Genomic DNA, 55382 nt, shown 5'->3' with positions numbered 1-55382 from the left:
ACGCTGGTGCGGGGAACTCGTGGAGCGTGGCCGGGCGTTGGGTGGCGCCGGGCGCCGGAGCCCTGGCCAGGTCACTAACCTTGCGCCATGACAACGGCTCTGATTACGGGATCGACCGCGGGCATCGGCGCCGCCTTCGCGCGGCGTCTGGCGGCTGACGGGCACAACCTCGTGCTGGTGGCACGCGATACGAAGCGGCTGCGCGAGCAGGCCACCGAACTGCACGACCGGCACGGCATCGAGGCGGAGGTGCTGACGGCGGACCTGGCGACCGACGAGGGCATCGAGACGGTGGCCGCCCGTCTGAGCGACCGCAAGAACCCCGTCGACCTGCTGGTCAACAACGCGGGCTTCGGCAACAAGGGCCGCTACCTCGACGTGCCGATGGCCGACGAGCTGAAGATGCTCAAGGTGCACTGCGAGGCGGTGCTCCGGCTGACGTCTGCGGCGACCGAGGCCATGCGGGAGCGCGGCCGGGGCGGGGTCGTCAACGTCGCGTCGGTGGCCGCGTTCGTGCCGCGGGGTACGTACGGGGCGTCCAAGGCGTGGGTGGTGCAGTTCACGCAGGGCGCGGCGAAGGATCTGGCGGGCAGCGGCGTACGGCTGATGGCGCTGGCCCCCGGCTTCGTGCGCACCGAGTTCCACCAGCGGGCCGGGATGGGCACGGACAACATCCCGAACTGGATGTGGCTCGACGCGGACAAGCTGGTCGCGGCGGCGCTCGCGGACCTGGCCCGCGGCAAGTCCCTGTCCGTCCCCGATCCGCGCTACAAGGCGCTGATGGGCCTGGTGAAGGTGACACCGCGCGCGCTGCTGGGCGGGATCACGTCGAAGACGGGACGGAAGTACGGGCCGCAGTAAGTCCCAGTTGGCACAGTTGGCCCAGTAAGAACCGGTAGTTCCCGGTAAGCCCCGGTAAAGGGGAGCTGCGCGGTAGGTGGTGTCGTCCCTCCGGTGGGAAAATGAGGCTGTTCAACCGGACCCAGGGGGCCGGAGGCGGCGCCATGACATTCGTACAGCTCATCGACTGCAGGACCAGCCGGTTCGACGACATGAACCGGCTGATGGACACATGGGTCGAGAAGACCAAGGGGAAGCGGACCGCTACGCACAGCGTGATCGGCAAGGACCGGTCCGACGCGACCCACTTCATAGAGATCGTGGAGTTCCCCTCGTTCGAAGAGGCGATGCGGAACTCGAAGCTTCCCGAGACGGACACGATCTTCCGGGAGATGGTGGCGCTCTGCGACGAGATGCCGACGTTCACGGACCTGGACGTGGTCCGCGACGAGCAGTTGTACGCGGCCACCATCCGCAGGTTCTTCGAGACGGTGGCCGTCACGGGTGAACTGCCGCCGCTCAACGATCTGATGGCGGAGAACTACCACGACCACGATCCGTCCAACGAACAGGACACCATCGGTCTCGACGCGATGCGGCGCGAGATCGGGATGTGGCGCGGCGGGTTCGATTTCGTCTTCACCGTCGACGACCAGATCACCGAGGGCGAGCGCGTCTGCACCCGGTGGACCTGGAGCGGCACCCACACGGGCGACTTCATGGGCATTCCGGCGACCGGGCAGCAGGTCGGCATGACCGGGACGACCATCTTCCGCTGCCAGGACGACGGAAAGATCGCCGAGGGCTGGTGGCAGTACGACCGGCTGGGGCTGATGTCGCAGCTCGGGGCGCTCGACGCGCTGGAGATGTAGCACTCCCGACGGAAGAGGCCCCCTTCCCAGCTGGGAAGGGGGCCTCTTCAAGGCGTCGTACCTCAGGCGTCGTACCTCAGGCGTCACGCCTCGGACGTCAGACGTCAGACGTCAGACGTCAGACGTCAGTGCGAGTGCCCGTGGCCGTGGCCGTGACCGCCGTCGGACTCCTCCTCGGCCGGCTTCTCGACGACCAGGGTCTCGGTCGTGAGGAGCAGGGAGGCGATGGAGGCGGCGTTCTCCAGGGCGGAGCGGGTGACCTTGACCGGGTCGATGACGCCGGCCTTGACCAGGTCGCCGTACTCGCCGGTGGCGGCGTTGAAGCCCTGGCCCTTGTCGAGGTCGGCGACCTTGGAGGTGATGACGTAACCCTCCAGGCCGGCGTTCTCGGCGATCCAGCGCAGCGGCTCGACGGCGGCCTTGCGGACGACCGCGACACCCGTGGCCTCGTCGCCGGTCTTGCCGAGGTTGCCCTCGAGGACCTTCACGGCGTGGACGAGCGCGGAGCCACCACCGGAGACGATGCCCTCCTCGACCGCGGCGCGGGTCGCGGAGATGGCGTCCTCCAGACGGTGCTTCTTCTCCTTGAGCTCGACCTCGGTGGCGGCGCCGACCTTGATCACGCACACGCCGCCGGCCAGCTTCGCGAGGCGCTCCTGGAGCTTCTCGCGGTCCCAGTCGGAGTCGGTGTTCTCGATCTCGGCCTTGATCTGGTTGATCCGGCCGGCGACCTCGTCGGAGCTGCCGCCACCGTCGACGACGGTGGTGTCGTCCTTGGTGACGGTCACGCGGCGGGCGGTGCCCAGCACGTCCAGGCCGACCTGGTCGAGCTTGAGGCCGACCTCCTCGGCGATGACCTGACCACCGGTGAGGGTGGCGATGTCGCCGAGCATGGCCTTGCGGCGGTCACCGAAGCCGGGGGCCTTCACGGCGACGGCGTTGAACGTGCCGCGGATCTTGTTCACGACCAGGGTCGACAGGGCCTCGCCCTCGACGTCCTCGGCGATGATCAGCAGCGGCTTGGAGGCGTTGGCCTGGATGACCTTCTCCAGCAGCGGCAGCAGGTCCTGGATGGAGCTGATCTTGCCCTGGTGGATGAGGATGTACGGGTCCTCGAGGACGGCCTCCATGCGCTCCTGGTCCGTCACGAAGTACGGCGACAGGTAGCCCTTGTCGAAGGCCATGCCCTCGGTGAAGTCCAGCTCGAGACCGAAGGTGTTGGACTCCTCGACGGTGATGACACCGTCCTTGCCGACCTTGTCCATCGCCTCGGCGATGAGCTCGCCGACCTGCGGGTCCTGGGCGGACAGACCGGCGACGGCGGCGATGTCGGACTTCTCGTCGATCGGGCGCGCGGTGGCGAGGAGTTCGTCCGAGACCGCCTTGACGGCCGCGTCGATGCCCTTCTTCAGCAGCGCCGGGGAGGCACCCGCGGCGACGTTCTTCAGGCCCTCGCGGACGAGCGCCTGGGCCAGCACGGTGGCGGTGGTCGTACCGTCACCCGCGATGTCGTTGGTCTTGGTCGCCACCTCCTTCACCAGCTGGGCGCCGAGGTTCTCGTACGGGTCCTCGACCTCGACCTCGCGGGCGATGGTCACACCGTCGTTGGTGATGGTGGGAGCGCCGAACTTCTTGTCGATGACGACGTTGCGGCCCTTGGGACCGATCGTCACCTTCACCGTGTCGGCAAGCTTGTTGACGCCGCGCTCAAGGGCGCGACGGGCGTCCTCGTCGAACTTCAGGATCTTCGCCATGGGAGCGATTCAGCCCTCTCGGAAAACTTGGGAGAAACGAACTGCGCCCCCAGCGCCCGGCTTCATGGAGGTCGCGGGGGCCAGGGGCGCAGTTCACTGCAAATCTGGGTGAATTACTTCTCGATGATCGCGAGCACGTCGCGAGCCGAGAGGACGAGGTACTCCTCGCCGTTGTACTTCACCTCGGTGCCGCCGTACTTGCTGTACAGCACGACGTCGCCGACAGTGACGTCGAGCGGAAGACGGTTGCCGTCCTCGAACCGGCCCGGGCCCACGGCCAGGACGACGCCCTCCTGGGGCTTCTCCTTGGCGGTGTCCGGAATAACCAGGCCAGAAGCCGTGGTCTGCTCGGCGTCGAGCGGCTGGACCACAATGCGGTCCTCGAGCGGCTTGATGGCAACCTTGGAGCTGGTGGTCGTCACGATCCGACCTCCCCCTTCGGAGATCTCACGGGGTTAACTGTCTGAGGTGGCGACCAGGTCGATCCGTCGTCGCGGGTGCCGGACCTGCCCGTCGCTATTGGCACTCTCCAGGGGGGAGTGCCAGACCCGAGACTATGACTGCGATTAGCACTCGGTCAAGCGGAGTGCCAACGCGGCGCCTACATGAACGTAAAACCTCGGTACGGTCCCCGGCGCGAGAGCGGTCGGTCGTGGCCCTCCGAGCACCCGGAGTACCCCGAGCACCTCGAGCGCCTCGAGCGCCTTGAGCGCCCCGATCAGAGGTAGTCCTCCAGGCGCCCCAGCCCGTACCCCTGTGCCTGTACCCGTCGGAGCAGCCGGGTCGTCGCCCCCGTCAGGCCCGGCTCGTCGGGGATGACCAGGATCTCGCCGGCCCGCAGCGGGCCCACGCCGGTCTCCCGTCCCAGCACGAGCGCCGCGACCCCGCAGTCGGCGGCGGCGCGCAGCGTGGTGGCGTCGTACCTGCCGTACGGGGGACGCAGCAGCCTGGGCCGGATGCCGAAGCGCCGTTTCAGCTTCTCCTGCTGGCCGCAGATCTCGGCGCGCTGGCCGACGTACGGAAGGCCGCGCAGGGAGGCGTGGTCGAGGGTGTGGTTCTGCACGCTCGCACCGACCGCCCGCAGCTGCGCGAAGTGCCCGTACCCCGGCCCGACGACACTGTCCGTGAGAAACATGCTGACCGGCAGCCGCAGTTCACGGACCATGTCGACGAACCGCGGATCCCGCTCGGCACCGTCGTCGTACGTCAGGAAGACCACCCGGTCGCGGGTGGCCACGTGGTCCACGACCGGGAGCAGCCCCGGCCCCGCGGTGCGCGCGGCGGTCCGGGCGGGCGGCCGCGGCGGCCGGGCGAGCGGGGCGGCGAGCCCCCAGCGGCGGTACGCCGCCTCGCGCGGACGTACCTTCTGCGCCGCCTTCTTGCCCAGCCGCTCGATCGGGTCGACGGACTGCGCGCAGCCGCTGAGCAGCGCGGCGGCGAGCAGTCCGGCGACCAGCGCGCGCACCCGGTACCTCACAGGTAGTCCTCCAGGCGGGCCACGGCGTATCCCTTGTCCGTCACCATCTTCAGGAAGCGGCGGACCATGTCGGTCATGGTGCCGTTCCAGTCGTTGCGGCCGCGGAAGTGGGTGAGGACGATGTCGCCGGGGTGCAGGTCACGGTCCCACTCGCGGTAGTCCCAGTGGTCGACGAAGACTTCCTCGTCCCAGATGGGCGCGTACTTGATGCCGCAGGACTTGGCGGCGCGCAGGGTGTCCTGGTTGTAGTTGCCGTACGGGGGCCGGAAGAGCGTCGGGCGCTTGCCGAACTGCTTGCTCATCACGGACTGCATGCCGCAGATCTCGTACCGCTGCTCGTCGTAGGAGAGCCCGGGCAGGTAGGGGTGGTGCAGCGTGTGGTTGTTGAGGGTGACGCCGCTGTCGCGCATCTTGCGGAAGTAGGCGTAGTTGTCCTTGATCAGGTAGTTGCTGAGGAAGGCGGTGTACGGGATCTTCAGGTCGTTCATCATCCGCAGGAACTTCGGGTCCTTCTCGTCACCGTCGTCGATGGTGAGGAAGACGATCTTTTCCTTGGTCGGGACGGTCGTGAAGACCGGCGGCAGCCCCAGCTCCTCCTGGTCGTCGACCTCGAACCCGTCGCGGGGCTTGATCACCGGCTTCTTGGCGGGCGGGGGCGGGGGGTCCAGGGGCGTCCTGTCCAGCCCCCAGTGCTTGGCCGCGGCGACACGCTGGGCGTGTCCGAGGCGGAGCCTGGAGGCGTACGAGTCGAGGGCGCGGGCCGGGGGCGCCTTCAGCGCCTGCTGCCCGTGGGCCGGCCGCGCACCCTCGCCACCACCGTCCCCACAGCCGGACACCAGCGCGGCAAGGGCGAGCACGGCAACTCCGCCACGGAGGCCGACACCCCGGCCGACACTCCAGCCAGCACCCTTTGACCCGGTTTTTTCATTTTGTCGTACTAGTCGCATGGTGCCGGATCCTCCCAGGACGGGCCCCGCGCGCGACCCCGACACCGCCGTGGGACGCGCACCATCCACCGACTGGCCCACAATGGGCCGGTGAACGACGTCTCCTTCGCCTCCCTGCTCACCCCCGAGGGCCGTGCCCTGCTCGACGAGGTGCGCGGCACCGAACCGGCGCGGGAGCTGGCCGTCGCCACCCGGCTGCGCCGTGAGCACCCGGCCGAGCTGGTCTCGGCGGCGCTCGGACAGGCGCGGCTGCGGCAGCGGGCGGCCGCGAAGTTCGGGGCCGAGGACGCGGAGCGGATGTTCTTCACCCCGAACGGGGTCGAGCAGTCGACGCGGACGAGCGTGGCCACCTACCGCGCGGAGCGGTTCCGCGCGCTGGGCGTCCGCGCCGTCGCCGACCTCTGCTGCGGCATCGGCGGCGACGCGATCGCGCTGGCCCGCGCCGGGATCCGGGTCCTCGCCGTCGACCGCGACCCGCTGACGGCGGCGGTCGCCCGCGCCAACGCCGACGCGCTCGGCCTCACCGGCCTCATCGAGGTGCGCGAGGCGGATGTCACCGAGGTGGACACGACGGCGTACGACGCGGTCTTCGTGGACCCCGCGCGGCGGGGCGGCCGTGGCCGGATCTTCGACCCCGAGGCGTACTCACCGCCGCTGTCGTGGGCGGTCGACACGGCGCTCAAGGCCCCGCTCGCCGCCCTGAAGATCGCCCCCGGCATCCCGCACGAGGCGATCCCGGCCGAGGCGGAGGCCGAGTGGATCTCGGACGGCGGGGACGTGAAGGAGGCGGTGCTGTGGTTCGGCACGGAGCCGGGCCTGGTGCGGGCCACACTGCTGCCCGGTCCGCGCGAGCTGCGCGGGCGAGGCCTGCCGGACCCTGAGGTCCGGACCGTCGGGCGCTATCTGTACGAGCCCGACGGCGCCGTCATCCGCGCGCATCTGGTCGCGGAGGTGGCCGAGGACCTCGACGGCGGGCTCCTCGACGAGACGATCGCGTACGTCACGGCGGACGCGCTGCGCCCGACGCCGTACGCCTCCGCGTACGAGATCACCGACCGACTGCCCTTCAACGTCAAGAAGTTGAAGGCGCTGCTGCGGGAGCGGGAGGTCGGCGTCCTGACGGTGAAGAAGCGGGGGTCGGCCGTCGAGCCGGAGGAACTGCGCCGCAAGGCGCTGCCCAAGCCGCAGGGGACGAACGCGGTGACGGTGTTCCTGACCCGGGTCGCGGGGGGGGCGCCCCCGGGGGCGGGGGGGGGCCGCGCCCCCCCCCCCCCCCGGGGTGGGGGGGGGTGGGGGGGGGCGGGGGGGGCGGCGCGGGGGCCCCCCCCATCGGCGGGGGGCCCCCCCCCGACGCCGCCTACTGCCGGTGGACCGTCTTGAGGGGTGCCAGGTTCGGCTCGGCGCCGACCGGCCCCGACCTCGCCACCGTCGCGGCCTGACCGCCGTTCGTGCGGAGCTCGAAGGTGCTCTGCCCCGAACTCGCCGGCTCCAGGCCGTTGTAGTACGGGTGGTACACGAACTGGCCGCTGCCGGCGCTGATCGAGGCGCCCGCGGTGTCCAGCGTGCCCGCCGCGATCGACCCGGTGCCGCCGAAGCCGACCACGAACTGCGTGCTCGCGGACTCGCGGAGCAGATAGCTCTTGGCCTCGCTCGACAGGGTGTCGCGCGAGGTCCACAGGACGGGTCCGAAGACGTTCGTCGCCGCACCCGCCGACACGCCGCCGCGCCAGTTGTTCGTGTAGGCGAGGGCGGCCTGGCTCGGGGCGCTCCACCAGAACTTGGCGATGGCCGCGGAGGTGCCCTCGTTGGTGCTCGCCGTGATCGGGTAGTAGGAGTATGTCGACGGCCACTTGGAGAGGTACGTGTGCGTCAGCGCGTACTTCGCCGACGCACCCACCGTGATGACCATGGTGTTCTTCGGGTTCAGGCCGTTGAGGTACGCCTTCACCGAATCGGTCAGCTTGTTGCCGTCGTTGAGGACGACACTGCCCGCGCTGCTCGTACCGTCCGCCCCGGCCGCGGCGGCCGCCGCGAGCGCCGAGTGGTAGTCGGTGCCGGTGGCCAGGAACACGTACTTCGGCGCGCTGGTCACGGACTTCGCCACCGCGACCGAGGTCGAGTAGCGGGACGTCCCCGCCAGCCGCTTCGGGGTGAAACCGAGTGCGGACACCTGCGAGGACACCGCGCTGCCGAGGATGGACGTGCCGCCGATGAGGTAGACGTTCGCGCCCGGCTTCAGCACCCGCTTGAGCTCGGCCTTCGTCGCGGAGGACAGGCCGCTCTTCGGGGTCATCAGCACCGGCCCCTGCTTCTTGCCGGCCAGCGCGGGCGCGGTGAGCGAGTACGCCGCGTCGTCCTGGTTGATCAGCACAGCGGCCTTGGCGTCCAGCAGGCCCGGCGCGCTCTGCCCGACCGTGTTCCAGGTCCAGCGCGAGGCGGCGTTGTTGGAGGCGTAGGTGTCGGCGCCCCAGACCCTGCCGGTGCCGTTCTTGCGCAGCGGCTGCCAGCTGGGGTTGCTGCCGGAGTTGCCGGCCGGGTCGGCCGGCACCTTGGTGAGCGTGCCGGTGGCCAGGTCCACGTACTCGGTGGTGTGCACGTCGGAGCTGTCGCCCGTGGTGTGGGCGTCGAAGATGATCCGCTTGCCGGTGGGCGACCAGGACGGGTTCTCGTAACCCCGGGAGTCGGTGGTGATCTGCTGGACGCCCGTGCCGTCGGCGTTGGCGGTGAAGATCTGCGACATCCCGCCGCCGACGTGCCGCACGAACGCCAGCTTGCTGCCGTCCGGCGAGTAGGCGGGCTGCTCGGCGTCGGCCAGGACCCGCTTGACCGTCTTCGCCGTCGAGTCGTAGACCCAGACGCCGTCGTTGTCGTAGCAGCCGTAGTTGATGCGCCGCTCGAACGCCACCAGACCGTACGGGCTCACGGTCGGGTCCTTGTCGCAGACGGTGGAGGGCTCCTGGGTGGCCGTCAGCAGCGGGCGGGGCGCCCACGAGCCGTCGGAGGGACCGTAGGCGAGCTGGCCGCCGGTGGAGAAGACGACGTAGCGCCCGCCCCACCAGAAGGCCAGGTCCTCGTACGAGGCGCTGGAGCGGACCCCTTCCGCCCAGGGCAGGGTGATCTTCGAGGCACCGCTCGGCCGGATGCTCGAGATCTGGCTCCAGGTGGTGATGAGCCGGCTGCCGTCCGGCGCCCAGGCGGCGTACCAGCCGGCCTGGCTCGGAACCTCGGTGGCCTTGCCGGTGGTCGGATCGACCAGGAGCGGGCCGTCCACCAGGATCTTGCCCTCGGTGCCCGGCCAGGGACCGGCGTCGTCGGCGACAGCGCCGGGCGCCGTCGCCAGGGTGGCCGCGGCGAAGGTCGCCGCGGTCGCGAGCGCCGCCGCACGGCGGCGCGTGAACATGCTCAAGTTGTTGACCCCCCATGGATCAGAAACGTCGGAGCTGCGCTCGCTCGCAGGGCCGGTGCCTCTCCCCTCGAAGGCTCACAGCCGCGTCATGGCAGCCGGGTCACTGTAATTCGTGAAGTTCCGTGGGGGAACAGAGTTACGGAAGGTGTCCAGGAGAAGGCCGGTACGCCAACCGGGCTCAGCCGCTCGACCTGGCCCGGTCCAGCAGCAGCGCGCGTTCCCGCTCGTTGCGGGCCAGGGCCGCCGCACGCTCGAACTCCGCCCGCGCCTGAGCCGTACGTCCGAGCCGGGCGAGCAGGTCGCCCCGGACGCTGGGCAGCAGGTGGTAGTCGCGGAGCGCGGGCTCTTCGGCGAGGGCGTCGACGAGGGCGAGCCCGGCCTCCGGCCCCTCCGCCATCGAGACGGCGACGGCGCGGTTCAGCTCGACCACGGGGGAAGGAGAGCGGACCGCCAGCAGCCCGTACAGGGTGGCGATCCGGCTCCAGTCCGTGTCCTCGTACGTGTAAGCCTGCGCGTGGCACGCGGCGATGGCCGCCTGGAGGGCGTACGGGCCGGGGCCGCCCGTGGCGACGGCGTTGGCGCGGCCCAGCGCGGCGAAGCCCCGGCGGATGAGCATGCGGTTCCAGCGGCGGCGGTTCTGGTCCTTGAGGAGGACCGGTTCGCCGGACGGTCCGGTCCGGGCGGCGGCGCGGGACTCCTGGATCTCCAACAGGGCGACCAACCCGTGCACTTCGGGCTCCTTGGGCATCAACTCGGCCAGTACCCGGGCCAGTCGGAGCGCGTCCTCGCACAGGGCGGGACGCAGCAGGTCGTCGCCCTCGGTGGCCGCGTACCCCTCGTTGAAGATCAGGTAGATGACCTCGAGGACGGACCCGAGACGGGCTTCGCGCTCGGGGCCGTACGGGACCTCGAAGGCGACCCCCTTCGTCGCGAGCGTCCGCTTGGCGCGCACGATGCGCTGAGCGACGGTCGCTTCCGGGGCGAGGAAGGCGCGCGCGATCTCGGGAGTCGTCAGGCCGCCCAGCAGCCGCAGTGTGAGGGCGATACGGGCCTCGGCGGACAGGACGGGGTGGCAGGCGGTGAAGACGAGGCGGAGCAGGTCGTCGTCGATGTCGTCCGGGTCGGCGGGCTCGTCGAGGTGGTGCGGGGCGGTGACCGACAGGTCCCGCCCCACCTCCTCCAGCTTGCGCGCGTACCGCTCCCGGCGGCGTACGAGGTCGATCGCCCGGTGCTTGGCCGCCGCCGTCAGCCAGGCACCCGGATTGTCCGGCACGCCGTCCCTGGGCCACTGTTCGAGGGCCGCGACCAGGGCGTCCTGCGCGAGTTCCTCGGCGATGCCGACGTCACGGACGATCCGGGCGACGCCGGCGATGATGCGGGGCGACTCGATACGGAAGACGGTCTCGACGGTCTCGACGGCACCGGGGACGGTGGGCTGCTGTTCCACAGCCCACCATCAGACACCCGCGAGGCCGCGCGGCCAAGCCGTGGCTCAGCCCTCCGCGATCTCCCGCACCTCGCAGGTCACCGTCCAGTGCTCCTCGTGCACCTTCAGGAAGCGGTTGGTCCACTCCAGCGCCTCGGCCATGTCCTTGCACTGCATGATCGCGTAGCCGCCGACGACCTCCTTGGACTCGGTGAAGGGCCCGTCGGTGACGGACAGCTGCCCGCCCGCCCAGTGCACCCGCTTCCCCTGGGCGGACGGCGTCAGCCCGGCGGTGTCGAGCATGACGCCCGCCTTGGTGATCTCCTCGATCAGCTCCCCCATCCGCTGCATCAGCTCGGGGCTGGGGCCCTCGGCGGGCGCGGTGCTCTCGTCGATCCGGACGAGCGACAGGTAGCGCGGCATGGTGACTCCTCGTGTGTCTCGCGTATGGCTCTCACGCCTCGGAGGCGGGCTCTCCCGGCCTCTCACCCCTGCGTCGAACGGGAGACGCCGGTTTCGACACCGTCCCCGGAATTTCTCGAATTTTCTCCCGCCGGACGCGTTTCCGCAGGTCGTGGGGTTACGACCGAGGTGGAGGCCGGCTCTGGGCGGCTACTCGACCGTGAAGCCGAACTGCGCCTTCGTGTACGGGGTCCCGAGGGTCCGGCCGCCGAAGGAGAGCGCCGCGTCCGGGACGATCCCGCCGGGTCGGCCGCGGAGTTCCCAGACGGCGCCGTTGCCGGTGTTCTCGTGCGGGGCGGCGGCGGTCAGGTCGGCGTAGCCGTTGCCGTTGATGTCGAGGAGCTGGACGGCGTAGCCGAAGATGTCGTCGGTCTCGGAGGTGCCGGGGATGCCGGAGGTGTTCTGGCTGATGAACTGGGCGCCGGTGCCGGTGAGCCCGGAGCGGCTGCCGTGCAGCAGGGTGACGTCGCCGGTGCACTTGGCGTCCCCCAGGTCTTCGCAGGCGGCGCCGACCGCGACGTCGTCGTATCCGTCGCCGGTGACGTCCCCGACGGCCACCGCGGCGCCGAACATGTCGTTGCTCTCGTCGGCTCCCGGCACACCGGGGCTGTCCTGCGTGAACGTCTTCCAGGTGGCGCTCTGCGGGATGCCGGACGCCGAGCCGTAGGCGACGTCGATCCGGTTGTCGGAGCCGATTCCGGCGACCACGTCGTCATACCCGTCGCCGTTGATGTCGCCGAGCGCGACGGAGTGGTCGCCGCCGTGCGCACCGGTGCGCACCAGGCCGGAGGCCGAGGCCCGGTAGAGGTCCGTGCAGTAGTTGCCGTCGCCGCAGTACACCGACAGCGCGAGGTCCTCGCGGCCGTCGCCGTCGACGTCCCCGGTGGCGCCGCCCGTGACATCGACGTACTGGAGGTGCTCGGGGTCGAGGGCCGACGAGCGGGCCGGGGCGCCGGTGCGGCTCACCGGGCCCGTCCAGACGACGGCCTCGGTGCCTCCGGGGTCGTCCCCGCCGCCGTGCCCGGGACGGAACAGCGCCAGGTCGAGCCTGCCGTCGCCGTCGAAGTCACCGGTCTGGCTGTTCTCGCCGGGGACGGATGTGCCCCCGGCCAGTCCGCGCGCCCCGCCCCAGACGACGACGGCGTCACCGGCCCCGCCGGTACCGATGACCAGGTCCGCGTAACCGTCGCCGTCGAGATCGCCCTTGGACAGCTGCGTCCCGAAGGCCTGCCCCTTGACCGGACTGCCCGGAATCCCGCTCGTGGCCCGGCTGATGACGGTCCGCCTGCTCCCGTCGGTCGCCGACAGCCCGTGCGGGCCCCCGTACATCACCACAACATAGCCCGCCTTGCTCTGCCCCCCGACGGTCGCGTGGTCGGCGGCGATGGCGAGGTCCGCGTATCCGTCGCCGTTGAAGTCGTCGCGTACGGGGGCGGCGGGGCGAGCCGCGGCCCCCTCGGCCGTGCCCAACTGGCCTACTCCCAGGGCGACAAGGCCCACCGCCAGCGGTACCGCCCAACGAGCACGCGAACGCAGGGAAAACATCGGGACACCCTCCCGTTACGGCGACACGGTCACCGCACGAGACTCACCATCTCGGAGATTGGTTGTACGCCCGCTCACTTCAGCGAGGCCCACAGGTCGCTCGCCTCCGGCTCGTCGGCCACCACCCGGTTGCGGTCCGAGGGAGCCGTCACCACCGGCATCATCACCGTCTTGACCTCGTCGGACGACAGGGACTTCAGGCTCTGGCCGAGTTTCGTCAGTTCGCCCAGGGAGTCGAGCCCCGTGTCGGTGGTGAGGCTGCCGGTGACCGCGTCGGCGACCTTGTAGAGCTTGGTGGGATCGGTGAGCAGGGCGGTCGACGACATCTGCTTCAACAGGGCTTTGACCAGCTTCTGCTGGAGGCCTATGCGGCCCAGGTCGCTGCCGTCGCCTATGCCGTGTCGGGTACGGGCCAGCGCGAGTGCCTGCGTGCCGTCGAGGTGGTGTTCGCCGGCCTTGAGGTGCAGATGGCTCTTGTCGTCGTCGATGTTCTCGTCCGTCGTGACGGTGACGCCGCCCAGCGCGTCCACCAGGCTCGCGAAGCCGGAGAAGTCGATCTCGATGTAGTGGTCCATGCGGACGTCGGTCATGGCCTCGACCGTCTTCACCGCGCAGACCGGACCGCCGACGGAGTACGCGCTGTTGAACATCGCGTGATACGCCACCGAGGTCGTCCCGCCCGACGCCGTGGGGCAGGAGGGGCGGGTGACCAGGGTGTCCCGGGGGATGCTCACCACGGTCGCCTTGGTGCGGCCCTCGTCGATGTGGACGACCATCGCGGTGTCCGAGCGGGCGCCGGAGCTGCTGCCGCCGCCGAGCTCGGCGTTCGCCTTGCCGCTGCGGGAGTCGGAGCCGAGGACCAGGATGTTCAGCGCGCCGCTCGGCAGCGGGGACGCGGAGGCCGACGCGGACGCCGAGGGGGTCGACACGGCCTTCGGCGGGCGGTCGTCGCCCAGCGCGCTGTTGATGTCCACGCTCTTGATGTTGTGGTTCAGGTGCCAGTAGGCCCAGCCCACCCCCGCGGCGGAGAGGACGAGGGCGCCGGCGAGTACGACTCCGGCGGCCTTCAGCAGCCCGCGCCGCCGGCCGCCGCGTCTCGCGACGCCCTCGTGGCCGTCCCCGTGCTCGTCTTCAGCTTTCACGCGGAGGAACGTAAGTCCGATTTATTACGCGCAGGAACCTCTTCTGGGCTTTCCTTCGGAAAATCTCAGACTTCTCAGGCGGACCTCAGCGTTCCGGCCTGGGAACTCATCCCGACGTCACCATCGGTACGTGTTCCGGCGGTTGCCCCGGGCCACCCGCTCCGACGACCGCCAGGAGCCGGCTCCGACGACCGCCAGGACCCGGCTCCGGCAGCCGTCAGGACACCGACTCGAAGCGCCACCGGTGCACCGCCCGGGTCACCAACTCCCCGTCCGGCTCGGGGAGTTCGGGCAGTTCGGCGTCGTACGCCGCGTCCCACCACGTGATGACGAGCACGCGGTCCTGGGGCGCCCGGAAGATCTCCCGGCGCAGCGGCGAGGCCGCGAGCTCCTGCCCCCGCACCCAGTCGAGCAGCTCATCCCCCCGCCCGGAGACCGCCCGCGCCTCCCACATCAGCGCGACGCTCACGAGTACAGGTTCTCCTTGCTGACCTCGTGCACATGATCATGCGAGTGCGCGGGGGAGTGCGTATGCGCGTGCCCTGGCACATGCGGGTCGGTCACCGGCAGCGAGGAGTCCGCCGACAGGTCCCAGTCGGAGGCGGCCCGGTTCCGCGCCACCATCTCCGCGCCCAGCGCGGCCACCATCGCCCCGTTGTCCGTGCACAGCTTGGGCCGCGGCACCCGCAGCCGGATCCCGGCGGCCTCGCAGCGCTCCTGGGCCAGTACCCGCAGCCGCGAGTTGGCGGCCACACCGCCGCCGATCATGAGGTGGTCGACACCCTGGTCCTTGCAGGCCCGTACGGCCTTCCTGGTCAGCACGTCCACCACCGCCTCCTGGAAGGAGGCGGCCACATCGCGCACCGGCACCTCCTCCCCGGCCGCCCGCTTGGCCTCGATCCAACGGGCCACGGCGGTCTTCAGACCGGAGAAGGAGAAGTCGTACGCCGGGTCACGCGGCCCGGTGAGCCCGCGCGGGAACGCGATCGCACGGGGGTCGCCCTCCTTCGCGTACCGGTCGATGACGGGACCGCCGGGGAAGCCGAGGTTCAGCACGCGAGCGATCTTGTCGAAGGCCTCGCCCGCCGCGTCGTCGATGGTCGCGCCCATCGGCCGTACGTCGGAGGTGATGTCCGTGGAGAGGAGCAGCGAGGAGTGTCCGCCCGAGACGAGGAGGGCCATCGTCGGCTCCGGCAGCGCGCCGTGCTCCAGCTGGTCCACGCAGATGTGGGAGGCGAGGTGGTTGACGCCGTACAGCGGCTTGCCCAGCGCGTACGCGTACGCCTTCGCGGCGGAGACCCCGACGAGCAGCGCCCCGGCGAGCCCGGGCCCGGCGGTCACCGCGATGCCGTCCAGATCCTTCGCGCTCACCCCCGCTTCCTTCAGCGCCCGGTCGATGGTGGGCACCATCGCCTCCAGGTGGGCGCGGGAGGCGACCTCCGGTACGACCCCGCCGAAACGCGCGTGCTCGTCGACGCTGGAGGCGATCGCGTCCGCGAGGAGTGTGGTGCCGCGGACGATGCCGACGCCGGTCTCGTCACAGGAGGTCTCGATGCCGAGTACCAGAGGCTCGTCGCGTGAGTCAGCCATTGATCTCTGTTCCTTGCGTTCCGTGTACGGAGGTCGAGGGGTCGGTCAGGCGCATGACCAGGGCGTCGATGTTCCCCGGCTGGTAGTAGCCGCGTCTGAAACCGATGGGCTCGAAGCCGAAGCGCTCGTACAGCTTCTGCGCGCGCACGTTGTCCACGCGGCATTCGAGCAGCACCTCGGCGCACTCGAAGGCGGTCGCGGCCCGCAGCAGCTCGGCGAGCAGGCGCGCGCCGAGGCCGGTGCCCCACTGGTCGCGGGCGACGGCGATGGTCTGTACGTCGCCCACGTCACCGGAGGCGGCGAGCCCCGCGTACCCGACGAGCCGGCCGTCGTCGACGGCGACGACATACCGTCGCGTCGCCTCCGACCCGCGGGCATGGGCCAGCTCGGACCAGAACATCCCCCGCGACCAGGCGTCCTCGGGGAAGAGCGCCTTCTCCAGCTCCACCACGGGATCGATGTCCCACCAGCGCATCTCGCGCAGCTCGGTCGTCACTTGGGGGTGACCACCTTGTAGTTCTTGGGCACCTGGGCGTCCGGGCGGCGCAGGTAGAGCGGCCGGGGGGCGTCCAGTTCCTCGCCCGCGGTGAGCTTCTCCGCGGCGAGGGAGGCGAGCGCGGCCGCCGACACGTTCTCGGGCGCGCGGACGTCCGGGAACGTGTCGGGGTAGAGCAGCGCGCCCGCGCCGACGGCGGGCAGCCCGGCCACCGCCTCGGTGATCTCGGCGGGGCGGTCCACGGCGGGCTCCGACACCCGCGTACGGGGGTCGGCGTAGCGCGCCCAGTAGACCTCCTTGCGCCGGGCGTCGGTGGCCACGACGAAGGGGCCCTCGACGTCGGCCGCGTACGCGAGGCCGTCGAGGGTGCACAGGCCGTGCACGGGCACGCCGAGGGCGAGCCCGAAGGTGTCGGCGGTCATGAGGCCGACGCGCAGCCCCGTGTACGGGCCGGGGCCGACGCCCACGACGATGCCGGTGACGGCGTCCAGCTTGAGGCCTGCCTCGGTGAGCACCCGGTCGACGGCCGGCAGCAGCAGCTCCCCGTGGCGGCGCGCGTCCACCTGGCTCGACGAGGTGATGACGGACGTGCCGTCGTGCAGGGCGACGGTCACGGCGGGGGTGGCGGTATCCAGAGCGAGCAAGAGCACGCAAACAGCGTACGGCGCCCCGGGGGGTGTCTTGTGTGCCGGAACCCCGCGAGCCAGGCCCGGCACACAAGACACCCCCTGGGCCGGACGTACGGCCGCCCCGGAGTGGCGCTCCCCGGCTGCTACCGTCACAGCAACGACGTATGCCGTACGAGAGGTGGGCACACAAGGTGGCTAGGAGCAGCTCGGGTTTCGTTGCCGCGCTCACCGTGGCGGCGGTCGCCGCAGTCAGCTTCCTCGCCTACCAGGCGTCCGCGAACGTGCCGGACACCCTGGGCGATCCGCACGCCGGGCCGTCGCCCAAGGCGTCCGCCTCGAAGGCTCCCCGGGACAAGAAGAACCCGGCGGCGCTGCCCGCCCAGTCCGGCACCGGTGAGCGGGTCGTCTACTCGACCGACGACGACCGCGTGTGGCTGGTCAGCCCGAGCAACAAGGTGCAGCGCACCTTCAAGGTCACCCCGGGCACCATCGACCCGGCCGTCGGCTCCTACGCGGTCACGTCACGCAACCGCGCGGTCACCGGATCGGACGGCGTGGGCGTCGAGCACGTCGTACGGTTCACGCTGGTCGACGGCGTCGCGATCGGCTTCAGCGCGGCCGTGAACGGCTCGACGGCCTCGCCGGACTCCTCCAAGAAGCTCGGCGGCATCCGCGAGTCCCGCGCGGACGGCAACGCGATGTGGGACTTCGCGACGATCGGCGTGAAGGTCGTCGTCATCCAGTAGGCGCCCTTCCGCCCTTCAGGGGCGCGGGAAGCCACGCCGCACCGGCTCGCGGAGCGAACCGGTGCGCGGCGGAGCGCCTACGCGGCCTTGCGGGGCTCTACGCGGCCTTGGCTCTACGCGGCCTTGCGGGGCTGCTCCACCACAGGGGCCTCCGGGGCCTGCGGCACCGGCATCGGGTCGCGCGGCGGCCTCGACACCGCCTCGGCCGCGGCGCAGGACGCCAGCAGATCCCGCATCGAGACTCCGGCCACCCCGGCCGCCCCGCGCGGCTGCGCCGGCGGCACCTCACGTTCTGAAGCCGACATGAACGCCTCCTGGGGCTCCGGGGGCAAGCGTGGTTAGGTAGACCTAACCACGCACTGACGTCCATGTGACCACGTCCGTGACGCCGAACGCAATATCTTGCCGACGGATTGTCGGAACGTTAGCCAAAGGCACGAACCACAGCCGCGCCGACGCTGTGAACAGGGTGCCTGCGCTGTAGCCGGCGGGCACCCAGGCCCGCTCGGCAGCGTCCCGGCACGCCCCGGCCGGGAGCGGTCCGGAGACGGGAGGGAGGGAGGGAGGGAGGGAGCGTCCAGGCCGTGGTCAGGCGGCGAGCACGTCCAGATCCACCGGCGCCCAGCGCCGTCCCAGCCCCGTGACCGTCACGTGCCGTACCTCGTCGGTCGTGTCCCCGACCGCCCGGTGGATGACGACGTGCAGCCGGTCGTCGGTCAGCTCCTCGACCTTGCCCTCGCCCCACTCCACGACGATCACCGAGTCGGAGAGCGAGACGTCGAGGTCGAGGTCCTCCATCTCGTCCAGCCCGCCGCCCAGCCGGTACGCGTCCACGTGGACGAGCGGCGGACCGTCCCCGAGGCAGGGGTGCACTCGGGCGATGACGAAGGTCGGGGAGGTGACCGCGCCGCGGACGCCGAGCCCCTCGCCGAGCCCGCGGGTCAGCGTGGTCTTGCCCGCGCCGAGCTCCCCGTTCAGCATCACGAGGTCGCCCGCGCGCAGCAGTTTGGCGAGCCGGCGGCCCAACTCCTGCATCTGTTCGGGGGAGTTTACGGTGATCTGCACGCTGACGCCGTCCTGCGCGGACTCAGCCGGGTTGTGCGGTGCTGCTGGTGCTTCCATAGCCACCCACGGTAGCCCCTGCGGGGACTGCACCCGCGCGCATGAGGAGGTCGGCGAGACGGTCTATGACGACCTCGGGGTGCTCCAGCATGACCAGGTGTCCGGCGTCGGGCACGAGCACCAGTTCGGCGTCCGGCAGCAGGTCGGCGATCGCCTCGCTGTGCTCGCTCGGGGTCACCAGGTCCTTGACCCCGGCGAGGACGAGCACGGGCATGTCGGTGAAGTGCGCGAGCGCGGCGATCTTGTCGTGCTCGGTGAACGCCGGGTAGAACTCGGCGACCACGTCGATCGGGGTGCCCTCGATCATCCGCTCGGCGAACCGCTCGACCGCGGGATCGACGTCCCGGGTGGCGAACGAGTACCGCTTGATGACCCCGGCGAACAGGTCGGCGGTGGCCCGCCGCCCCCGCTCCACCAGGGCGGCCTGCTGTCCGAGCGCCTTCAGTACGCCGGGGAGCACGCGCCGCACGGCGTTGACGCCCGCGACGGGAAGCCCGAAGTTGACCTCGCCGAGCCGCCCCGACGACGTACCGACGAGGGCGACGGCGACGACCCGGTCGCGGAACAGCTCGGGGTAATGGTCGGCGAACGCCATGACGGTCATGCCGCCCATGGAGTGCCCGACCAGCACGATCGGGCCCTCGGGCACGGCCGCGTCGATGACCGCCTTCAGATCGCGCCCGAGCTGGTCGATGGTGACCGGCGCCCCGTCCTCGGTCTGGGCGACGCCCCGCCCGGAGCGGCCGTGGCTGCGCTGGTCCCAGTGCACGGTGCGCACCACACCGCGCAGGGCCGCGCGCTGGAAGTGCCAGGAGTCCTGGTTGAGGCAGTAGCCGTGGCTGAAGACGACGGTGACGGGGGCCGGGGCCTTGCGGCCGAAGAGCCGGCGGCGGCGCGGGGCGAGCGGGGCCTCCGGCTCGGCGTCGTCGACCTCGTAGTACAGCTCGGTGCCGTCGTCGGCGTACGCCTTGCCGGGGGTGCCGCGCAGCGAGCCGTACGGGCCCGCGGAGTCGAGGGCGAGGCGGGCCTTCTGCCGCATGCCGCGGCCGACGGTGAGCCGCTCTATGGCGACTCCGGCGGCGGCGCCCGCGGCGACGACGCCTATCGCGGTCCCCACGACACCTGCCTTGCGCCAGTTCCCGGCGGAGGCGACGGCGGCCGAGGCCGCACTCGCGACGGCCTCCGCGCTGCTCTCGCTCACGTCCCGCTCCTCTTCCCTCTGCGCTCGCTTCGCCGGGCTTCGCTCTGCTCTTCGGTGTCACCCGTCTTGGTCACCCGTCCGGGTTACCTGTCTTGTTCCTCATTCACCTTCACGTAGACACGGGGGACGCGGGTTCCGATCCGGGTCACGATTTCGTACGCGATCGTGCCCGCCGCCCGGGCCCAGTCCTCGGCGGTCGGCTCGCCGCGGTCGCCCGGGCCGAACAGAATCGCCTCCGCGCCGGGCTCCGGCTCGTCCCCGCCGAGGTCGACGACGAACTGGTCCATCGCGACCCGCCCCGCGATCGTGCGCCACTTGCCGCCGACCAGGACGGGCCCGGTGCCGGAGGCGTGCCGCGGGATGCCGTCTGCGTACCCGACGGGCACGAGTCCGAGGGTGGTGTCGCCGGGCGTGATGTAGTGATGCCCGTAACTCACGCCGTGGCCGGCCGGGACGTGCTTCACCAGCGCGAGGGACGCGCTCAGCGTCATCACCGGGCGCAGTCCGAAGTCGGCCGGGGTGCCGAGCTCGGGGCTGGGCGAGATGCCGTAGACCGCGATGCCGGTGCGGACGAGGTCGAAGTGGGTCTCGGGAAGGGTCAGCGTGGCGGGCGAGTTGGCGATGTGCCGCACTTCGGGGCGGACGCCCTGCTCCTCGGCGTACGCCACCATCTCGCGGAAAAGGGTGAGTTGGGCCTGGATGGAGGGATGACCTGGCTCGTCGGCGCAGGCGAAGTGCGACCAGAGACCGGTGACGTCCAGGAGTCCCTCGGCCTCGGCGCTCAGCGCCGCCGCGACGAGCTCGGGCCAGTCGGCGGGCTGACAGCCGCCGCGCCCCAGCCCTGTGTCGGCCTTGAGCTGCACCCGCGCGCGCCTGCCGGCGTCCCGGGCGGCCCGCGCCACCTCCCGCAGCGCCCACATCCCGCTCACCGACACATCGAGGTCGGCCTCGATGGCCTGCTTCCAGGGGCCGCCGGGCGTCCACAGCCAGCACATGATCCGCCCGTCGAGGCCGGCCGCGCGCAGGGCGAGGGCCTCCTCGGGGGTGGCGGTGCCGAGCCAGGTGGCGCCCGCCTGGCGCGCGGCGCGGGCACACGGCACCGCCCCGTGGCCGTACGCGTCGGACTTGACCACGGCCATCACGGCCGCGGACGGCGCGTGGGCGCGCAGGGTCCGCACGTTGGCCCGCAGGGCTGCCAGGTCGATCTCGGCGCGGGCGCGCAGGGGTGCTGTCTCGTTCATCGCGCCCCCAGTGTCTCAGAGGGGGCTGACAGCACCCCGGCGCCGGTCCCGGTAGGCGGCCGCGCGGCCGTCCCGCATCAGGTGCCGGCCCTGCGGCCCCACACGTACACCCGGTCCCCGGTCTTCGTGACGCTCCACAGCTTGCGGGCGTCGGCGAGCCGCAGATTCACGCAGCCCCACGAGCCGTTGGGGTTGTAGATGCTGCCGTAGACGGCGTGGAAGGCCTGTCCGCCGCTGAAGAACTGGCTGTACGGCATGGAGCTGTTGTAGAGCGTGGACCAGTGGTTCTTGTGCTTCCAGTAGATCTTGAACCATCCGGTACGGGTCCGGTACCCGGCCCGCCCGCTGCGCATCGGCACCGGCCCCCACACCACCTTCTTGCCCTTCTGTACCCAGGTGAGCTGGCGGGTCAGATCGACACAGGCGACGCGATACTTCCTGACGGGGCACTTTCTGGCGGCGTTCGGGTTCTTCATCGCCGAGAGCAGCTGCATACGGGCCCAGGTGACGGGGCCGGCGAAGCCGGTGTTCGGCTTGATGCCGTGCCGTGTCTGGAACGCGCGGATGGCACGACAGTCGGCGGCGGACTGCTTGCCGTCCACCTTCCGCTTCAGCCACCGCTCGACCTGCCGCTGATACGGGCCCGACCGTTTGCTGCACGCGGTTTTCTCGGCGGCGTCGCTGAGCGGTACGTACTCGATGAGCGCGTCCGTGCCGACGGGGGCGTCGCGCGGCTCGACGGCGTTCTCCGCGGCGCTCGGTTTGTACACCTTCGGCGGGAGCATCTGGTCCGGTGTGTCGATCTGCCAGGGCTGATGCGGGCCCGGCGGCACGCCGGGCACCAACTCGCTCGCCGGGCCGGGGGCGGGCGGCCCGCTCTCCGCCACGGCACTCTCGACCGGCAGCAGGGCCACCAGCGCGAGCACCACCGCCGCACTCCGGCACCCCGTTCGCATTCGTCTGATCATCATGCGATCAGCCATACGCAACGGCACCCCTGCCCCGGGTGAGCCGCGCGGAGGGGGTCGCCCGTTCTGGCCAAGGGTTGTCAGGGGCGGCGGGGAATCGCGCTGGCGGGGCCCCAGGGACGATGGGATTCCCCGGTCCCCCTGCTCGAGCGAAGCCGAGAGCTCGTGGGGGGGCAGGGGCGACGGGGGCGACGGGGGCGGCGGGGGTGAAGAACCCTCCCCTCCCCCTCCCCGGCGGTCAGTCGCGTACGTCCCGCCATGCCTCCGGGATCGCGGCAGCGACATCGTGGGCTCCGGCAGGCGCCCCGTCCGCGGCAAAGCGCCCCGCGAGCCCGTGGAGGTACGCCCCGACGCTCCCCGCGTCCAGCGCGGACAACCCGGCCGCCAGCAGCGAACCGGCGAGCCCGGACAGCACGTCACCGCTGCCCGCGGTGGCCAGCCAGGCCGTCCCCGTGGCATTCACCCGCACAGCCCCACCCCCCGCGTCGGCCACCAGAGTTGTCGCCCCCTTGAGCAACACCGTCGCCCCGTACAACCCCGCCAACTCCCGCACGGAAGCCAGCCGAGCCCCCTCGACGGACTCTCGGGAAACCCCGAGCAGCGCGGCGGCCTCCCCGGCGTGCGGGGTCATCAGCGTGGGCGCGCCGCGGCCCCGTACGGCGTCCCGGCCCGCGAGCCGCAACCCGTCCGCGTCCACCAGCACGGGTACGTCCGACGCGAGGACCTCCGCGACCGCCGACGCGTCGTCCCCGGCCCCGGGCCCCACGACCCACGCCTGAACCCGCCCCGCGTGCTTGGGCCCCTTGTCGGAGACCAGCGTCTCGGGGAAGCGGGCGATCACCGCGTCCGCGGCGGGTCCGACGTACCGCACGGCCCCCGCCCCGCCGCGCAGCGCCCCGGACACGGCGAGCACGGCCGCCCCGGGGTAGCGCGCGGACCCGGCGGCGATCCCGACGACACCGCGCCGGTACTTGTCGCTCTCCGCCCCGGGCCGGGGCAGCCGCGCCGCGACATCGACGTGCTGCAACGCCTCCAGCTCGGCCTCGTCCGGCAGGTCGAGCCCGATGTCTACGAGACGTACGGAACCGGCGTACGCCCGCGCCGGATCGATGAGCAGCCCCGGCTTGTGCGTGCCGAAGGTGACCGTCACATCGGCGCGGACCGCAGTGCCGTGGACCTCCCCGGTGTCCGCCTCGACCCCGCTCGGCAGGTCGACGGCGACGACGGCCGCGCGGGAGTCCGCGGCGAGTTCGGCCAGCCGTGCGGCGTCGGGTCGCAGGCCGCCCTTGCCGCCGATCCCGACGACGCCGTCGACGACGAGATCGGCGCGCCGGACGAGTGGCTCGGCGGCACCGGGCTCGACCGAGGTGCCGCCTTCCCGTCGCAGCGCGGCAAGGCCGCCGGCATGGGTGCGTTCGGGGGCGAGCAGCACCGCGGTGACGCCCGCGCCACGGCGGGCGAGGCGCGCGCCCGCGTAGAGCGCGTCACCCCCGTTGTCCCCGCTCCCGACCAGCAGCACGACCCGGCTGCCGTACACCCGCCCCAGCAACTCCGCGCAGACCGCGGCCAGTCCGGCGGCGGCACGCCGCATCAACGCGCCCTCCGGAAGCCGCGCCATCAGCTCCCGCTCAGCGGTTCTTACCGTCTCCACGCTGTACGCAGTACGCATACGGTCGAGTCTCCCCCACAGCCGCCCACCACGCTCCGGAAGCCCCCTCCCCGCTCTGCCCCGACCGCCGCACCGCAACCCCGCCGAGCCAGGGCCGCACGCACGGCCGACGCGTGCAGAACGCCCTTTCCGCCGGTACCCGCCGCTCGCGCGGCAGCCCCGCCCGACACTCCACCTCTCCCAGCAGCCCACCAAGCCGCGCGGCCGCCCCCTCACCCCAGCGGCCCACCAAGCCGACGCGGCCACCCCCTCACCCCAGCAGCCCACCTAGCCGACGCGGCCGCCCCCGCCTACGGCTCGCCTACCCCTCCGCCACCACTACCGCCGAAGCCACTCCCGCGTCATGACTCAGGGACACGTGCCAGGAGCGGACGCCCAGTTCGGCCGCGCGGGCGGCCACCGTGCCCTTGACGCGCAGGCGCGGCCGGCCGCTGTCCTCGACGTAGACCTCGGCGTCGGTCCAGTGCAGGCCGGCCGGGGCGCCCAGCGCCTTGGCGAGCGCCTCCTTCGCGGCGAACCGCGCGGCCAGCGAGGCGATCCCCCTGCGCTCACCGCTCGGCAGGAACAACTCCTGCTCCAGAAACACCCGATCGGCCAGTCCGGGCGTCCGCTCCAACGACTCCCGGAACCGCTCGATCTCAGCCACGTCGATTCCGACCCCGATGATGCTCATGCCGGGCAGCCTACGGCTGACGCACGGTCCGAACCTGCTGCTAGCCTGCTGCGACTTCATCAAGTCAGCCTGTACACGTCAGCGTGCCCTGGGGGGCCAGGAGGCGCGCGCCGTGGGCCGGGAACGCCAGGGGGGCGGAGGCATGACCAGTGCGACCAGCGGCGAGGGCGGAAGATCCGGCACCTCGCCGGGACCGTCCTTCGACCCGTTCGACACGCTGCCCGAACTAGCTCCCCTGCGCACGGCCGCGGGGAACGGCGACTGGGCCGCCACCCGGGCGTTCTTCACGGGTCTCGACTCCGCCGAGAAGGTCACCTTCGCGGCGGACGTCCTCGGCAACACCGCCGGGGTCGAGACCTACCTGGAGCAGGCCGCGGCCGACGCCCCCGCAGATCCGTTGCCACGCACGCTGCTCGCCGAGCGGTACATCCACCTGGGCTGGGAGACCCGTGGCCGCGCCATGGCCACGGAGGTCTCGCATGAGCAGTTCGACGGGTTCCACGCTTGGCTGCGGAAGGCCGAGCGGATCCTGATCGAGGTGTGCGCGGAGCAGCCCGAGTGCGCCCCCGCCTGGACCTCCCGGCTGCTGACCGCGCGCGGGCTGGAGCTGGGACGGTCCGAGGCCCGCCGCCGCTACGACCGTCTGTCCGCCCACCATCCGCACCACTACGCGGCGCAGATGCAGCTGCTCCAGCAGCTGTGTCCGAAGTGGGGCGGCTCCTGGGAGGCGGCGCACGGATGGGCCAGTGAGTGCGCGAGCGCCGCGCCCGAAGGCTCGCACACGGGGGCGCTGGTCGCCCTGGCTCATCTGGAGCACTGGATGGTCCTCGACGGCGCCGCACACAAGACGTACCTGCGGGACGTGTCGGTCCGCAACGAACTGCGCTCCGCCGCCCAGGTCTCCGTGCTGCACCACGACTACCGGCCGGGCTGGCACTGGATCGACGCGCACAGCGCGTTCGCGATGGCCTTCTCCCTCGGCGGCCACTTCGAGGACGCGGCCCCTCACTTCGCCGCCCTGGGCGACCGGGCCGCCGAGTTCCCGTGGCGCTATCTCCAGGATCCGAAGGCCGCCTTCGTCGAGTACCGCACATCCGCGCTGGCAACGCTCTGAGAAGGACCGATCCATGACCGCCGACCTGCACGGCTCCGGCCTCGACGCCCTCTCCGACGTGGTCTCCCACACCGCCACCCAGGGCGTTCCCACTCTCTATGCACCCCGTGCGGGCGCGGTCACCGCCGGACTGCTCTTCCGTGTGGGCCGCGCCGACGAGACCCTGCCCACGGCCGGGATCACGCATCTCGTCGAGCACCTCACGCTGCACCGCCTGGGCGTGTCCGACCTGCACTACAACGGCGCCACGTCGATGGCGTACACCCAGTTCCACGTCACCGGCGACGAGGACGAGGTGGTCGAGTACCTCAACAGCGTCTGCGCCGCCCTGCGCGACCTGCCGCTGGACCGGCTGGAGACCGAGAAGGAGATCCTGCGGACCGAGGCCGCGGGCCGGGGCGGCGGGCCCAACTCCCAGCTGCCGCTGTGGCGTTACGGCGCCCAGGGCTATGGCCTGTCCAGCTGCAACGAGCTCGGCACCTGGACCCTCACCGCCGACCAGGTCCGGCAGTGGGCCGAGACCCGGTTCACCCGCGACAACGCGGTGCTGTGGATCACCAGCGACCACGCGCCGGACGGCCTGGACCTGAACCTGCCCGCCGGGACCCGTATCTCCGCGCCCGCCCCGACCAGCGCGCTACCGGTCACGCCCGCCTGCGTCCGGGGCGACGACGGCCACGTCGTGTTCAACGCGGTCGTACGCCGCTCCACCGCCGCGGCGGTCTTCGCCGACGTCCTCGGCCGCGCCCTCTACCGGGACCTGCGCCAGGAGGGCGGCTACTCGTACGCGGCCGAGGCCGACTACTCCCCGCGCGACACCGACTTCGCCACCCTCACCGCGTACGCCGACGCGCTGCCGCAGAAGCAGGACGCGGTCGTCGGCGGCTTCGTCGACACGCTCGCCCGGCTGCGGGCGGGCAGGATCGAACAGGCCGAACTGGACTCGGCGCGCGCCAAGGCGCTGAAGGCGTACGACACTCCGGACCACGCCGCTGCCCTGCTGCCGTCGTTCGCGCTCAGCCTGCTCCTCGGCCATCGCCTCCTCACCCCCGAGCAGAGCAGGGCGGAGCTGCACGCGGTGACCGTCGCCGACCTGCGCGAGGTCGCCCGGGAGGCGTGGGCCGACGGGCTGCTCCAGGTGCCGGGCCGGGACGCCGACTGGGCCGGCTTCACCCCGGCGCCGCAGTACTCCCAGGTCGCCCTCACCGGCACCCGGCACCAGTCCCTGGCGGACGAGCGAGTCACCTTGTCGATCGGCACCGAAGGCGTCAGTCTGCTGACCCCAGGGGGCCCGGTCAGCGTGCGGTACGACGCCTGCGCGGCGATGGCGGCCCGCCCCGACGGGGCCCGCACCCTCACCGGCCACGACGGCTTCTCGGTGCCCATCGAACCGACCCTGTTCCGGGGCGTCACACCGGAGCGGATCGCGGCTGTGGACGCGGCGGTTCCGGCCGAGGTGGTGGTGCGGCTGCCGGCGCGGGACCCGGAGCGGATCCCGCAGCCGTCGGAGCCGGAGCCCGAGCTGGAGTCGGAGCGTGCCAGGCAGCGGCGAGGCCAGGATGGGACGGCGGGGCGGGGCTGGACGGCCGTGCTCTGGTTCTTCGGTGTGCTCGCGGTCGCCTGGGCCCTGCTCGGTGCGGCCGTCACCGTGGACGAGATCAGCTCCGCGCACACGGACGGCGCCCGCATCTTCCTCTTCTGGTTCCTGGAACTGCCGCTGTTGTGGAACATACGGGCCATGCGCCAACGGCGGGCCCGGGCCCGCGCGGGCACCTGACCCGCGTCGCACGCCACTCTCCCGACGGGGCAACCCCCAGCTCGCCGGTCAAGCGGCGACGAGCTCGCACCACACGTACTTGCCCCGGTTGCCGAACCTGGACAACGGCTGCCACCCCCACAGGTCCGAGCACGCCCGGACCAGCGCCAGCCCCCGCCCCTCCTCCGCCTCACCGAGCTGCTCCAGCTTCCCCGGCGGTCCGAGCGGCTCGGGGTCGGCGTCCCACGCCCCGATCCGCAGGACGCCCGCCGACCAGCGGACGCGGAGAGCGGCGGGCCCCTTGGTGTGGCGTACGGCGTTGGTCACCAGCTCCGCCGCGAGAAGTTCGGCGACGTCGACGAGGCCGATCAGTCCGTGCAGGGTGAGGATCAGACGGAGGGTACGGCGGCAGACCGTGACGGCTCGGGGATCGTTCGGGATGTAGAGGGAGTACTCCCAGGCTTCGGTCTCGTTTTCGGGCATGCGTCAACTCCGTTTCGGTGGTGTGGGTTTCGAAGATCCGCGGGTGACAGGTGGTGGCATGGCCGCAGCCGTCGTGGCAGGACGGAGCGGTGCACTTCCGGCGTCCCGGCAATCCGCAGCGTGTGCGTCGCATCACCGACGGTAGACCTAAAATTTCATCCGAGGCAAGCTGATCGCGTAACCTGACCCCGAACGAGTCGCGCCCGCAGGCGCGTTGAGCCGAGGAGCAGTCGATGGCCTTGAGGCGCGAACCAACCGCACGTCAGATGCGCCTGGCGGTCGAGCTACGCAGACTCCGCGACGCGGCGGGCCTCAGCGCCCGCGAGGCAGCAGCACTCCTCGGAGTGAGTTCTGTTCAGATCAGCCACATCGAGTCAGGCCTCACGGGCGTGAGCGAGGAACGACTGCGCCGCCTCGCGACCCACTATGCGTGCACAGACAGCGAGTTCATCGACGCCTTGGTCGCCATGGCCACCGACCGGACACGCGGCTGGTGGGAGGAATACCGGGGCCTACTACCCACGTCCTTCCTGGATCTTTCCGAGCTGGATCACCACGCCTCGTTCCGGCGTGATGTAGCCATGCTGTTCGTACCAGGACCGCTGCAGACGGAGGAGTACGCCCGCGCCATCTTCTCGAACAGGGTGCCCGAACTAACCCGCGACGAGCTTGAGTTGCGCGTCCGGCACCGCATGGCGCGTCGGGTGATCATCGAAGGCCCCTCCCCCATCCCCTACGAGGTGGTGATCCACGAGGCAGCCCTGCGGATCAGAGTCAGCGACCGCGCAGCCTCACGGGCTCAATTCGCCCGGCTCCTGGAACTCTCGGAGGCCGACCACATCACCGTGCGCGTCATCCCCTTCGACCTCGACGGCTTCGCCAGAGCCGGAAGCACCATGACGTACGTCGACGGCCCCGTCCCCAAACTGGACACGGTGGTGCGCGACGTGCCCCAGGGCTCAGTCTTCATTCATTCCGAAGCTCAACTCAGCGCCTTTCGAACGCGCTTCCGTAGGGTAGAGGTCGCATCACTCGAACCCGAACAGTCGCGTGACTTCATCCACAAGCTGGCGAAAGAGCTGTGAGGCACCCCATGGCCACCCCCGACAACTGGCGGAAGTCGTCCTACTCCGACGGCGACGACGGCAACGACTGCGTGGAGATCGCGAACTCACCCATCCAGATCGCCATCCGCGACTCAAAGGCCCCGGCCGGGGCCACGCTCACCTTCCCAGCCGGAGCCTTCACTACCTTCATCGAAGCCCTGAAGCGCGAGCGCTACTCCACCGTCACCGACTTCGCCAGATTCCGAGGCTGATCCACCTCGTTCCCCCGGGCCGTCGCCAGCTCGCAGGCGAACACCTGCAAGGGGACCGTCGCGACCAGCGGCTGGAGGAGTGTGGGCGTCGCGGGGATGCGGATGAGGTGGTCCGCGTACGGGACGACCGCCTCGTCACCCTCCTCGGCGATCACGATGGTGCGTGCGCCCCGCGCCCGGATCTCCTGGATGTTGGAGACGATCTTGTCGTGCAGGACCGAGCGCCCGCGCGGCGAGGGCACCACGACCACCACCGGCACGTCCTCCTCGATCAGCGCGATCGGACCGTGCTTCAGCTCGCCCGCCGCGAAGCCCTCGGCGTGCATATAGGCCAGTTCCTTCAGCTTCAACGCGCCTTCCAGCGCGACCGGGTAGCCGACGTGCCGCCCCAGGAACAGCACCGTGTTCTTGTCGGCGAGGGAGCGCGCCAGCTGCCGTACCGGCTCCATGGTCTCCAGGACCCGCTCGACCTCGCGGGAGATCCGGGACAGCTCACGGATGACGGCCTGGATCTCGTCGCCCCACTTGGTGCCGCGCACCTGGCCCAGGTACAGCGCGACGAGATAGCAGGCCACCAGCTGCGTCAGGAACGCCTTCGTGGACGCGACCGCGACCTCGGGACCCGCGTGCGTGTACAGCACCGCGTCCGACTCGCGCGGAATCGTCGAACCGTTCGTGTTGCAGATCGCCAGCACCTTGGAGCCCTGCTCGCGGGCGTGCCGCAGCGCCATCAGGGTGTCCATGGTCTCGCCGGACTGCGAGATGGCGATCACCAGTGAGCGCGAGTCGAGAATCGGGTCCCGGTAGCGGAACTCGCTCGCCAGTTCCACCTCGCAGGGGATCCGGGTCCAGTGCTCGATGGCGTACTTGGCGATCAGCCCGGCGTGGAACGCCGTACCGCACGCCACGATGACCACCTTGTCGACCTCGCGCAGCTCGGAGGCACCGATCCGCACCTCGTCCAGCGTCAGCGAGCCGGCCGCGTCGATGCGCCCCAGCAGGGTGTCGGCGACCGCCTTGGGCTGCTCGGCGATCTCCTTGAGCATGAAGTAGTCATAGCCCCCCTTCTCCGCGGCCGAGGCGTCCCAGTCGACGTGGTAGGAGCGGACGTCCGCGGGACGGCCGTCGAAACCGGTCACCGTCACGCCGTCCCGGCGCAGCTCCACCACCTGGTCCTGCCCCAGCTCGATCGCCGACCGCGTGTGGGCGATGAACGCGGCGACGTCCGAGGCGAGAAAGGCCTCGCCCTCTCCCACGCCCACCACCAGCGGCGAGTTGCGGCGCGCCCCGACCACCACGTCCGGCTCGTCGGCGTGCACCGCGACCAGCGTGAACGCGCCCTCCAGCCGCCGGCACACCAGTCGCATCGCCTCCGCCAGGTCGGCGCAGGACGAGAACTCCTCGGCGAGCAGATGTGCGACGACCTCGGTGTCCGTCTCGGAGACCAGGTCGTGGCCCCGCTCCGCCAACTCGGCGCGCAGCAGGGCGAAGTTCTCGATGATCCCGTTGTGGACGACGGCGACCCGGCCCGCGTTGTCCAGATGCGGATGCGCGTTGGCGTCCGTGGGGCCCCCGTGGGTGGCCCAGCGGGTGTGGCCGATTCCCGTCGACCCCGCCGGCAGCGGCCGGTCGACCAGCTCCTTCTCCAGGTTGACCAGCTTCCCGGCCTTCTTCGCGGCGGCGAGCCCCCCGTCCGCCGGCACGGCGACACCGGCCGAGTCGTATCCCCGGTACTCCAGCCGCTTCAGTCCGGCCATCACCACATCGAGCGCCGACTGCGACCCCACGTATCCCACGATTCCGCACATGGCCGCAGCCTAAGGGCCCGCACCCGCCCGATACCGGCATCTCGTGCCCGATATCGGAAATCGCGGCCGCCCTCCGCACCGGCCCAGGGAGCGGCTGAGCCACCCTGGGTAACCTGGCGTGACGGACCCCACCCCCCATCCCGTCCATACTCCCGTAACAATGGACTGTGATCTCTCCGGTCTCCTCGATATCCCGGAGCGCCCACCGGTCCAGGCCGGAGGCGACTCCCTACGTCGACCTCACCCGTGCCGAGTGGAGCGCGCTGCGCGAAAAGACGCCGCTCCCGCTGAACGCCGAGGAGGTCGAGAAGCTGCGCGGTCTGGGCGATGTCATCGACCTCGACGAGGTACGGGACATCTATCTGCCACTGTCCAGACTGCTCAATCTGTACGTCGGTGCGACGGACGGACTCAGAGGCGCCCTGAACACCTTCCTCGGCGAGAAGGGCTCCCAGGCCGGCACCCCCTTCGTCATAGGGGTCGCCGGATCCGTGGCCGTCGGCAAGTCCACCGTCGCCCGCCTCCTCCAGGCCCTGCTCTCCCGCTGGCCCGAGCACCCGCGCGTCGAGCTGGTCACCACGGACGGGTTCCTTCTCCCCACCAAGGACCTCGAGGCGCGCGGCCTGATGTCGCGGAAGGGTTTCCCCGAGTCGTACGACCGCCGCGCCCTGACCCGGTTCGTCGCCGACATCAAGGCGGGCAAGGGCGAGGTCACCGCCCCCGTCTACTCGCATCTGATCTACGACATCGTGCCGGGCCGGCAGCTCACGGTCCGCCGCCCCGACATCCTCATCGTCGAGGGCCTGAACGTGCTGCAACCCGCCCTGCCCGGCAAGGACGGCCGCACCCGCGTCGGCCTCGCGGACTACTTCGACTTCAGCGTGTACGTCGACGCCCGCCCCGAGGACATCGAGCGCTGGTATCTCAACCGGTTCAAGAAGCTCCGCCGGACCGCCTTCCAGAACCCCGACTCGTACTTCCGCAAGTACACCCAGGTCTCCGAGGAGGAGGCGCTGGACTACGCCCGCACCACCTGGCGGACCATCAACAAGCCCAACCTGCTGGAGAACGTGGCCCCCACGCGCGGCCGGGCGACCCTCGTCGTGCGCAAGGGCCCGGACCACAAGGTGCAGCGCCTGAGCCTGCGCAAACTGTGACCGCTACCCTGCGGCCATGCTGCATCTGCGCCTGATCACTCCGGCCGACCGCACGGACGATGCCGTACGACTGATCGAGCGGACGGTCGGCACGACCCACCTGGTCGTGCTGCCCGGGGCGGCCCGCAACCCGGCGGGCGATGTCGTCATGTGCGATGTGGCCCGCGAGGCCGGTGACGAACTCCTCACCGGGCTCCAGGAGTTGGGGGTCGACCGGACCGGCTCGATCGCCGTGGAGAACATCGACCTGTCGCTGTCGAAGCGCGCCGACAAGGCCGCGGAGGAGGCACCCGGCGAGGGCGCGGACGCGGTGCTGTGGGAGCACCTGGCGGACGCGACGCACGAGGAGTCGACGCTGTCGTTCACCTACCTCGCCTTCATCACGCTGGCCACGATGATCGCGGCCTGCGGTGTCGTGCTCGACAACGCGATCCTGATCGTGGGTGCCATGGCGGTGGGGCCGGAGTTCGGGCCGCTGGCGGGCTTCTGCACGGCCCTCGTCCAGCGGGCGCCGCGCCTCGCCCTGCGCTCGCTGACCGCGCTGCTGTCCGGCTTCGCGGTCGCGATGCTGGTGACGGTCGGATTCAGCTACTTCATGGATTCCGTCGGCCTGTTCAGCACGGTCAAGCTGGGCGCCGAGCGGCCGAACACCAACTTCATCTACCGGCCGGACGCGTTCTCGTTCGTCGTCGCCGTCCTCGCCGGCGCCGCCGGCACGCTCTCGCTGACCTCGGCGAAGTCGGGCGCGCTGGTGGGTGTGGCCATCTCGGTGACCACGGTCCCGGCCGCGGCGAACGCGGCCGTGGCCTTCACCTACACCGATTACCAGCAGGCCTGGGGCTCCACCGAGCAACTGCTCCTCAACCTGGTGGGCATCGTCCTCGCCGGTACGCTCACGCTGCTGGCCCAGAAGTGGCTCTGGGCCCGGCAGCGCGAACGTGCCGCGGCGGCGGGGCAGTTCTAACCGAGCGCGGACTTCACGGCGTCCGCGAGCCGCCCGGCCACCGACCGGGCGTGGTCGATGTCGGCGGCCTCGACCATGACCCGTACGAGTGGCTCGGTGCCCGACGGACGGAGCAGCACGCGCCCGGTGGCACCGAGTTCGCGCTCGGCGTCGGCCACGGCGGTGGCCAGCTCGGCGGAGGTCCCCACCCGCGTCCTGTCGACGTCGGGCACGTTGATGAGGACCTGCGGCAGCCGCTCCATGACGGAGGCGAGATCGCGGAGCGTACGACCCGTCTGGGCGACGCGCGCCGCGAGCAGCAGGCCGGTCAGCGTGCCGTCGCCGGTGGTGGCGTGGTCGAGGATGATCACGTGCCCGGACTGCTCGCCGCCGAGCGCGAAGTCGTGCTCCTTCATCTCCTCCAGCACATAGCGGTCGCCGACCGCCGTCTGGATGAGCGAGACCCCCTCACGCTCCATGGCCAGCTTGAAGCCCAGATTGGACATGACCGTCGCGACAACGGTGTCGGAGCGCAGTGCGGAACGCTCCCGCATCGCCAGCGCGAGTACGGCCAGAATCTGGTCGCCGTCCACCTCGGCACCCGTGTGGTCCACGGCGAGGCAGCGGTCGGCGTCGCCGTCGTGCGCGATGCCGAGGTCGGCGCCGTGCTCGAGGACGGCGGCCTGGAGTTTCTCCAGGTGCGTGGAGCCGCACCCGTCGTTGATGTTGAGCCCGTCCGGCTCGGCGCCGATCGTGATGATCTCGGCACCGGCCTGCGTGAAGGCCTCGGGCGACACCCGTGCGGCGGCGCCGTGCGCCTCGTCGAGGACGACCTTCACACCGTCGAGACGGTTGGGGAGGACGGCGACGAGGTGGGCGACGTACTGGTCGAAGCCCTGGTCGTAGGAGTTCACCCGGCCGACGCCGGCCCCGGTCGGGCGGTCCCAGGGAGCGCCGGTGCGGTGCTCCTCGTAGACGCCCTCGATCCGGTCCTCCAACTCGTCGGCGAGCTTGTGGCCGCCGCGGGCGAAGAACTTGATGCCGTTGTCGGGCATGGCGTTGTGGCTGGCCGAGAGCATCACGCCGAGGTCGGCACCCAGCGCCCCGGTGAGATACGCCACCGCCGGGGTGGGCAGCACACCGACCCGCAGGACGTCCACGCCCGCGCTGGCGAGGCCGGCGACCACGGCGGCCTCCAGGAACTCCCCGGACGCGCGCGGGTCCCGCCCGACCACCGCGACCGGCCGGTGGCCCTCGAACGTGCCCGCCTCGGCCAGTACGTGCGCCGCTGCCACGGAGAGCCCGAGCGCGAGCTCGGCCGTCAGATCCGCGTTGGCGACACCGCGCACGCCGTCCGTGCCGAAGAGTCGTCCCACTTGTCCTCCTGAGGAAGCTGCAGAATTCGGAAGCTCATCCGATCACAATCCGGAAGTCAGCCGATCACACGAGCCTTTGAGCACCTTGTGCCGTTATACGCCCATGGCTGTGATAAACGAACGCCCCGGCGGCACTGTGGCGTGCCGCCGGGGCGTTCGGACGTACTACGCGTACTACGCGTACGAGCAGGCAGCGAAGATTAACGCTTGCTGTACTGCGGGGCCTTACGGGCCTTCTTGAGACCGGCCTTCTTGCGCTCGACCGCACGGTCGTCGCGCTTGAGGAAGCCGGCCTTCTTGAGGGCGCCGCGGTTGTTGTCCACGTCGGCCTCGTTCAGCGCGCGGGCCACGCCGAGGCGCAGGGCGCCGGCCTGGCCGGAGACGCCGCCACCCGAGATGCGGGCGATGACGTCGTAGCGGCCGTCGAGCTCGAGCACCTTGAAGGGCTCGTTGACTTCCTGCTGGTGCACCTTGTTGGGGAAGTAGTCCTCAAGGGTGCGACCGTTGATCTTCCACTTGCCGGTGCCCGGGACGATCCGGACGCGGGCGATGGCGTTCTTGCGACGGCCCAGGCCGGCGGCCGGCTGCGGGTCGCCGAAACGGCCGGCGAGCGACTCCGAGGTGTACTCGCCCTCGACGGGGACCTCGGACTCGGTGGTGTAGTTCTCGATGTCGACGAGCTCAGTCTCTTCGACCGGCTGCTCAACAGTGGTCTCGGCCACGATTCTCCTCAGATTCTTTTTCGTCTTAGGGGGTGGCCGGAACTACTGCGCGACCTGGGTGATCTCGAACGGCACCGGCTGCTGGGCAGCGTGCGGGTGCTGGTCGCCCGAGTAGACCTTCAGCTTCGAGAGCACCTGACGGCCCAGGGTGTTCTTGGGGATCATGCCCTTGATGGCCTTCTCGACGGCCTTCTCGGGGTTCTTCGCCAGCAGCTCGTCGTAACGGACGGAGCGCAGACCACCCGGGTAACCGGAGTGGCGGTACGCCAGCTTCTGGGTCTTCTTGTTGCCGGAGAGGTGCACCTTGTCGGCGTTGATGATGATGACGAAGTCACCAGCGTCTACGTGGGGCGCGTAGATCGGCTTGTGCTTGCCCCGCAGGATGTTCGCGGCAGTGGTCGCCAGACGACCCAGGACGACATCCTGGGCGTCGATGACGTACCACTGGCGAGTGATGTCGCCGGGCTTGGGGCTGTACGTACGCACGGTCGTAGCCTTCGCTTCTTCAGTGAGTGGGTCCTGACATGGCCACCACGGACGATCACGACAGCCCTGACCGCACTGCGGTGACGCATACCGCGTGCTGGTCGCTGGTCATCGGCCCCGGTGGACCGGTGTAAGGGCCCCTCACGTGAGAATGAGCAAGCCAATACACATAACGAACGGCAAGCTTAACCGTGCCGCCCCTGATGGGTCAAAACGCGCCCGGGCATCCGGCCGTCAACGCGAAGAATCACGCCGCCGCCGCTACCGCCGTGGGCACAGCCCGCGGCGCCGGGCGCCCTCGCACACACGCCGGGGACGACCCCGGCCGCACGGCCACCGCGACAGCGCGGCCACCGCCGTCACGGTCGCCGCACCAACCACCCGGAGATGTCACTTTTGCCCGCGTTCATGCAGGTCACGCTAGGGGCTCAAGTGCGCCGGGATGCGGAACGGCACCCCCCGGAGCCCGTCTAAGATGCGGCGCATGAGTTATGGGCAGGGTGGGCAGGGGCAGCCCCCGTGGGATCCCTGGAAGCCGGGTTCTCAGCAGCCTCAGTGGGGCGGCCAGAACACCGATCGGACTCCTGACTGGGCGGCTCTCGCCGAGGCGTCCGAGTCGCGCAACAAACGTCGCAGGCTGCTGTTCATCGGCGGCGGAGCACTCGCCACGATCGCGGTCGGCGCGGCCGTCGCCGTGGCCGTGGTCTCCGCGAACGGGAACGGCCAGGCCTCGAACCAGCCGTCCAACCTGCCGGCCACCGCGAACATCCCGAGCGACACCACCACCCCGGCGCCGTCGTTCGAGCCGACCTCGGCCCCTCCGCCGCTGGATCCGAAGGACTTCATAGCCAGCGCGAAGAAGGACACGGCACCGCTCAGCCCGGACATCCTCTTCCCCGGTACGACGCTGACGATGGGCGACCGCGTCTACCGCAAGGGTCCGACGGCCGACACCAAGAACTGCGCCTCGGCCGCGAAGGCCACCCTCCCGGCGGTCCTCACCAAGAACGGCTGCACTCGCCTCATGCGTGTCACCTATACCAAGGACGGTGTCGCGGTGACGGTCGGTGTGGCCGTCTTCGACACAGAGGCACAAGCGGCCAAGGCCAAGGGCCAGGCGGACAAGAAGAGCATCATCGCCTCGCTGGCAGGCAACGGCGTCAAGGCCTTCTGCGACTCGGCGGTCTGCCGTTCGACCACCAATTCCTACGGCCGCTACGCCTACTTCACGCTCGCCGGTTTCACCAACGGCAAGAACGTGACGGCGAAGGACACCAAGGTCTTCGCGACCGGCGACGACCTCGGCGAGTTCGCCTTCCGGCAGATCCGCCGTCGCGGCGAGGCCCAGGCGTCGGCGGCGGCCAACGAGTAGCCGGCCGCCGCCGCGAGAACCACCGCAGGCACTACTTGTGCTTCATCCGCAGCCGGATCGGCACCACCGCCGACTCCAGCTGCGTACGCAGCGTCATCTTGGAGACCCCCTCGGTCCGCTCCTCGAAGCGGATCGGGATCTCCACGGCGCTGTGTCCGGCCCGTACGGCCTTGTACTTGAGCTCGACCTGGAAGCTGTAGCCCGCGCTGTCCAGGGTGGCCAGGTCGACATCGCGCAGGGTCGCGGCGGACCACAGGTTGAACCCGGCCGTGATGTCACGGATCCTGGTGCCGAGCACGGCGCGCGCGTACCCGTTGGCGAAGCGCGAGAGCAGCACCCGGTGCACGCCCCACTCCTCGTCGAGAGAGCCGCCCTCGACGTACCGGCTGCCGATGACGAGTCCGACGCCGGTGGCCACGGCCGTGCCGAGCAGCCGGGGCACGGCGTCCACGGGGTGGCTGCCGTCGGCGTCCATCTGCACGACGTACGCGGCGCCCTCGTCGAGCGCGGCGCTCATGCCGGCCGTGTAGGCCCGCCCCAGACCGTCCTTCTCGGTCCGGTGCAGCACGCTCATCCGGCGGCGCCCGTCGGCGTTGTACTTCTCGGCGAGCTCCTCGGCGATCCGCCCGGTGCCGTCCGGGCTGGAGTCGTCCACGATCTTCAAGTGCAGCCCGTTGAGCGGCAGTTGAAGAACCGCCTCGGCCATCCGGGACAGATTCGCCGCCTCGTTGTACGTCGGCATCACCACGGTGACCGCGGTGTCTCCGGGGTCCGCCCCCGCGTCGTACGTCATGTCCTACTTCCCCTCCCCTACGGGCGCGGGTCGTCCCAGCGCCCGGAAATGCCAGCCCGCCGCGGTCCAGCGGTCCGCGTCGAGCACCCCCCTGCCGTCCACGATCCGCGGACGGGAGACCACTGACACGAGCCGCCCGGGATCCAGGGCGCGGAACTGCGGCCACTCGGTCAGATGCAGCACGAGATCGGCGCCGCGCAGCGCCTCCTCGGCCGAGACCGCGTACCCGAGGAGCGGAAACGCCTTGCGGGCGTTGTCCATCGCCTCGGGGTCGTAGACGGTGACGTCGGCGCCGTCGAGGCGCAGCCGCGCGGCCACGTTCAGCGCGGGCGAGTCGCGGATGTCGTCGGAGTCCGGCTTGAAGGCGGCGCCCAGGACGGCGATCCGCGCGCCGAGCACGCCCTGCCCGCACAGCTCGCGCGCAAGCTCGACCACCCGGTCCCGGCGGCGCATGTTGATCGCGTCCACCTCGCGCAGGAAGCCGAGGGAGACGCCCAGCTCGTCGGCGCGGTGCGCGAAGGCGCGGATGTCCTTGGGCAGACAGCCGCCGCCGAAGCCGACACCGGCGCGCAGGAACGCGGGTCCGATCCGTTCGTCGTGCCCGAGGGCCTCGGCGAGTACGGACACATCGCCGCCCGCCGCCTCGCACACCTCCGCCATCGCGTTGATGAACGAGATCTTCGTGGCGAGGAAGGCGTTGGCGGCCGTCTTGACCAGCTCGGCGGTCGGGAAGTCGGCGGTGACGAGCGGGGTCCCGGCGGCGAGGACCGGGGCGTACACCGCCCGGAGGATCGTTTCCGCGCGCTTCGATTCGACGCCGAACACCAGCCGGTCCGGCCGCAGCGTGTCCTCGACGGCGAAGCCCTCCCGCAGGAACTCCGGGTTCCAGGCGACCTCCACGTCGCCCGCGTCCGCGAGCCGCCGGGCGGTCCCCACGGGCACGGTGGACTTCCCGACGAGCAGCGCGTCCTCGGCCGCGTGCGCGGCGATCGCCGAGAAGGCCGCGTTCACGTACGCCAGGTCGGCGCCCTCGGAGTCCTTGCGCTGCGGGGTGCCGACGCACACGAAGTGGACCTGCCCGAAGGCCGCCGCCTCCTGGTAGGAGGTGGTGAAGCGCAGCCGCCCGGAGGCGAGGTGTCTGCGCAGCAGCTCGCCGAGGCCGGGCTCGTGGAACGGCACCCGCCCGGCGGCCAGCGCGGCCACCTTGTCGGGGTCGACGTCCACGCCGAGCACCTCGTGCCCGAGCTCCGCCATACAGGCGGCGTGGGTGGCACCGAGATAGCCGGTGCCGATGACTGTGAGCCGCATAGGGGCGGCCTCCTTACCCTTCATGTTCCGGTCCGGCCGCTAGGTGCGTTCCAGCACCTGCACGACCACGCGGTGCAGCCGCACCGTGCGGGTGGCCTTGAAGCGCTTCTCGATCGCCGCCGCGGTCTTCGCGTCGGCGCCGGTCAGCGGCGGGCGGCCGTCACTGACCGTGGAGACCAGCCAGAGCCGGTCGACGCCCTTGAGGCAGCGCGCCGGGTGCGCGCACTCGCTGGCGCCGTACGAGCCGTTCTGCTGCGGGGTCCACTCCATGAGCACGTCCTTCGGGGCCTCGCGGTCCCGCAGTTCGTAGGCCATGGCGCGGCGCTCGGACAACCCGCCGTTGAAGATCATTCCGTCGCCGGTCCTCTCGCCGGACGCGATGGTGCGCGCCGCCGCCGCGTAGTCCGGCTCCTCGGGCAGGTCCTTCTTGGCGTCGCCGATCGCGGGCCACGCCACGAAGGCGTACCCGGCGGCGACGGCGGCCACCAGCAGCCCGCCGAAGGCCCGCCCCCCGGCACCCGGACGGGCCTTGGGGTCGAGCCGCCCGGCGAGCCGCGTGACGGCGGCGGCCGGCAGCAGGGTCCACGCCGGGATGGTGAAGAGGAGATAGCGCGGCAGGAAGAGGTGCAGCTGATCGGCGGTCAGGAAGGTGAGCACGGGCGGCAGGACGGCCCAGACGCCGAGCAGCAGCGCGTAGCGGCGAGCCGCCAGCAGCCCGAGCAGGCCGAGACCCATCACGGCCCCACCCGTGGTCCAGGACCCGAACAGCTTCTCCGGGAAGTCGATCAGATCCTCGGTCGTGGTGGTGTTCCAGGCGATCTGCCCGCTCTGCCCGGACCCCCGCGCCACCATCGGCAGGGTGATCGACAGGCCGAGCAGAGCCGCGCCCGCGAAGGCGTAGTGCGCGATGCGGTCGCCGCGCTTCTTCGCCGACAGGACCAGGCCCAGGTGCCCGGCGATCACGGACATGGCGACCAGGTGGCCGAATCCGGTCGCCGCGATCGCCAGCGCGTACAGCGTCCAGTCCCGCAGGCTCGGCTTCTCCAGAGCGCGCAGCAGAAGCAGCGTGGCGAGGAGAGCGAAGAGGGTCGCGAAGGCGTACGGCCTTGCCTCCTGCCCGTACCGGGTGACCGCCGGGACCACGGCGAACAGCAGCCCGGCCAGCAGCCCCGTCCGCACGGCGAACATCCGCCGTCCGAGCAGCCCGACCAGACCGGCCGAGACCCCCATGGCCAGCGCGCCCGGCAGCCGCAGCGCGGCCGGCGAGTCACCGGCCACCGCGATCCACAGGTGCATGCCCGCGTAGTACGGCGTGAAGACGACGTCGATGTTGTCGATCAGCCGCCCGAGGTAGTGCCACGACAGCGAGGACGCCCACCAGGTGGCGTGCTCGTCGCGCCACAGCTGACGCTTGCCCAGGCCGGGCAGCACACAGGCGAGCGCGACCAGCACGGGCAGCGCGAAGACGAGCAGCGCGGAGCCCTTTCCGCCGCGATCGGCACGGCGTCTGGCCGCGCGCCCCTCGGCCGCCTCCGGCTCCGCCTGCGGAGTCTGTACGTACGCCGTCATCGCTTCACCCAGATCCGGTACGGCGTCCGACCGCCCGCGCTGTCCTTGTCGGCCGGCCGCAGCAGGGCCAGCAGCCGGTAGTGCGCGTTGCCGCGCAGCTCGTCGGGCACGGACGCGGCGCGCAGCACGATCACGTCGTACGAGCCCTTGCGCACGGCGGAGGCCAGCTCGCTCCCCCGTCCCGCGCGGTGCCACTGGCCCGGCTCGGTCCTCGCGCGCAGGTAGTACGCGGAGATCTCGGGCTCGTCGGTGAGGTAGTCGCCCTTGCCGTCCACGACCCCGCGCAGCGCGCCGATCATGGCGGCCGGGTCCGGCGGCCGGTACAGCTCCCGCGTCTGCGCCATGCCCACGACCAGCGCGGCAACGTAGATCATGATGCCGATCTGCGGGTAGCGGAAGTGCGCGCCCATCATCCGGGAGATGCCCAGGCCCGCCATCGGCACCGCGAAGAGCAGACCGAAGCCGACGTGGATGTGCAGCGAGCTGCCGTTGCCCAGGTACGCCTGGTAGAGCGGGGCGAGCAGCGCGGTGGCGCACAGGGTCAGGCCCAGCGCGGACCGGCGGATCGTCCCCGGCGCGGAGCCCTCCGCCCAGGGCATCTCGCCCATCCGGGCCCGGCGCGCGAAGCCGACGGCGCCGATCACGGCCACCAGCAGGACGACCCCGCCCCACTCGCCGCTCTCCTCGAGCAGGCTCGCCGCGCTGTCGGTGGCATGCGCGTTCCAGCCGTGCGGCATGCCGTGCAGCTGGACGCCGGCGAAGCACAGCGCACCGGTCGCCGCCGCGAAGAGACCGCCCCGCACGAACGCGCCGGCTCCGCGGAAGCGGTAGGCGGTCAGCACGGCGAGCACGGTCAGCGACGGCAGGTAGAGCGCCGCCGCGTAGGCGGCGAACGGCGCGAGCGCCGCGAAGGGCGCCGCCACCAGCACGGCCACCGGGCTCGACTGCCGGGTCCTGGCCAGCAGCCACAGGGCCGCGGCGAGCAGGAACAGCGACAGGGAGTGCGGGGAGGCGTACCGGCCGGTGAAGGCGGTCGACTCCAGTGCGGAGTACATCGCGGCGGCGGCGAGACCGGCCCGCGCGTTGAACAGCAGCCGGGTCGCGCCGTACAGCAGGGCCGTCGCGCCCAGCGCCCAGGCCAGGCTCAGCATCCGGGCACCGGTCAGCCCCACGTCCGACAGCAGCCCAAAGAGCGTGCCGTCGGACATCAGGAACTTCGCCTCCTGCGCGAAGGCGCTCCCGTCGAGCCGGTAGGACAGACCCGCCTGGACCAGCAGGATCAGCGCCAGCACACCGCGGCTGATCCACGCCGAGCGGCTGGTGTCGACCGACCAGGCCGAGACGGGGACCTCGGGCAGCACATAGCCCGGTTCGGGATCCGGCTCCGGCTCCGGTGCGAGGACCGTGTAGTGCGGGACGTAGTAGTCGGCGTCGGCCTCTTCGCCGTGGGGCCGCTGCCCGCCGTGGGACCGCTGCCCGCCGTGCACCTGTTCGCGGCCGCCGTACGCCCGCTGCCCTCCGTACGCCTGCTCCGCCCCGTACGCCTGGTCGCTGCCGCCGTACGCCGCCTGCTGTCCTCCGTACGCCTGCTCCTGCCCGCCGTACGGCGGGTACTGCTGCTGCCGACCATCCCGAGGAAACGTTTCTTTGCTCATCAGCGCGGCACCTCGAATCCAAAGGCGTCGTCGGCGATCAGGCGCTTGAACTCGGCCAGGGCGAGCGGGCTGCTCTGGATGCGCCAGTCGGCCCGCTTGGGAATGTTGAACCACAGGAAGCCGATGACGTCGTCGTTCGCCTCGACCCCGCCGAGCAGCCCGCGCACATCGGCGCGCCGCCGCTGCCCGGGCTCCGCCGCGGTCTCGCTGATCAGCACCGGCTTGTCGGTGAACTCGGCGACCTGCCGCCGCGTCGGCCCGTACAGACTGTCGAAGGTGTGGGCACCGGACGTCGTCCAGTAGCCGACGATCCCGACCCAGTCGACGTACGCGTCACCGGGCCAGTACGGCTCGAGCCGCACCGACGGCACCGGGTTGACGATATTGGGGCTCCACACCCACACCACGTTGGTGGCGCCCTCCTCCTGGAAGAGGTCGTGGATGTGCCGCCACGCCTTCACGAAGGTCGCGGCCGTGGTGTCCTTCGTCCCCCACGGGTACCAATGGCCGTTCATCTCGTGCCCGAAGCTGATCGCCACGGGCACGTCGGTCCTGCGGACGCTCGCCGCGAACTTCTTGATGTACGGGTCCTGCGAGCCGTCCGCGACCTTGGACAGCCCCGGCTCGAACGGCTCCCACGAGACATACAGCAGCCCACCGTCGTCGAAGACGTTCTTCGCGCCCTCGGCGTTGAAGCCGTCGCCCCACGACGCGTACGAGCCGACCATGTTCGGCTGCTTGCCGACGGTCTTCGCGAAGGCGTCAACCGGCTTCATCGAGCTGGGCGCGCCGTCCACGGCCACCCCGAAGTACTTCTTCGCCGGGTGCAGCAGCGGCTTCACGTCGTACGGCGTGTGCCGCGCGGCCGCCGGGGAGGAGGCACCGGCGGACGGCTCACGCGCCGCGTCCGCGGCGGGGTCGCCGTCGCCCCCGAGCACGCCGCATCCGGAGACCCCGGCCAGGGCCATCAGCACCAGGACCATCGGCACCAGGGAAGGCGGAAGCAGGGCCTTGCGGATCATGCGGTGTCACCCGCGGTCAGGAGCTGCGGGACCGGCTGCGGCTCGGTGTGGTGCTCCTTGGGCTGGATCAGCGCGCGGGCGACCACCAGCGCGTAGAACAGCCCGGAGGACAGGACGAGGGCGAAGTCCGGCGGGTAGCCGGTGAACAGCCGGTACACGGCGGCGCCGACCCAGACCACGGCCGTCCCGCCGCTCCAGATCCACAGCCCCAGCCAGAACCGCCGGGTCTTGTTCTTCTTCGCACCCTTGGACCCGGTCGGCTGCCAGCCCATCCGCTGCTTGCGCAGGATGTCCCAGATGGCGAAGACATGCGCCCAGCCGTACATCATCCGCGCCGACCAGGCTTCCAGCCGGTACGGCGCCTTGTGCCACATCGGGAAGACCACGGTCGTGTAGACGATGCTGGGCAGCACCCACACCAGGTGCTTGACCTGGAGCATCTCCGGGCTGGTGAGCAGCAGGACGACCGGCACCAGGGGTGCCACGAAGGTGAACAGCGCGGTGTGGATGTAGTAGAAGAACCCGGACATGTAGCAGAGCCGGCTGGAGAACCGGATCGGCGCGTCCCAGAACTTCTTGCTGCCGAGCAGCGACATCGAGCCCGAGCACCAGCGGTACTGCTGGTTGAAGAAGGCCCCGGCGGTGTCCGGGCAGACCCCGGTCGACAGCGCGACGGGCACGTACTTCAGGTCCCAGCCGAGTCCGCGCAGGTCGAAGCCGGTGTGCACGTCCTCGGAGTGCTCGATCAGCGTCGTACCGCCGTTGGTGTCCAGGGCGGCCCGCCGGTAGATCGCGCACGATCCCACGCAGATGGCGCCGTCACTCCCCTGCCGCGACACCTGCACCGACCGGTAGAAGAGCTCCTGGACGGCACCCGCGCCCCGCTCGATCCAGTTCTGCGAGTCGAGCACCCGGAAGTACTGCGGCGACTGGATGATGCCGACGCGCTCGTCCGCCTCCATGTACGGCAGCAGCTCCTCCAGGAGGTCGGAGCGCGGCGTGAAGTCGGCGTCGAGGATGAGGATGTACCTGCCGTCCGACTGCCCGAAGCCGTAGTGCAGATTGCCGGCCTTCTTGAACCAGCCCCGGTTCTCCCGGGTGCCGTAGCGGAACCCGAAGTCGGCGGCCATGGCGGCCAGCTCCGGGCTCGCCCCGTCGTCGAGGACGAAGGGCACGCACCGCCCGGGATAGCGGTCGGCCAACTGCCGCACATGTGTCCAGGTGTTGTGCAGCACCTCGATCGGCTCACCGCACACCGGCAGGAAGACGTCGACGGTCGGATAGACCTCCGGCCGCCAGCCGCGCACCAGTTGCTGGTGGTACGCGAAGTCGAAGTCCCTGGTGAAGCCGTTCACCCGCAGCGACACCAGGTAGTAGATCACCGTGAACGCCAGCGGCGGCGCGAAGATCCACATCAGCGGACTGGCCTGCGCGAGGGCGACCTGACTGACGGTCAGGCAGCCGAAGCTGACGACCGACGCCAGCGTCAGCACCCACAGGCGCCGCTTCACGTACGAGTACTTCTCCGCATGCGAGGGAGGCGCGGGCAGCAGCCCGAGCGGTGCCTCGGCGGCACCTCGCCGTCCTCCGTGCCGTGCCGCCCGACGCCCCCCAGCGCCTGCCGCTCCGGACATGCGGGCAGAGTCAGATGCTGACATTCCCACCCTCCGGGCCGATGGCCCGCGTTACCCCACCCCAAACCACCCCGTATCGAACACGGGGTCGAGAGGCGAAAGATTATCCGAGAGGTAGGAATGATGTAAGGCTCAACAAGTGACTTACGCCGGGTAAGTCCCGACATGGGAGCAATCTTCGTGGAAATTGCAGGTAACCATTGGGTTTCACGCAACGCGCACCGCGCCCACATGAGCCCTCCCAGGTCAGCGACCCTTCCGCCGAGCCGGCCCGGCGCTCAGCAGCAGCCCGCCCCCGGCAGCGACCGCTTGTTCCGCGCCTCCTTGTTCCGCGCGGCCAGCAACTCGTCGGCGGGGTAACCGACTTCCTCCAGCGTCAGCCCGTGCGGCCGTACGACATGAACAGCCGAATCCCGTACGCCGGCGCCCAGCACCTTGCCCGGCCACTCCGGCCCCCGATGCCCGTCCCCGACGAACAGCAGCGCCCCGATCAGCGACCGCACCATGTTGTGGCAGAAGGCGTCCGCGCGGACGGTCGCGGTGATGATCCCGTCGTCCCCGCGCACCAGACTCAGCTCCTGCAGCGTACGAATGGTCGTGGCCCCCTCCCGCTTCTTGCAGTAGGCGGCGAAGTCGTGCTCCCCGACGAGCCGCTCAGCGGCTTCGTTCATGGCGTCGACGTCCAAGGGCCAATCGTGCCAGAGGACATGGTTGCGCAGCAGGGGGTCGACGCCGCCGGGATTGTCGGTGACGCGGTAGGCGTACCGCCGCCAGATCGCCGAGAACCGCGCGTTGAAGCCGCTCGGCGCCTGCGTCAGGGACCACACCCGCACATCCTTGGGCAACCGCCCGGCAAGCCGCTTGAGCAGCTTCTCCTGATGCTCGGCCCACAGCTCCTCGGGCAGATCGACATGCGCGACCTGACCGCGCGCGTGCACCCCGGCATCGGTCCGCCCGGCCACGGTCAGCTCGTACGTCGTGTCCTTCGACCGCGTCACCGTCCGCAGGGCGTCCTCGATCTCCCCCTGCACGGTCCGCCGTCCCCCGGCCTGCTTGGCCCACCCGGAGAACTCGGACCCGTCATACGACAGGTCGAGCCGCACCCGCACAAACCCGGCCCGCACTTCGTCACTCACACCTAGATCCTCTCAGCCACAGGCAACGCACCGGACAGCCGCTCCAGGCCGGCCCGGGGAACGCGAAAGCGGGCCCGCCCCGCAGGGGCGGACCCGCTCAACGCAAGGCAGAGCCTCAGGCGTCCTTGGACTCGTCGCCCTCGGCAGCAGCCGGAGCCTCGGTCTGGGCCTCGACGGCCGGAGCCTCGGCGTCCTTCGCGGCACGCTTCGTCGCCGCCTCGGCCTCACCGGTGGCCTGCTGGGCCACGGTCAGGGCCTCCACCAGCTCGATGACAGCCATGGGCGCGTTGTCGCCACGGCGGTTACCGATCTTGGTGATACGGGTGTAACCACCCGGGCGGTTCTCGTAGCGCGGGCCGATCTCGGTGAAGAGCGTGTGCACGATGCTCTTGTCCGTGATCACCGAGAGCACCTGACGGCGGTTGTGAAGGTCACCCTTCTTCGCCTTGGTGACCAGACGCTCCGCGTACGGGCGCAGGCGACGGGCCTTCGCCTCGGTGGTGGTGATGCGGCCGTGCTCGAAGAGCGACTTCGCGAGGTTCGCGAGGAGCAGCTTCTCGTGCGCGGCGCTGCCGCCCAGACGGGCACCCTTGGTGGGCTTCGGCATGGTGTTTCTCCTAGGTGTCTGCCCCGGCCGTATCAGGTACCAGGGTCAGTATCCGAGCGGGCGGCTGCCCGTCGGAGATCCAGGCCCCCGAAGGGGCCTGGAAGGGGCGCGGGGCGGTGTCAATATGCGACTCCGTCGCGGGGCGCGATCAAGCACAGCGCACCCGCACCCGAAAACGGACCGTCGGGCCCGAGCTCTCAGTACTGCTCGGTCTCGACGAACCCGGCATCCGCGTCGTCGTCCGCGCCGAACGCGTCCGCCGCGGCGGTCGGGTCGAATCCGGGCGGGCTGTCCTTCAGGGCCAGGCCCATGCCGGCCAGCTTCGCCTTGACCTCGTCGATGGACTTCGCACCGAAGTTGCGGATGTCCAGCAGGTCGGCCTCGGAGCGGGCGACGAGCTCACCCACGGAGTGGATGCCCTCACGCTTGAGGCAGTTGTACGACCGAACGGTGAGCTCCAGCTCCTCGATCGGCAGCGCGAGATCGGCGGCAAGAGCGGCGTCCGTGGGGGACGGGCCCATGTCGATGCCCTCGGCGTCGATGTTGAGCTCGCGGGCCAGACCGAACAGCTCGACCAGGGTCTTACCGGCCGACGCCATGGCGTCACGGGGACGCATGGCCTGCTTGGTCTCGACGTCGACGATCAGCTTGTCGAAGTCGGTGCGCTGCTCGACACGGGTCGCCTCGACCTTGTACGTGACCTTCAGCACCGGCGAGTAGATGGAGTCGACCGGGATACGGCCGATCTCCTGGCCCACCTGCTTGTTCTGCACGGCGGAGACGTAACCGCGACCGCGCTCGACGGTCAGCTCCATCTCCAGCTTGCCCTTGCCGTTGAGCGTGGCGAGGACGAGGTCGGGGTTGTGCACCTCGACACCGGCCGGGGGCGCGATGTCGGCGGCGGTGACGAGACCCGGGCCCTGCTTGCGCAGGTACATCACGACCGGCTCGTCGTGCTCCGAGGAGACGACCAGCTGCTTGATGTTGAGGATCAGGTCGGTGACGTCCTCCTTGACGCCCGGCACGGTGGTGAACTCGTGCAGAACGCCGTCGATGCGGATGGACGTGACCGCCGCACCCGGGATCGAGGAGAGGAGCGTACGACGCAGGGAGTTGCCGAGGGTGTAGCCGAAGCCCGGCTCCAGCGGCTCGATCACGAACCGGGAGCGGAATTCGTCGACGACCTCTTCGGTCAACGAGGGACGCTGAGCGATCAGCATGTGTGGATCAGATCCTTCTTTCGTGGACGCCCGCTATTTGACGCCCGACGGAACTGTGCGTTTTCACCGCACAGGTACTGCAAGGGTACGGGCGGCACGCCCCCGAAGAGCCGTACCGCCCGGAACCTCAAGACAACCGGACCTCAGACGCGGCGGCGCTTGGGCGGACGGCAGCCGTTGTGCGGGGTGGGGGTGACGTCCTGGATGGAGCCGACCTCGAGACCGGTCGCCTGCAGCGAACGGATGGCCGTCTCGCGACCCGAGCCCGGGCCCTTGACGAAGACGTCAACCTTGCGCATGCCGTGCTCCTGCGCGCGACGGGCAGCCGACTCGGCGGCCATCTGCGCGGCGAAGGGGGTGGACTTGCGCGAGCCCTTGAAGCCGACGTGGCCGGCGGAGGCCCAGGAGATCACGTTGCCCGAGGGGTCCGTGATCGAGACGATCGTGTTGTTGAACGTGCTCTTGATGTGGGCGTGCCCGTGAGCGACGTTCTTCTTTTCCTTGCGGCGCACCTTCTTGGCAGCGCCCTGACGACCCTTGGGGGGCATCTATTACTCCTACGGGGAGGTGGTCGGTCCTACAGCGAAGACCGCTGGTATGCGGCGCTCCGGGGCAGACCCGGAAAATCCGCAGCGTCCGCTGAGGACTACTTCTTGCCCGGCTTCTTCTTACCGGCGATGGCGCGACGCGGGCCCTTGCGGGTACGAGCGTTCGTGCTGGTGCGCTGACCGTGGACGGGCAGGCCACGACGGTGACGCAGACCCTGGTAGCAGCCGATCTCCACCTTGCGGCGGATGTCGGCCTGAACCTCACGACGGAGGTCACCCTCGGTCTTCAGGTTGGCGTCCACGTACTCGCGGATCTTGACCAGCTCCTCCTCGGAGAGGTCACGAACGCGGGTGTTCGGGTTCACGCCGGTCTCGGCCAGCGTCTGCTGGGAAAGGGTCCGGCCGATGCCGAACACGTAGGTGAGGGCGACCTCCACACGCTTGTCGCGCGGGATGTCAACACCGGAAACGCGTGCCATTCAATGGCTCCAGTTGTCGTTCGGAGGTCTTCCGCAGAACCGGATCCCGCCCGCCGTCCTCTTCTCTCCTGAGGATCGAAGATTCGGTACGAACCGGGTCCCCGGCCTCCGACCGGGGGTGTCAGGCCTGATGAGACTCAGCCCTGGATTCTGCGTATGAACATGTACTGCTTGCGTCGCGCGAGATCTGCGGGTGCAGAAGGTGCGGTCGTGCGTCAGCCCTGGCGCTGCTTGTGGCGCGGGTTTTCGCAGATGACCATGACCCGGCCGTGACGGCGGATCACCCTGCACTTGTCGCAGATCTTCTTGACGCTCGGCTTGACCTTCATTAGGTGAGGTTCTCCGGGTCAGTGCCACCACCCGCGTCCCGGAACCGGGAGCACGGAGTAAAGGCAAGATCTACTTGTACCGGTAGACGATCCGGCCACGCGTGAGGTCGTACGGAGACAGCTCCACCACGACCCGGTCGTCAGGGAGGATGCGGATGTAGTGCATACGCATCTTGCCGCTGATGTGTGCCAGGACCTGGTGGCCGTTCTGGAGCTCGACCTTGAACATGGCGTTCGGAAGAGACTCGACGACAGTGCCCTCGATCTCGATGGCACCTTGCTTCTTGGCCACGCTTCGCCCTTCGAATCGACTACCTTGATCGGCTCCGTACGAGCGCATGCAGACATGCGGGTGCACGAGAGCCGACGAGTCAGTCTACGTCAGTGCCCTCGGAAAGACGAATCGAGAAAGAATGCCCCACTACGGAGATCGTTAAGCAAGCCCATGGCCTCTACACGGCTGGGCGCAGCCGTTCCGCTGGGCGAGGGGGGTCTCCCCCGCTCCGGCCAGGCCGAGGGCTTGGGGGAGCGTGGGCACAGCGGACCCGGCAGAGCCGGACGCCGATCGCCCCACCACTCGCCGCGGCGAACTAGGCCAGCGGGTCCGGGGCCGCCGTGATCCCGTGCTCGGCCAGCTTCGCCCTACCCCCGTCGGGCGCGGTGAGCACCAGCGGCCCCTCCGGCGTCAGCGCCACGGAGTGCTCCCAGTGCGAGGACCACGTGCCGTCCGTCGTGATGACGGTCCAGTCGTCCTTCAGCACCTCGGTCTTCGGTGTGCCCAAGGACACCATCGGCTCGATGGCGAGGCAGAAACCGGGCACCAGCTTCGGCCCCTTCCCCCGCTTCCGCTCGACGTAGTTCAGCAGGTGCGGGTCCATGTGCATCTCGGTGCCGATGCCGTGGCCGCCGTAGTCCTCGATGATCCCGTACCGCCCGCCGCCGGGCTTCGGCTGACGGCGGATGTACGCCTCGATCGCACGGGAGACGTCGACGAGCCGGTTCCCCAGCTTCATCGCCGCGATTCCCGCCCACATCGACTCCTCGGTCACCCGGGAGAGCTCGATCAGCTCCGGAGCGTGGCCGGACCCCACGAACGCGGTGTACGCCGCGTCCCCGTGCCAGCCGTCCACGATCGCGCCGCAGTCGATGGAGATGATGTCGCCGTCCTTCAGGACGACCTCGTCGCTCGGGATGCCGTGCACGACGACCTCGTTGGCCGAGGTGCAGATGGTGGCCGGGAAACCGCCGTACCCCAGGAAGTTCGACTTCGCCCCGTGCTCGGCGAGCACCTTGCGCGCGACCTCGTCGAGATCCTTGGTCGTGGCGCCGGGCACGGCCGCCTCACGCGTAGCCGCATGGATGGCGGCGACGACCAGCCCCGCCTCGCGCATCTTGGCGATCTGCTCGGGGGTCTTGATCTGCACCATGGCGGCTGCGGCCTTTCTGGACCGGAGAGTACGGACTGCTTCAACGATACGGGGGACGGCACGGGCTTCGCGGGGCGAGCCGGGTGCGCCGGGCCGCGGTACAAGCCGCGTATACCCGGACCACGGGCCGGTCCACACTTCGGCCGCGGCACCCGGGGAGGGTGCCGCGGCCGAGGCGACGTACAGCTGCTGCCTACGCGGTCTGGCGGGCCAGCGCCTCCATGGCGCGCCCGGTGACCTCTTCCACCTTGCCGAGCGCCGAGATCGTGACGACCAGGCCCTGGGCCTTGTAGTAGTCGATGATCGGCTCGGTCTGCGTGTGGTAGACCTCCAGGCGCTTGCGGACGGTCTCCTCGGAGTCGTCGTCGCGCTGGTAGAGCTCGCCACCGCAGACGTCGCAGACGCCCTCACGCTTCGGCTGCTTGTACGTCACGTGGAAGACGTGCGCCGAGTCGTTGCGGCAGATGCGGCGGCCGGCGATGCGCTTGACCACCTCGTCCTCGGGGACCTCCAGGTCGAGGACCGCGTCCAGCTTCATGCCCTCGGCGCTCAGCATCGCGTCGAGCGCCTCGGCCTGCTTCACGTTGCGCGGGAAGCCGTCGAGCAGGAAGCCGTTCTCCGCGTCGGGCTGCTCCATGCGGTCCTTGGCCATCGCGATGGTGACCTCGTCCGGTACCAGCTCGCCCTTGTCCATGTAGGACTTCGCCAGCTTGCCGAGTTCCGTCTGCCGGCTGATGTTGGCGCGGAACAGGTCGCCCGTGGAGATGTGCGGGATCGACAGGTTCTTGGCGAGGAACGCGGCCTGCGTTCCCTTGCCGGCACCGGGCGGCCCGACGAGGACGATTCGCATCAGCGGAGGAACCCTTCGTAATTGCGCTGCTGAAGCTGGCTCTCGATCTGCTTCACCGTCTCGAGACCGACACCCACGATGATCAGGATGCTGGTACCACCGAACGGGAAGTTCTGACTTGCCCCGAAGCCAACCAACGCCACCGTTGGTACGAGAGCGATCAGACCCAGATACAGCGACCCCGGCCAGGTGATCCGGTTGAGCACGTAACTGAGGTACTCAGCCGTCGGTCGGCCGGCCCGGATGCCCGGGATGAAGCCACCATACTTCTTCATGTTGTCGGCGACTTCTTCGGGGTTGAAGGAGATCGCCACGTAGAAGAACGCGAAGAACACGATCAGCAAAAAGTACATGGTGATGTAAATCGGGTGGTTGCCCTTGGTCAGATTCTGCTCAATCCAGGTTTTCCAGCCGGAAGTGTCCTTGGAGAACTGGGCGACCAGTGCCGGGATGTAGAGCAGCGACGACGCGAAGATGACGGGAATCACACCCGCCTGATTCACCTTCAACGGGATGTAGGTGGACGTACCGCCGTAAGAACGGCGGCCGATCATGCGCTTCGCGTACTGGACCGGAACACGGCGCTGGGCCTGCTCGACGAAGACCACCAGGCCGACCATGACCAGGCCGACGAGGATGACCGTGCCGAACTCGATCCAGCCGCCGGCCAGGGTGCCCTGCACCTTGATCGCCCACAGCGCGGACGGGAAGGTCGCGGCGATCGAGATGAACATCAGGATCGACATGCCGTTGCCGATGCCGCGGTCGGTGATGAGCTCGCCGAGCCACATCACGACGCCCGTACCGGCGGTCATGGTGACGACCATGACGATCGTCTGGAAGATCGACTGGTCCGGAACGATCTGGTTGGCGACCTGGCAGCCGCTGAACAGCGCGCCGCTGCGCGCGGTCGCGACCAGACCGGTGCCCTGGAGGATGGCGAGGGCCACCGTCAGATAACGGGTGTACTGCGTGATCTTCGCGGTGCCGGCCTGGCCCTCCTTCTTGAGGGCTTCGAGGCGCGGGATCACCACCGTCAGCAGCTGCAGAATGATGCTCGCCGTGATGTACGGCATGATGCCGAGCGCGAAGATCGTGATCTGCAGCAGCGCGCCACCACTGAACATGTTGACCAGACCGAACAGTCCCTGGTTGCCCTTCGAGGCGACGTCGAGACAGGTCTGGACGTTCTTGTAGTCGACACCTGGGATCGGGATGTGGGTGCCGACCCGGTAGACGACGATGATGCCGAGTGTGAAGAGCAGCTTCTTGCGCAGGTCGGGCGTCCTGAACGCCCGGGCGAACGCGGTGAGCACGGTGCCTCCTGCGACCCCCGCGCTACTGCGTCAGAGGTGACGGTCTTGAGGTTCGACGGATAACTGACAGCTAACCAACAGTCAAAGGCCGTCCGGAGTTCCCCTGGGGTCCGCCGGACGAAAATTAACAGTGCAGGCCACCTTACCGGCGACACTGCCCCCCTTGGAACGACCAACCGGGGATGCCCCTTTTGTGGGGCATCCCCGGCTGGGAATCGCTCATGTCATCGAGACGCCTGAGGTGATCAGACGAGCTCGGTGACGGTACCGCCGGCGGCGGTGATCTTTTCCTTGGCGGAACCGGAGACGGCGTCGACCGTCACCTGCAGCGCCACGGAGATCTCGCCCTGGCCGAGGACCTTGACGAGGCTGTTCTTGCGAACGGCACCCTTGGCGACGAGCCCCTCGACGGTGACCTCGCCACCCTCCGGGTACAGCGCGGCCAGCTTGTCGAGGTTCACGACCTGGAACTCGGTCTTGAACGGGTTCTTGAAGCCCTTCAGCTTCGGAAGACGCATGTGGAGGGGCATCTGGCCACCCTCGAAGCGCTCCGGAACCTGGTAGCGGGCCTTCGTGCCCTTGGTACCACGACCGGCCGTCTTACCCTTCGACGCCTCACCACGACCCACACGGGTCTTGGCGGTCTTGGCGCCCGGGGCGGGACGGAGGTTGTGGATCTTGAGCGGGTTGTTCTCCGCCATGATCAGTCGACCTCCTCGACCGTCACGAGGTGGCGGACGGTGTGCACCATGCCGCGGAACTCGGGGCGGTCCTCCTTGACGACCTGCGTGTTGATGCCCTTGAGACCAAGGGAGCGCAGGGTGTCGCGGTGGTTCTGCTTACTGCCGATGTACGACTTCGTCTGCGTGATCTTGAGCTGAGCCATTACGCAGCACCAGCCCCGGCACGCGCACGCAGCAGAGCCGCGGGAGCGACGTCCTCGAGGGGCAGACCGCGGCGAGCCGCGATCTCCTCGGGACGCTGCAGGCCCTTGAGGGCCGCCACGGTCGCGTGGACGATGTTGATCGCGTTCGACGAACCGAGCGACTTCGACAGGATGTCGTGAACGCCGGCGCACTCGAGCACGGCACGCACCGGGCCACCGGCGATAACGCCGGTACCGGGGGACGCCGGCTTGAGCAGGACGACGCCCGCCGCCTTCTCACCCGTGATCGGGTGCGGGATGGTGCCCTGGATACGGGGGACCTTGAAGAAGTGCTTCTTGGCCTCCTCAACACCCTTGGCGATGGCGGCCGGCACCTCCTTGGCCTTGCCGTAACCGACACCCACGGTGCCGTCACCGTCGCCCACCACGACCAGCGCGGTGAAGCTGAAGCGACGACCACCCTTCACAACCTTGGCGACGCGGTTGATCGCGACAACGCGCTCAACGTACGCGGTCTTCTCGGCGGCAGCAGCGCCGCCGTCACGGCCCTTCCGGTCCCGCCGCTCGCCGCCACCGGCACCGCTTCCACGGCGCTGGGGTCCAGCCATTGGATTACCTCTCTCTGTTTCCGCTAGCTACGGAAGCGGCTCAGAACTTGAGTCCGGCTTCGCGGGCGGCGTCCGCCAGGGCAGCGATGCGCCCGGCGTACTGGTTACCACCACGGTCGAATACGACAGCCTCGACACCGGCAGCCTTGGCACGCTCGGCGACCAGGGCACCGACCGACTTGGCCTGTGCGGACTTGTCGCCCTCGCCGCCACGGATGGTCGTGTCCAGAGTCGACGCCGACGCGAGGGTGTGCCCCGCGACATCGTCGATGACCTGGGCCACGATGTGGCGGTTGGAGCGCGTCACGACCAGGCGCGGACGCTCAGCCGTACCCGAGATGTGCTTACGGATCCGGATGTGACGACGCTTGATGGCAGCACGCTTGTAAGCGTCGCCCTTAGCAATCTTGACACCGTATGCCATGGCTTACTTACCCGCCTTTCCGACCTTGCGGCGGATGACTTCGCCTTCGTACTTGACGCCCTTGGCCTTGTACGGGTCGGGCTTGCGCAGCTTGCGGATGTTGGCCGCAACCTCGCCGACCTTCTGCTTGTCGATGCCCTCGACCGAGAAACGGGTGGGGGCTTCCACCTTGAAGGTGATGCCCTCGGGGGCCTCGACGGTGATCGGGTGGCTGTAGCCGAGCGAGAACTCCAGGTTGGAGCCCTTCGCCAGGACGCGGTAACCGACACCGCTGATCTCGAGCTTCTTCACGTAACCCGTGGTCACGCCGGTGATCATGTTCGCCACCAGCGTGCGGGACAGGCCGTGGAGGGCCTTGTTCTGACGCTCGTCGTTCGGGCGGGTGACGTTCAGAACGCCGTCCTCACCCTTAGCGATCTCGATCGGCGCCGCGATGGTGTGGGAGAGGGTGCCCTTGGGACCCTTCACCTGAACCGTACGGCCGTCGATGGTGACGTCCACGCCGGCGGGAACCGTGATGGGGAGCTTGCCAATACGCGACATAGCTGTTTCCTCCGTTCCCTTCCGCTACCAGACGTAGGCGAGAACTTCTCCGCCTACGCCCTTCTTGCCGGCCTGCTTGTCGGTGAGGAGCCCGTGCGACGTGGAGATGATCGCCACGCCGAGGCCGCCCAGCACCTTGGGCAGGTTGGTGGACTTCGCGTAAACCCGGAGACCGGGCTTGGAGATCCGCTTGATGCCCGCGATGGAGCGCTCACGGTTCGGGCCGAACTTCAGCTCGAGGACGAGGTTCTTGCCGACCTCGGCGTCCTCGACCTTCCAGCCCGTGA

General features: G+C 70.1%; 58 protein-coding genes (1 of these 58 only partly in view). 11 read left to right on the top strand and 47 right to left on the bottom strand.

Annotation, left to right across the window (positions count from 1 at the left end; translation table 11 throughout):
* The first annotated feature begins 87 nt into the window (after positions 1-87).
* Together ACFVXA_RS04105 and ACFVXA_RS04100 are read left to right on the top strand one after the other, a co-directional pair.
* The gene (locus ACFVXA_RS04105; RefSeq protein WP_389934958.1) at positions 88-861 is read left to right on the top strand and encodes an SDR family NAD(P)-dependent oxidoreductase; all 774 of its coding nucleotides are present in this window, start codon (positions 88-90) and stop codon (positions 859-861) included.
* 143 nt (positions 862-1004) lie between these two features.
* Positions 1005-1712 (top strand): ester cyclase, encoded by a 708-nt coding sequence (locus tag ACFVXA_RS04100; protein WP_362021930.1) that lies wholly within the window; start codon positions 1005-1007, stop codon positions 1710-1712.
* A gap of 125 nt (positions 1713-1837) precedes the next feature.
* On the opposite strand, the gene groL is transcribed toward ACFVXA_RS04100, so the two are convergent.
* From groL to ACFVXA_RS04080, 4 genes are all read right to left on the bottom strand, one after another.
* Entirely contained in the window at positions 1838-3466 is a 1629-nt protein-coding gene (gene groL / locus ACFVXA_RS04095) for a chaperonin GroEL (protein WP_362021933.1), read from the bottom strand.
* 113 nt (positions 3467-3579) lie between these two features.
* Complete coding sequence (gene groES / locus ACFVXA_RS04090; protein WP_261705370.1) at positions 3580-3888, bottom strand: co-chaperone GroES; 309 nt, start codon at positions 3886-3888, stop codon at positions 3580-3582.
* A 296-nt stretch (positions 3889-4184) separates the two neighbouring features.
* Positions 4185-4943, bottom strand: coding sequence for a polysaccharide deacetylase family protein (locus ACFVXA_RS04085; RefSeq protein ID WP_383735920.1), 759 nt, complete (start codon positions 4941-4943; stop codon positions 4185-4187).
* Positions 4940-5890 (bottom strand): polysaccharide deacetylase family protein, encoded by a 951-nt coding sequence (locus ACFVXA_RS04080; RefSeq protein WP_390023734.1) that lies wholly within the window; start codon positions 5888-5890, stop codon positions 4940-4942. Before ACFVXA_RS04080 ends, ACFVXA_RS04085 begins: the two co-directional genes overlap by 4 nt.
* A 90-nt stretch (positions 5891-5980) precedes the next feature.
* Between ACFVXA_RS04080 and ACFVXA_RS04075 the strand changes: the two genes are divergently transcribed.
* Positions 5981-7270: a methyltransferase domain-containing protein gene (locus ACFVXA_RS04075; protein ID WP_390023732.1), complete on the top strand. Its 1290-nt coding sequence runs from the start codon at positions 5981-5983 to the stop codon at positions 7268-7270.
* Here the strand turns inward: ACFVXA_RS04075 and ACFVXA_RS04070 are convergent.
* The 9 genes from ACFVXA_RS04070 to tsaB all read right to left on the bottom strand — a co-directional run bounded on the left by ACFVXA_RS04070 (position 7248) and on the right by tsaB (position 16607).
* A complete protein-coding gene (locus tag ACFVXA_RS04070; RefSeq protein ID WP_390023730.1) occupies positions 7248-9290 on the bottom strand; it encodes a cell wall-binding repeat-containing protein in 2043 nt (680 codons plus the stop codon). The two genes, ACFVXA_RS04075 and ACFVXA_RS04070, sit on opposite strands and share 23 nt — an antisense overlap.
* 184 nt (positions 9291-9474) lie before the next feature.
* The gene (locus ACFVXA_RS04065; RefSeq protein WP_389463236.1) at positions 9475-10743 is read right to left on the bottom strand and encodes an RNA polymerase sigma factor; all 1269 of its coding nucleotides are present in this window, start codon (positions 10741-10743) and stop codon (positions 9475-9477) included.
* 45 nt (positions 10744-10788) lie between these two features.
* Entirely contained in the window at positions 10789-11145 is a 357-nt protein-coding gene (locus ACFVXA_RS04060; protein WP_383735932.1) for a YciI family protein, read from the bottom strand.
* Positions 11146-11334: 189 nt separating this feature from the next.
* Complete coding sequence (locus tag ACFVXA_RS04055) at positions 11335-12729, bottom strand: VCBS repeat-containing protein (protein ID WP_390023728.1); 1395 nt, start codon at positions 12727-12729, stop codon at positions 11335-11337.
* A 74-nt stretch (positions 12730-12803) separates the two neighbouring features.
* Positions 12804-13871, bottom strand: a complete 1068-nt coding sequence (locus ACFVXA_RS04050) for an LCP family protein (RefSeq protein WP_389756318.1) — start codon at positions 13869-13871, stop codon at positions 12804-12806.
* Positions 13872-14088: 217 nt separating this feature from the next.
* Positions 14089-14340 carry a hypothetical protein gene (locus tag ACFVXA_RS04045; protein ID WP_389463232.1) on the bottom strand — a complete coding sequence of 84 codons (252 nt, stop codon included), beginning with the start codon at positions 14338-14340 and terminating at the stop codon, positions 14089-14091.
* Complete coding sequence (gene tsaD / locus ACFVXA_RS04040) at positions 14337-15461, bottom strand: tRNA (adenosine(37)-N6)-threonylcarbamoyltransferase complex transferase subunit TsaD (RefSeq protein WP_362021960.1); 1125 nt, start codon at positions 15459-15461, stop codon at positions 14337-14339. Before tsaD ends, ACFVXA_RS04045 begins: the two co-directional genes overlap by 4 nt.
* On the bottom strand, positions 15454-15936 hold the full coding sequence (gene rimI, locus ACFVXA_RS04035) for a ribosomal protein S18-alanine N-acetyltransferase (protein ID WP_362022072.1): 483 nt from the start codon (positions 15934-15936) through the stop codon (positions 15454-15456). The genes tsaD and rimI overlap by 8 nt, the downstream gene beginning before the upstream one ends.
* Before the next feature lie 17 nt (positions 15937-15953).
* Positions 15954-16607: a tRNA (adenosine(37)-N6)-threonylcarbamoyltransferase complex dimerization subunit type 1 TsaB gene (tsaB, locus tag ACFVXA_RS04030; protein ID WP_362021962.1), complete on the bottom strand. Its 654-nt coding sequence runs from the start codon at positions 16605-16607 to the stop codon at positions 15954-15956.
* A 170-nt stretch (positions 16608-16777) separates the two neighbouring features.
* On the opposite strand from tsaB, the gene ACFVXA_RS04025 reads away from it, so the two are divergent.
* A complete protein-coding gene (locus tag ACFVXA_RS04025) occupies positions 16778-17332 on the top strand; it encodes a hypothetical protein (RefSeq protein ID WP_390023726.1) in 555 nt (184 codons plus the stop codon).
* Positions 17333-17445: 113 nt separating this feature from the next.
* Here ACFVXA_RS04025 and ACFVXA_RS04020 read toward each other — a convergent pair whose 3' ends face one another.
* The 7 genes from ACFVXA_RS04020 to ACFVXA_RS03990 form a co-directional block, all read right to left on the bottom strand.
* Entirely contained in the window at positions 17446-17637 is a 192-nt protein-coding gene (locus ACFVXA_RS04020) for a hypothetical protein (protein WP_362021967.1), read from the bottom strand.
* Between the two features lie 283 nt (positions 17638-17920).
* On the bottom strand, positions 17921-18454 hold the full coding sequence (gene tsaE, locus ACFVXA_RS04015) for a tRNA (adenosine(37)-N6)-threonylcarbamoyltransferase complex ATPase subunit type 1 TsaE (protein WP_362021971.1): 534 nt from the start codon (positions 18452-18454) through the stop codon (positions 17921-17923).
* Complete coding sequence (locus tag ACFVXA_RS04010; protein ID WP_362021974.1) at positions 18420-19655, bottom strand: alpha/beta hydrolase; 1236 nt, start codon at positions 19653-19655, stop codon at positions 18420-18422. The genes tsaE and ACFVXA_RS04010 overlap by 35 nt, the downstream gene beginning before the upstream one ends.
* Positions 19656-19738: 83 nt before the next feature.
* Positions 19739-20896 (bottom strand): alanine racemase, encoded by a 1158-nt coding sequence (alr, locus tag ACFVXA_RS04005; RefSeq protein WP_383735949.1) that lies wholly within the window; start codon positions 20894-20896, stop codon positions 19739-19741.
* A gap of 77 nt (positions 20897-20973) precedes the next feature.
* Positions 20974-21867 (bottom strand): L,D-transpeptidase family protein, encoded by an 894-nt coding sequence (locus ACFVXA_RS04000; RefSeq protein WP_390023724.1) that lies wholly within the window; start codon positions 21865-21867, stop codon positions 20974-20976.
* Between the two features lie 235 nt (positions 21868-22102).
* On the bottom strand, positions 22103-23533 hold the full coding sequence (locus ACFVXA_RS03995; protein ID WP_389512035.1) for an NAD(P)H-hydrate dehydratase: 1431 nt from the start codon (positions 23531-23533) through the stop codon (positions 22103-22105).
* A 301-nt stretch (positions 23534-23834) separates the two neighbouring features.
* Entirely contained in the window at positions 23835-24206 is a 372-nt protein-coding gene (locus tag ACFVXA_RS03990) for a holo-ACP synthase (RefSeq protein ID WP_362021985.1), read from the bottom strand.
* Between the two features lie 142 nt (positions 24207-24348).
* Between ACFVXA_RS03990 and ACFVXA_RS03985 the strand changes: the two genes are divergently transcribed.
* Both ACFVXA_RS03985 and ACFVXA_RS03980 read left to right on the top strand, forming a co-directional pair.
* The gene (locus tag ACFVXA_RS03985) at positions 24349-25320 is read left to right on the top strand and encodes a hypothetical protein (protein ID WP_389512037.1); all 972 of its coding nucleotides are present in this window, start codon (positions 24349-24351) and stop codon (positions 25318-25320) included.
* Between the two features lie 13 nt (positions 25321-25333).
* Positions 25334-27097, top strand: a complete 1764-nt coding sequence (locus tag ACFVXA_RS03980; RefSeq protein WP_390023722.1) for a M16 family metallopeptidase — start codon at positions 25334-25336, stop codon at positions 27095-27097.
* A 48-nt stretch (positions 27098-27145) separates the two neighbouring features.
* Here ACFVXA_RS03980 and ACFVXA_RS03975 read toward each other — a convergent pair whose 3' ends face one another.
* The gene (locus ACFVXA_RS03975; RefSeq protein WP_362021991.1) at positions 27146-27559 is read right to left on the bottom strand and encodes an ATP-binding protein; all 414 of its coding nucleotides are present in this window, start codon (positions 27557-27559) and stop codon (positions 27146-27148) included.
* 233 nt (positions 27560-27792) lie between these two features.
* Here ACFVXA_RS03975 and ACFVXA_RS03970 point away from each other — a divergent pair, with 233 nt between their 5' ends.
* On the top strand, positions 27793-28644 hold the full coding sequence (locus tag ACFVXA_RS03970) for a helix-turn-helix domain-containing protein (protein ID WP_389757640.1): 852 nt from the start codon (positions 27793-27795) through the stop codon (positions 28642-28644).
* 8 nt (positions 28645-28652) lie between these two features.
* The gene (locus ACFVXA_RS03965; protein WP_383904006.1) at positions 28653-28877 is read left to right on the top strand and encodes a DUF397 domain-containing protein; all 225 of its coding nucleotides are present in this window, start codon (positions 28653-28655) and stop codon (positions 28875-28877) included.
* Here the strand turns inward: ACFVXA_RS03965 and glmS are convergent.
* On the bottom strand, positions 28838-30685 hold the full coding sequence (glmS, locus tag ACFVXA_RS03960) for a glutamine--fructose-6-phosphate transaminase (isomerizing) (RefSeq protein WP_362022000.1): 1848 nt from the start codon (positions 30683-30685) through the stop codon (positions 28838-28840). The genes ACFVXA_RS03965 and glmS overlap by 40 nt on opposite strands.
* A 167-nt stretch (positions 30686-30852) precedes the next feature.
* On the opposite strand from glmS, the gene coaA reads away from it, so the two are divergent.
* Together coaA and ACFVXA_RS03950 are read left to right on the top strand one after the other, a co-directional pair.
* Positions 30853-31842, top strand: coding sequence for a type I pantothenate kinase (coaA, locus tag ACFVXA_RS03955; protein WP_362022003.1), 990 nt, complete (start codon positions 30853-30855; stop codon positions 31840-31842).
* A gap of 16 nt (positions 31843-31858) precedes the next feature.
* Complete coding sequence (locus tag ACFVXA_RS03950) at positions 31859-32806, top strand: DUF389 domain-containing protein (protein WP_383904012.1); 948 nt, start codon at positions 31859-31861, stop codon at positions 32804-32806.
* Here ACFVXA_RS03950 and glmM read toward each other — a convergent pair.
* The 3 genes from glmM to rplM all read right to left on the bottom strand — a co-directional run bounded on the left by glmM (position 32803) and on the right by rplM (position 35369).
* A complete protein-coding gene (gene glmM / locus ACFVXA_RS03945; RefSeq protein WP_362022009.1) occupies positions 32803-34161 on the bottom strand; it encodes a phosphoglucosamine mutase in 1359 nt (452 codons plus the stop codon). The genes ACFVXA_RS03950 and glmM overlap by 4 nt on opposite strands.
* A gap of 200 nt (positions 34162-34361) precedes the next feature.
* Positions 34362-34883: a 30S ribosomal protein S9 gene (gene rpsI / locus ACFVXA_RS03940; protein WP_362022012.1), complete on the bottom strand. Its 522-nt coding sequence runs from the start codon at positions 34881-34883 to the stop codon at positions 34362-34364.
* Positions 34884-34925: 42 nt separating this feature from the next.
* A complete protein-coding gene (rplM, locus tag ACFVXA_RS03935) occupies positions 34926-35369 on the bottom strand; it encodes a 50S ribosomal protein L13 (protein WP_010986363.1) in 444 nt (147 codons plus the stop codon).
* A 484-nt stretch (positions 35370-35853) separates the two neighbouring features.
* Here rplM and ACFVXA_RS03930 point away from each other — a divergent pair, with 484 nt between their 5' ends.
* Entirely contained in the window at positions 35854-36741 is an 888-nt protein-coding gene (locus ACFVXA_RS03930; RefSeq protein WP_390023720.1) for a hypothetical protein, read from the top strand.
* Positions 36742-36772: 31 nt separating this feature from the next.
* Here the strand turns inward: ACFVXA_RS03930 and ACFVXA_RS03925 are convergent, their stop codons facing one another.
* The 22 genes from ACFVXA_RS03925 to rpsH all read right to left on the bottom strand — a co-directional run.
* Positions 36773-37534, bottom strand: a complete 762-nt coding sequence (locus ACFVXA_RS03925; RefSeq protein WP_390023718.1) for a polyprenol monophosphomannose synthase — start codon at positions 37532-37534, stop codon at positions 36773-36775.
* A 3-nt stretch (positions 37535-37537) separates the two neighbouring features.
* Positions 37538-38842 carry a UDP-glucose dehydrogenase family protein gene (locus ACFVXA_RS03920; protein ID WP_390023716.1) on the bottom strand — a complete coding sequence of 435 codons (1305 nt, stop codon included), beginning with the start codon at positions 38840-38842 and terminating at the stop codon, positions 37538-37540.
* Positions 38843-38881: 39 nt separating this feature from the next.
* Positions 38882-40411, bottom strand: a complete 1530-nt coding sequence (locus ACFVXA_RS03915; protein WP_390023714.1) for a glycosyltransferase family 39 protein — start codon at positions 40409-40411, stop codon at positions 38882-38884.
* Positions 40408-42066 carry a glycosyltransferase family 39 protein gene (locus ACFVXA_RS03910; RefSeq protein ID WP_390023712.1) on the bottom strand — a complete coding sequence of 553 codons (1659 nt, stop codon included), beginning with the start codon at positions 42064-42066 and terminating at the stop codon, positions 40408-40410. The genes ACFVXA_RS03915 and ACFVXA_RS03910 overlap by 4 nt, the downstream gene beginning before the upstream one ends.
* Positions 42066-43088 (bottom strand): glycoside hydrolase family 26 protein, encoded by a 1023-nt coding sequence (locus ACFVXA_RS03905; RefSeq protein WP_383904029.1) that lies wholly within the window; start codon positions 43086-43088, stop codon positions 42066-42068. Before ACFVXA_RS03905 ends, ACFVXA_RS03910 begins: the two co-directional genes overlap by 1 nt.
* Positions 43085-44722 (bottom strand): glycosyltransferase family 2 protein, encoded by a 1638-nt coding sequence (locus ACFVXA_RS03900; RefSeq protein WP_390023710.1) that lies wholly within the window; start codon positions 44720-44722, stop codon positions 43085-43087. Before ACFVXA_RS03900 ends, ACFVXA_RS03905 begins: the two co-directional genes overlap by 4 nt.
* 278 nt (positions 44723-45000) lie before the next feature.
* Positions 45001-45858 (bottom strand): tRNA pseudouridine(38-40) synthase TruA, encoded by an 858-nt coding sequence (truA, locus tag ACFVXA_RS03895; RefSeq protein ID WP_390023708.1) that lies wholly within the window; start codon positions 45856-45858, stop codon positions 45001-45003.
* 115 nt (positions 45859-45973) lie between these two features.
* On the bottom strand, positions 45974-46465 hold the full coding sequence (rplQ, locus tag ACFVXA_RS03890) for a 50S ribosomal protein L17 (RefSeq protein WP_362018980.1): 492 nt from the start codon (positions 46463-46465) through the stop codon (positions 45974-45976).
* A gap of 197 nt (positions 46466-46662) precedes the next feature.
* The gene (locus ACFVXA_RS03885; RefSeq protein WP_003966937.1) at positions 46663-47685 is read right to left on the bottom strand and encodes a DNA-directed RNA polymerase subunit alpha; all 1023 of its coding nucleotides are present in this window, start codon (positions 47683-47685) and stop codon (positions 46663-46665) included.
* Positions 47686-47828: 143 nt separating this feature from the next.
* A complete protein-coding gene (gene rpsK, locus ACFVXA_RS03880; protein WP_003956432.1) occupies positions 47829-48233 on the bottom strand; it encodes a 30S ribosomal protein S11 in 405 nt (134 codons plus the stop codon).
* 98 nt (positions 48234-48331) lie between these two features.
* Positions 48332-48712, bottom strand: coding sequence for a 30S ribosomal protein S13 (gene rpsM, locus ACFVXA_RS03875; RefSeq protein WP_181659093.1), 381 nt, complete (start codon positions 48710-48712; stop codon positions 48332-48334).
* A 215-nt stretch (positions 48713-48927) separates the two neighbouring features.
* Positions 48928-49041, bottom strand: coding sequence for a 50S ribosomal protein L36 (gene rpmJ / locus ACFVXA_RS03870; RefSeq protein ID WP_003998809.1), 114 nt, complete (start codon positions 49039-49041; stop codon positions 48928-48930).
* Between the two features lie 70 nt (positions 49042-49111).
* Positions 49112-49333, bottom strand: a complete 222-nt coding sequence (gene infA / locus ACFVXA_RS03865; protein ID WP_003948620.1) for a translation initiation factor IF-1 — start codon at positions 49331-49333, stop codon at positions 49112-49114.
* 298 nt (positions 49334-49631) lie between these two features.
* Entirely contained in the window at positions 49632-50468 is an 837-nt protein-coding gene (gene map / locus ACFVXA_RS03860; protein ID WP_390023706.1) for a type I methionyl aminopeptidase, read from the bottom strand.
* A 193-nt stretch (positions 50469-50661) separates the two neighbouring features.
* Positions 50662-51318, bottom strand: coding sequence for an adenylate kinase (locus ACFVXA_RS03855; protein WP_362018972.1), 657 nt, complete (start codon positions 51316-51318; stop codon positions 50662-50664).
* Positions 51318-52634 carry a preprotein translocase subunit SecY gene (gene secY, locus ACFVXA_RS03850; protein ID WP_362018969.1) on the bottom strand — a complete coding sequence of 439 codons (1317 nt, stop codon included), beginning with the start codon at positions 52632-52634 and terminating at the stop codon, positions 51318-51320. Before secY ends, ACFVXA_RS03855 begins: the two co-directional genes overlap by 1 nt.
* Positions 52635-52879: 245 nt before the next feature.
* Positions 52880-53335 carry a 50S ribosomal protein L15 gene (gene rplO, locus ACFVXA_RS03845; protein WP_003974249.1) on the bottom strand — a complete coding sequence of 152 codons (456 nt, stop codon included), beginning with the start codon at positions 53333-53335 and terminating at the stop codon, positions 52880-52882.
* 2 nt (positions 53336-53337) lie between these two features.
* Positions 53338-53520 (bottom strand): 50S ribosomal protein L30, encoded by a 183-nt coding sequence (rpmD, locus tag ACFVXA_RS03840; RefSeq protein WP_005481207.1) that lies wholly within the window; start codon positions 53518-53520, stop codon positions 53338-53340.
* Positions 53520-54128, bottom strand: coding sequence for a 30S ribosomal protein S5 (gene rpsE / locus ACFVXA_RS03835; RefSeq protein ID WP_005481208.1), 609 nt, complete (start codon positions 54126-54128; stop codon positions 53520-53522). Before rpsE ends, rpmD begins: the two co-directional genes overlap by 1 nt.
* A 40-nt stretch (positions 54129-54168) precedes the next feature.
* On the bottom strand, positions 54169-54552 hold the full coding sequence (gene rplR / locus ACFVXA_RS03830) for a 50S ribosomal protein L18 (RefSeq protein ID WP_362018963.1): 384 nt from the start codon (positions 54550-54552) through the stop codon (positions 54169-54171).
* A 3-nt stretch (positions 54553-54555) separates the two neighbouring features.
* Positions 54556-55095 (bottom strand): 50S ribosomal protein L6, encoded by a 540-nt coding sequence (gene rplF, locus ACFVXA_RS03825; protein ID WP_362018960.1) that lies wholly within the window; start codon positions 55093-55095, stop codon positions 54556-54558.
* A 24-nt stretch (positions 55096-55119) separates the two neighbouring features.
* Positions 55120-55382, bottom strand: the 3' portion of a protein-coding gene (gene rpsH, locus ACFVXA_RS03820) for a 30S ribosomal protein S8 (protein ID WP_004984520.1). Its footprint extends 136 nt past the window's final position; only the last 263 of its 399 coding nucleotides appear in the window; the start codon falls outside the window, past its right edge; its stop codon occupies positions 55120-55122.

Source organism: Streptomyces sp. NPDC058246 (assembly GCF_042881985.1).
In the GTDB taxonomy this organism is placed as follows: Bacteria; Actinomycetota; Actinomycetes; order Streptomycetales; family Streptomycetaceae; genus Streptomyces.
The sequence above is the reverse complement of the archived record's forward strand: the minus strand, read 5'-3'. Positions and strand labels throughout refer to the sequence as shown.

Bases quoted from the DNA above. Each gene is read 5' to 3' on its own strand.
- ACFVXA_RS03995 (WP_389512035.1), bottom strand. From the start codon at position 23,533: ATGCGTACTGCGTACAGCGTGGAGACGGTAAGAACCGCTGAGCGGGAG.
- ACFVXA_RS03985 (WP_389512037.1), top strand. From the start codon at position 24,349: ATGACCAGTGCGACCAGCGGCGAGGGCGGAAGATCCGGCACCTCGCCG.
- rplO (WP_003974249.1), bottom strand. From the start codon at position 53,335: ATGGCGGAGAACAACCCGCTCAAGATCCACAACCTCCGTCCCGCCCCG.
- tsaD (WP_362021960.1), bottom strand. From the start codon at position 15,461: ATGGCTGACTCACGCGACGAGCCTCTGGTACTCGGCATCGAGACCTCC.
- alr (WP_383735949.1), bottom strand. From the start codon at position 20,896: ATGAACGAGACAGCACCCCTGCGCGCCCGCGCCGAGATCGACCTGGCA.
- ACFVXA_RS03970 (WP_389757640.1), top strand. From the start codon at position 27,793: ATGGCCTTGAGGCGCGAACCAACCGCACGTCAGATGCGCCTGGCGGTC.
- ACFVXA_RS04055 (WP_390023728.1), bottom strand. From the start codon at position 12,729: ATGTTTTCCCTGCGTTCGCGTGCTCGTTGGGCGGTACCGCTGGCGGTG.
- ACFVXA_RS03965 (WP_383904006.1), top strand. From the start codon at position 28,653: ATGGCCACCCCCGACAACTGGCGGAAGTCGTCCTACTCCGACGGCGAC.
- ACFVXA_RS03925 (WP_390023718.1), bottom strand. From the start codon at position 37,534: ATGACGTACGACGCGGGGGCGGACCCCGGAGACACCGCGGTCACCGTG.
- tsaE (WP_362021971.1), bottom strand. From the start codon at position 18,454: ATGGAAGCACCAGCAGCACCGCACAACCCGGCTGAGTCCGCGCAGGAC.
- ACFVXA_RS04020 (WP_362021967.1), bottom strand. From the start codon at position 17,637: ATGTCGGCTTCAGAACGTGAGGTGCCGCCGGCGCAGCCGCGCGGGGCG.
- rplR (WP_362018963.1), bottom strand. From the start codon at position 54,552: ATGGCATACGGTGTCAAGATTGCTAAGGGCGACGCTTACAAGCGTGCT.
- ACFVXA_RS03915 (WP_390023714.1), bottom strand. From the start codon at position 40,411: ATGACGGCGTACGTACAGACTCCGCAGGCGGAGCCGGAGGCGGCCGAG.
- ACFVXA_RS03950 (WP_383904012.1), top strand. From the start codon at position 31,859: ATGCTGCATCTGCGCCTGATCACTCCGGCCGACCGCACGGACGATGCC.
- rpsK (WP_003956432.1), bottom strand. From the start codon at position 48,233: ATGCCCCCCAAGGGTCGTCAGGGCGCTGCCAAGAAGGTGCGCCGCAAG.
- ACFVXA_RS03980 (WP_390023722.1), top strand. From the start codon at position 25,334: ATGACCGCCGACCTGCACGGCTCCGGCCTCGACGCCCTCTCCGACGTG.
- ACFVXA_RS03920 (WP_390023716.1), bottom strand. From the start codon at position 38,842: ATGCGGCTCACAGTCATCGGCACCGGCTATCTCGGTGCCACCCACGCC.
- ACFVXA_RS03975 (WP_362021991.1), bottom strand. From the start codon at position 27,559: ATGCCCGAAAACGAGACCGAAGCCTGGGAGTACTCCCTCTACATCCCG.
- rplQ (WP_362018980.1), bottom strand. From the start codon at position 46,465: ATGCCGAAGCCCACCAAGGGTGCCCGTCTGGGCGGCAGCGCCGCGCAC.
- ACFVXA_RS04080 (WP_390023734.1), bottom strand. From the start codon at position 5,890: ATGCGACTAGTACGACAAAATGAAAAAACCGGGTCAAAGGGTGCTGGC.
- ACFVXA_RS03885 (WP_003966937.1), bottom strand. From the start codon at position 47,685: ATGCTGATCGCTCAGCGTCCCTCGTTGACCGAAGAGGTCGTCGACGAA.
- ACFVXA_RS03990 (WP_362021985.1), bottom strand. From the start codon at position 24,206: ATGAGCATCATCGGGGTCGGAATCGACGTGGCTGAGATCGAGCGGTTC.
- ACFVXA_RS03930 (WP_390023720.1), top strand. From the start codon at position 35,854: ATGAGTTATGGGCAGGGTGGGCAGGGGCAGCCCCCGTGGGATCCCTGG.
- rpmD (WP_005481207.1), bottom strand. From the start codon at position 53,520: ATGGCTCAGCTCAAGATCACGCAGACGAAGTCGTACATCGGCAGTAAG.
- ACFVXA_RS04070 (WP_390023730.1), bottom strand. From the start codon at position 9,290: ATGTTCACGCGCCGCCGTGCGGCGGCGCTCGCGACCGCGGCGACCTTC.
- rplF (WP_362018960.1), bottom strand. From the start codon at position 55,095: ATGTCGCGTATTGGCAAGCTCCCCATCACGGTTCCCGCCGGCGTGGAC.
- ACFVXA_RS04000 (WP_390023724.1), bottom strand. From the start codon at position 21,867: ATGATGATCAGACGAATGCGAACGGGGTGCCGGAGTGCGGCGGTGGTG.
- rpsM (WP_181659093.1), bottom strand. From the start codon at position 48,712: ATGGCACGCGTTTCCGGTGTTGACATCCCGCGCGACAAGCGTGTGGAG.
- glmS (WP_362022000.1), bottom strand. From the start codon at position 30,685: ATGTGCGGAATCGTGGGATACGTGGGGTCGCAGTCGGCGCTCGATGTG.
- groL (WP_362021933.1), bottom strand. From the start codon at position 3,466: ATGGCGAAGATCCTGAAGTTCGACGAGGACGCCCGTCGCGCCCTTGAG.
- ACFVXA_RS04100 (WP_362021930.1), top strand. From the start codon at position 1,005: ATGACATTCGTACAGCTCATCGACTGCAGGACCAGCCGGTTCGACGAC.
- rpsE (WP_005481208.1), bottom strand. From the start codon at position 54,128: ATGGCTGGACCCCAGCGCCGTGGAAGCGGTGCCGGTGGCGGCGAGCGG.
- rpmJ (WP_003998809.1), bottom strand. From the start codon at position 49,041: ATGAAGGTCAAGCCGAGCGTCAAGAAGATCTGCGACAAGTGCAGGGTG.
- rimI (WP_362022072.1), bottom strand. From the start codon at position 15,936: ATGCGCTGGTGGGACATCGATCCCGTGGTGGAGCTGGAGAAGGCGCTC.
- ACFVXA_RS03910 (WP_390023712.1), bottom strand. From the start codon at position 42,066: ATGAGCAAAGAAACGTTTCCTCGGGATGGTCGGCAGCAGCAGTACCCG.
- ACFVXA_RS03905 (WP_383904029.1), bottom strand. From the start codon at position 43,088: ATGATCCGCAAGGCCCTGCTTCCGCCTTCCCTGGTGCCGATGGTCCTG.
- map (WP_390023706.1), bottom strand. From the start codon at position 50,468: ATGGTGCAGATCAAGACCCCCGAGCAGATCGCCAAGATGCGCGAGGCG.
- ACFVXA_RS04105 (WP_389934958.1), top strand. From the start codon at position 88: ATGACAACGGCTCTGATTACGGGATCGACCGCGGGCATCGGCGCCGCC.
- ACFVXA_RS03855 (WP_362018972.1), bottom strand. From the start codon at position 51,318: ATGCGAATCGTCCTCGTCGGGCCGCCCGGTGCCGGCAAGGGAACGCAG.
- ACFVXA_RS04060 (WP_383735932.1), bottom strand. From the start codon at position 11,145: ATGCCGCGCTACCTGTCGCTCGTCCGGATCGACGAGAGCACCGCGCCC.
- ACFVXA_RS03900 (WP_390023710.1), bottom strand. From the start codon at position 44,722: ATGTCCGGAGCGGCAGGCGCTGGGGGGCGTCGGGCGGCACGGCACGGA.